This is a genomic window from Daejeonella sp. AP26 (genome assembly GCF_056680515.1).
On the sequence record NZ_CM155286.1, the window covers coordinates 4,381,055 to 4,438,725 of the forward strand.

Below are 57,671 nucleotides of genomic sequence, written 5' to 3' on the forward strand. Positions count from 1 at the left end.
CCAGGGGGATCTTAAATGATTATGTTTTTAATCATTTAGCTTCTAAAGACATTCAGTATAAATCAGTAGGGGAGTTGATCAGCACCTTTAAAATGCCTGATACTGCTTTTCAAAAAATAGAACAGATGGCAGCCGTTCGTAACATAACCCTTAATGAACGGCAGGCAGACTTATCCAGGAAATTGATAGAAGCCGATTTGAGGGCTTTGCTGGCGCGATATCTTTTTGGCGACGAAGGGTTTTATCGGGCGCTCAATTCGGAGGATAAGGTAATTGCCCGATCTATCGATGTATTGAAGCGATCTGAAATGCCAATTTAGAACCTTGCCGAACTTTAGATAGAATCAGTATCTGCTTTGAGCGAATCCGCTTTCAAAGCCTCACGGAGCATTGAGTCGGCTGCAGCGGCTGCCGCTAATGAGTCTTGTTTTGCCTTATTGCTTTTGTTGGCGGAGCAAGATGAAAGGCTGAAGCCAATAAAACAAAAGAGAAGAAGTGTGTAAGTTTTCATGACCTGGATTTTTTGTACGTATGATGTTTAAAATAGGATAGGTATATGAGACTAGTTTTAAAGCTATATCGTCATATACCTATGTTAATTTTATCTATTTCTGTCTGAAATAGATCTGGATCGGCACACCGGTAAAGTCAAAGTGCTCCCGCAATTTATTCTCAATAAACCGTTTGTAAGGTTCCTTAACGTATTGAGGAAGGTTACAAAAGAATGCAAACATAGGTGAAGCACCGTTAATCTGGGTGATGTACTTAATCTTTACATATTTGCCTTTTGTTGCTGGCGGTGGAAACTTCTCAATGATGGGTAACATCACGTCATTCAGTTTAGAAGTGGGAATTTTCTTCAGTTTATTTTCATAAACCTTAGAAGCAGCCTCAACTGCTTTGAAGATCCTTTGCTTCTCTACCACTGAAGTGAAGACGATAGGGACGTCATTAAAAGGAGCCAGTTTCTGACGGATCTTTTCTTCGAATTCTTTGGTGGTCTTGGTATCCTTGTCTACCAGGTCCCACTTATTCACCAAGATTACTACACCTTTCTTATTTTTTTCGGCTAAATGGAAAATGTTTATGTCCTGCGACTCAATTCCTTCAACCGCATCGATCATCAGGATGGTCACATCGGCTTCTTCCAAGGCTTTAATGGTCCGCATCACCGAGTAGAATTCAATGTTTTCCTTTACTTTGGTTTTCTTACGCAGACCTGCAGTATCAATCAACATAAACTCGTGTCCGAACTGGTTGTAGTGTATATGAATTGAATCACGGGTAGTACCGGCAATCGGAGTTACAATATTTCGTTCACGGCCAACCAGGGCGTTGATCAAAGATGATTTCCCGACGTTCGGCCGGCCGACAATCGCATATTTGGGAAGCTGATTCTCATCTTCTGGTTCTTCTTCAAAATGCTTGATAACTTCATCAAGCAGCTCACCGGTTCCGGAACCGGTGATGGATGAAAGAGAATACAGATCACCCAGGCCCAGGCTATAAAACGCGTTTGCGTCATTCAAACGCTGGGTGTTATCCACTTTATTAACGACAACAAATACCGGCTTTTTACTGCGGCGCAAAAGTTTAGCTATCTCATCATCCAGATCGGTAATACCGGTGGTTACGTCAACCATAAAAAGTATTACGGTTGCCTCCTCAATGGCAATGACTACCTGCTCGCGGATGGCGGCCTCGAAAACATCTTCCGAATTGGCCACGTATCCACCAGTATCAATTACTGTAAAGTTTTTGTCAGTCCATTCGGCCGTTCCGTAATGGCGGTCGCGGGTTACGCCGCTAAAATCGTCAACAATCGCCTTACGCGTTTCTGTCAAACGATTATATAAAGTTGATTTACCGACGTTCGGACGGCCAACTATTGCTACTATATTACTCATTATTTGGTATTTGGTATAAAGTATCTGGTCTCAGGATATGGTTTTCTGTAATGCGAAAATCATTCGTTGTAAGTCAGACATTTTACAATTTAATTCTTGTGTTGTTTTTATGTTTATTAGGTCTAATCGGTTTGCAATTATGAGTTGCGTTTCAATTTCAAATAAAGAGCCCAGACTGATAGATAAAAAATGCTTGAATTCTTTATTGGAATTCCTGCCAGCCCCTTCGTCGATATTCGAAGGTATTGAGACCGCTGCCCGTTTCATCTGAGAGATTAATCCAAATTTTTCATCTTGAGGGAAGGTGGATAAGAGTGCATATATTTCAGTAGTTAGATCGATTGACTTCTGCCGCAGATCTTTGAAATTATGCATATCTTTTCTTGATTAATTATTTAATTCAATCCTCTCTTTTTATGCCTCCTCTGTATTCTTTTTTATAAATTATTTTGTGGGGATAGTACTAAAATACTCTAACCGCTGATACGATATACTTGATACTATATACTTGATTCCCGCTATCTACCCCTCGTACCCAAAGCGCTTCAGGTAGTTCTTCCGGTTGCGCCAGTCGGGGATCACTTTAACGAACATTTCAAGGAATACCTTTTTCTGAAGGAATTCTTCCATGTCTTTACGGGCGTAGGTTCCTACTTTCTTAAGCATCTCACCCGCTTTACCGATGATGATATTTTTCTGAGAGTCACGTTCTACGATAATTTCAGAGCTTATCCTAACGATCTTCGGTTCGTCTTTAAATGCAGTGATGATCACTTCAGTACTGTAAGGGATTTCTTTTTCATACAGTTTAAAGATCTTTTCGCGAATGATCTCGGAAACAAAGAAGCGTTCGTCTTTGGTAGTAAGGGTATCTTTATCGTAATAGGCGGGGTGTTCGGGAAGATTATCCAGAATGAACTGCATGACCGCCGGTACGTTATGATCATGAAGAGCGGAAACAGCAAAAACAGCTTGTGGTTTTAATGTTTGATTCCAATATTCGATCTTTTCCTTTACAACTTCCTCGTTAGATTTATCGATCTTATTGATAATGATGGCAATAGGTGAGGTGATATCAGATAGCTTTTCTAAAACATCTCCTTCATCATACTTTTCATTAATATCTGTCACAAACAGGAGGATATCTGCATCGACAATAGAGCCGTTTACAAAACTCATCATAGATTCCTGCATACCATATACCGGTTTGATCACCCCGGGGGTGTCAGAGAAGACGATCTGATAATCCTCTTCGTTAACAATTCCAAGGATACGATGGCGGGTAGTTTGTGCCTTTGGAGTAACTATAGAAAGCTTTTCGCCAACCAGGGCGTTCATTAGTGTTGATTTCCCTACGTTTGGCTTCCCTATCAAACTCACAAATCCGGCTTTATGCGACATAAAAAAAATATTTCAAAATATATTTGGACTGCAAAGAAACGAAATATATCTTTGCAGACCAATAAAAAGGAACGGGTTGTTAACCTAAACCTTTAAAAAGGTAACCAAAACAGTGCGGGATGGAGCAGTTGGTAGCTCGTCGGGCTCATAACCCGAAGGTCGTCAGTTCGAGTCTGGCTCCCGCTACCTAAAGTTGAAGCATCGCTTCAACTTTTTTATGAGAGGCCCGTTCGTCTAGGGGTGAGGACGCCAGATTTTCATTCTGGAAACAGGGGTTCGATTCCCCTACGGGCTACAGACCCGCTTTACGAGAGTAGAGCGGGTTTTTGCATTCTAGACTTTCCCAAGTTATCTGTGCTTCCTCCTGTCTGATTTAGGAGTTTTCCTACAGATGCTTCCTGTTGAACCTTCACTTGATTTTTCGAATAACCTAAAGCATTTCCTTAATTTTATTTGTTCTAGATGCATAAAGCCATAAGCAACTGACTAACGTATCCGAATGTTTTACCTCTGATAGAATCTGATCAGATGAAAGAGCTTTCTTTCATAATACTTGTACTCTGGGTATCCTATCCTGCCTATTTACAGAATTACCGGGAGCTGCGCTACGATATGGTTAGTGACCAGATTGAAGCCCGGGGAATTAAACACCGGCCTACACTTCAAGCCATGCGAAAGGTGGAACGTCATCTTTTTGTTCCCGCTGATTACCAGAAATACGCTTACGATGATACGGCATTGCCAATTGGGCTCGGCCAAACCATATCTCAACCTTATGTGGTAGCCACGATGACCGAACTGATTCAGCCACGTGCCGGTGACCGTGTTCTGGAGATAGGTACAGGCTCGGGGTACCAGGCAGCTGTACTGGCTGAGATTGTAAAAGAAGTTTATACGATTGAGATCGTAAAGGAACTCGGTGAACGAACGAAGAAGCTGATGAGTAGGCTGGGCTATGAAAACGTTCATGTGATCATCGGGGACGGTTATAAAGGCCTTAAAGAGAAAGCGCCTTTTGACGCCATCATCGTAACTGCCGCCGCTGATAAGATTCCGCCTCCGCTAATCGAACAACTCAAGGAGGGTGGAAAGATGATAATTCCCGTAGGACCACTTTCTAAAGTCCAGAATCTGGTGCTGCTTCAGAAAAAGAATGGAAAGATATCCACCACCCATATTACACAAGTGCGATTTGTGCCTTTCACGAGGGAGAAAAATTAGTGCGTGACTGAAAGCGAAATTCAGCTATTTCTTACCAATTCCCTTAACATTCACTGTGATCTCGCTGGAATGTGCGGTACCTAACGTTCTTCCGGGCTGAATCTCCAGCAGGTTCTGAAGATATACTTCAGTAATACCTTTCATCACCTTGTTGTATGTTTCCTCAAACTCGGGCATTATATACACCGTTGATTTTCCGAAGTGCATACGACTTTGCGGATCCACAGTGACAGTGAATGAGTAGTTGAAATCTTTATACGCCGGATTAATAACGATGTTAAATTCGGGAGAGATGTATTCATCTGAAAGTCCCTGGCCGCTTAAGAAGTCAGCTTTGACTTCTTTTTTTTTCACCTTTATTGCCGGGCTTTTTGACGCTAACTCAACTGGTTTACGGGCTGCGAAGGCAGCTTTCGGGCGATTGACGGCCTCCTTTATCTTCTGACGAACAAATGAGCTATCGTTCCGTGTTGGTTTTCTAAGCTCTTCGGCTGTTGTACGAAGCTTGTTCTTAATATAAGGATCGGCATAAAAGGTCATGAAGATATTAGATCGTTCAGCTGAGACATTTCTGCCTTCCACCTGCAAGAGCTGAAACCTCAAGCTGTCTTTAGTCACATTCTTCACTCGCAGCCACACTCTGGCCATATTGATCACAGAGTCATGATCGTAATGTACATGGAAATTGTAGCTGCGGTCCTCAAGCGGATTATACAACTTAACTGTATCGTCGGACAAGAACTTCATCCTCCATTCCGCCTCTAGTTGAAAGCCGGTTGTATCAAATGAAAGCCCGTTATCAAATGCACGCCTTACTTCTGTGTATTGAATGCCTTTTACATCTGTAAAAAAAGGCAGAGCTTGAAATGCTTTAACAGGTTTCTGTGTACAAGAAGATGACCAGAAAGCCAATAAAATTAGGAGTAGGCAACCACAATATTTCATAAACAAAGAATGCCCGAATATGAATTAATCTGGCGGCATTTCAAAAGAATCGATTTGTTGAGCAGAAAACAGTGAGCAGGATTTTGATATCGTCAAGCTAATTATAAGTTATTGGCAGTCCCAGGTTTGCTTATAATATCCGCATACTCCTGGGGGTGACGCTTAAATTGAGCGTGTACAAAGGGGCACAATGCGCTAACCTTTAATCCTTTTCTCCGGGCATACTGTGCCATTCCTGCCAGAAGCTTCTTTCCCAAGCCTTTACCTTCTCCCTTGGGAAATACTTCAGTGTGATGGGCCGTCAACTCATTGCCCGAAACAGTGACGACCATCTGAGCCATTTCCTCACCATTGTCGTCCATGTAAAGATACCCTTCACCGCTATCATCAAGTTTAATTTTAACTTCCTCCATAGGATTAATCTTAAAATACTTTCTAAAAGTAGACTTAAATTACTTTGTATAAATAAGTCTAAGACTAAGAAAACGAGTGGTTTGGCTTTATATTTTCGCTATTGTTCAATTGTCCGGACAATTCGCAGAAGACAAACGCTTATCGGGATACTTACTATAAGCGAATCGGACAAAATAGAATTACGCTGTTTAAAGCAGGTGCGCAAGTTTTACACCCAGCTTCCAAATAATCCCTGTTGATAATCCTGATAAGCCTGCCTGATTTCTTCCTCAGAATTCATGACAAATGGTCCCTGAGCAACAATAGGTTCATTAAACGGTAATGCGTGGCCCAATAGAATTATACTATCTTCCTGTGCATCGATCTGAAGGTCTGTATCGTCATTGTAAAACTCCACCAGATCGTGCATCTGTGCTTCCTGCCCGTTAACAGTTAATTTGCCACTAACCACATAAAAGAAAATATTTCGCTCTTCAAGGACTGCTTTTTTATAGGTTCCACCAGCGGAAAAACGAACAACCCCCAGTTGGATGTCAGTGAGAGGTGAGAAGGCTCCTCTAGTTCCGCCCCAGTTACCCGAGACTGCATCAATAGATACTTTTCCTCCATCTAATTTTAAGGTAGGTATCTCTTCTTTCTGCAAACCCCTATAGGCAGGCTCAACCATTTTATATTTGGCGGGCAGGTTGATCCACAGTTGCAGAATCTCAAGGTTGCCGCCATTCTGCATAAATTCTTTTGATGACACTTCAGCATGAGTAAGTCCTTTGCCTGCTGTCATCCACTGCACGCCGCCGGCATTGATTACGCTTTCAGCCCCACTGCTGTCTTTATGTGACAGATCGCCCTGTAGGATGAACGTAACTGTTTCGAACCCACGATGTGGGTGAGGACCGAAAGGTAACCCTCTGTTATGTGGGGGATATACCTGTTGGCCATGATGATTTAAAAATAAAAAGGGGTCAATATGATCAATTGATCGGGTGGGAAGTGCCCGGTACGTAATTAAGTCCGCAATAGGGGCACTCTCCGCCTTATGTATTTGCTTTATCGTTCTCATGAATCATGCGTATATTAAAAAGGTGAATAAGAAGTTGAACCCGTACGGGCTTATGGAGCCAAATATCCACCGTCTACATTATAATAGGCTCCGGTTACGAATGAAGCTTTATCCGAATTAAGCCATAGTGCAAGTTCGGCGACTTCATTCGGCTGGCCTAAACGGCCCATAGGGTGAAGAGTAACCAATGCATTCATAGTTTCCTCGTCAAGGCTGTTAGTGATCAGTGGAGTCACGATATATCCGGGTCCAATGGAGTTTATGCGGACGTTTTGAGTGGCATGGTCAAGTGCGGCGGCTTTGGTAAGGCCGACTACACCATGCTTTGCCGCTACGTAAGCCGGGGAGTTCTTTGTTCCCGCCTGACCGAGTATAGAAGCCATGTTCACAATGCTACCACCTCCAGCTGCAATGATTGCCGGAATTTGATACCGCAAACCATAAAATACTCCGGAGAGATTTATTGCTATCACTTTGTCCCAGCCATCGATGGTATATTCGCCTGTTGGTCCCAAAGATCCGCCAATGCCTGCGTTGTTCACTGCCAGATGAAGGGCCCCGAATTTATTAACTGCCTGGTCAACAATATTCTTGTTGTCTTCAGCTTTTGACGAATCAGCCTTTACAAAAAATGCTTCACCACCTTTAGACATAATTTCTGATACTGTTTCATTGCCACCTTTTTCATCAATATCTGAGACAACCACTTTGGCGCCTTCGGCTGCATATAATATGGCTATGGCACGACCAATACCGGAACCCGCACCAGTAACAATGGCTACTTTATTTTTCAATAATTCCATTATGTGTTTTCTTTTAAATGATTATTAAGATAAAGAATTGCACCCTTAACAATTGCCATGTTTCAAGGAAAGCTGAATAGCATTGCATAAGATCTTAGAAATTCTTAAGATCTATTACTTCTACAATAGAACTTTTGATTTGTGTTGGACGAGCGGTATATTGAGCAGCAATTGGCTTTCCATTACACACTCATTATATCAATACTTTTTGTGCTGATTTTTTAACGTGGTTATTAGTAAGCTACGGTAAAACGGCGTCCAATATGTTCCGGATCTTCAGTTTCGTCCAATAAAGCGACTGCTATATCTTCGACTGAAATTACGCTGCGGTTATGCTCATCAAATACGGGGTTATCCAATCCCGCACGGTAAAGGCCTTTTCTTACTCCCGAAGTTCCCGGGTGCATTTCTATTGCCGGACTTAAGAAAGTCCAGTCAAGCTGATCTTCTTTTTGAAGAATACTTAAGTAATCGCGGGCTGCAGATGCTCCTGCTTTAATTTCCTCAGGAAATTCCGGCGTATCTATCAGCTGTACACCAGGTGCCAGGAACAAACTTCCGGCGCCACCTACTACGATCAATCTCTTTACTCCTGACCTTTTGGTAGCTCCCTGAATAGATTGTGCTCCTTTTAAGAAATCATCATAGATAGCAGGATTAGTCCAACCGGGATTATATGCGCTGATCACCGCGTCGCTACCTTTTAACACTTCGGCAAGCTTTTCGGTATCCATAATGTCACACTCAGACACAGTGATGCCTTTATTTTCCCGGTTCACTTTTTCAGGATTCCGCACGATGGCTTTTACCTGGTGACCCCTGCCTACTGCTTCTTTTAAAATTGCAGAGCCTACAAAACCTGAAGCTCCTATTAATGCTATATTCATTATGCTAGTATTTATATTATCCCTTACTCTCTATTTTATTAGCAAGTGCCGTCAGCTGAACAGCTTGGTCCTTCAATAACGGTTAGATTTTTCTTCTCTGCCTCAAACTCTTCCCACGACTTTTCCAATACCTGTAAGAAGGTTTCCGGAGACTGTGCTCCTGACACAGCATACTTATCATTGAAAACGAAGAATGGAACTCCACTAACACCAATTGACTTTGCAGCTGATTCATCCTGCTTCACTTCGTGATCGAAAGCATTAGTGTTTAATACTTCTTTAACATCGACTTCATTAAGTCCAATCAGAATGCCGGTTTGCAACAGCGTCTCTGTATCATCAATGTCTTTGCCTTCCATAAAATGGATTTTAAACAACTGCTCCTCGGCTTCATCACCTAAACCTTTGGATTTTGCTAACTGAATCAGCCGGTGGGCATTGAAGGAATTGGCAACAATAGATTCTTCGATATTGAAATCAAGTCCAACCTCTTTAGCGATCTGGGTCACGTTGTTGAACATTTGCTCTGCCTGAGCCTTTGATACCCCTTTAACCTTCGAAAAGTAGTCGTAGATGTTAGCATCCTTCTGGGTTTTAAGCGTGGGATCCAGCTGAAAGCTTCTCCAGGTTACTTCCACCTGATCTTTCTGAGGGAAATCTTCTAAAGCCATTTCAAACTTCCGTTTTCCGATATAGCAAAAAGGGCATCTTACATCCGACCAAATATTTACTGTCATAATCTCTGATTTTATTTAATGTTAATTTTCTGGTTTGATAAACAAAGGTAGCCAACTTGTCTCCTTCGGTCCATTGACCTTGCACATCAAATACCATTGATCTAAGTCAATGGTAACCCGGGCACACCTGGTCTGGGTGTCTTTGTTCAATTGAATCTTTAAACGTCGGTGTATGCCCTGCGCAGTTCAACCTCTCCGGCTTATATAACGATCCACAGATGTTTGCTCGTCAATCTTTTACAATAGCTTTACATCCTTTTAAAAAGGCTTCCTTTACTTTGCAGGATGAATCTTCCGCAAAACAGATCCGCAGAATTAATCCCTCTTTCAGTTTTAGATCTTGTACCTGTTCTGTCGGGTAAGACCATACATGATGCATTCAAAAACAGCCTGGATCTTGCCAGGCATACAGAAAGCTTAGGTTATAGCCGTTTCTGGCTGGCAGAGCATCACAATATGCCCGGGATAGCCAGCTCGGCAACATCCGTGCTCATCGGGTATATTGCCGGGAGTACTTCCACCATACGTGTAGGCTCAGGTGGCGTTATGTTACCCAACCATTCGCCGCTGGTCATTGCGGAGCAATTTGGTACTTTGGCTAATCTATTCCCTGACCGTATAGACCTGGGTCTAGGTCGTGCGCCGGGCACGGACCAGTTAACCGCTGCGGCTCTTCGCCGGCATATGAACAGCGGTGCCGAAGATTTCCCTCAAAACGTTCAGGAGCTAAGAAGATATATGTCGCCTGACAATGTGGAATCAAAAGTGCGTGCAATTCAGGCAGAGGGAACTAATATCCCGGTCTGGCTGCTTGGATCTAGTTCCTACAGCGCTCAACTGGCTGCAATTCTTGGGCTACCTTTCTCGTTTGCAAGTCACTTTGCACCTAATATGCTCCATTCATCCCTGAAGCTTTATCGCGAGACTTTCGAGCCATCCGAAGTTTTATCTGCGCCTTATTCAATGGCGGTTATAAATGTTATCGCTGCAGATACAGACCAGGAAGCGCAATACCTGGCAACTTCACTCTACCAGTCGTTCCTGAATGTGATAAAAGGGAAGGCATTGCCGATGCAGCCACCAGTAGATAGCATGGGGCCATACTGGAATGCGTCTGAAATGTATTCGGTAACGCAGATGCTGACCTATACTTTCATTGGTAGTCCTGAGACTTTAGAAACCAAGATCCAGGCGTTTCTGGATGAAACACAGGTTGACGAGATTATGATCACTTCAGGCATTTATGATCACACCGCAAGGCTTCGTTCTTACGAAATTGTCGCCGGCTTAACTCTTAACAAACCGGTTGTAAAGCAAGCGACCCACTAATCAGCTATAATTATTCGAGCTCAATAGTTAAACCTAATATTGAAACGCATGGCGAGGAAGAGTGCAGGTCTGCTTTTATATCGTCTTATTAATTCTTCACCGGAAGTTTTGTTGGTGCACCCCGGCGGACCTTTTTGGGTGAACAAGGATCTGGGAGCATGGTCCGTCCCCAAGGGTGAGTTTAATGAGGATGAGGAACCTTTAAAAGCGGCAATTCGTGAGGCAAAGGAAGAACTTGGAATTGATGTATCCGGAGACTTTATTGAGCTTAGGCCAGCCAAACAGAAGAGTGGCAAAATCATTTATGCCTGGGGCGTAAAGTATGATTTCAATTCGGAAAACTTTGTAAGCAATACTTTTGAGCTGGAGTGGCCACCCAAATCAGGCAAAACTATTTTAATCCCTGAAGTTGATAAAGCCTCCTGGTTCAATATTAAGGCAGCGAAAGAAAAGATTATTTCAGCACAGGTACCCATAATTGATGATCTGCTGGAAAAAATTCTTTAGAGAAACCACGTGTTGCACAGGCAAATACCTTTCTTTCTTTTTCGTTCTCTTAAAAAAAACATTATTTGGATTCCGCGACAAATAACCGGCAGCAGGCGAAACAACACCTGCCCCCGCTTGTGTTATAACAATGAGAATATTCTCTCATTATCTAATTTGAAACCAAGATGATCGATCCCATAGAACCACCCGGCGTACCTGCTCCCGCAACAGACCCTGAAATAAATCCAGCAAGAGTTCCGGAGGATCCTCCAATGCCAGCAGAACAACCTGATAAAATACCGAATGAAGATCCTTTTACAAATCCGCCACAGGAAATTCCCTCACCCGGACAAGATCAATAATTGCAGGAACCTATATCTAAAACTGAAGTTATGAAGCAGGAAGATAAAGTGGTAGACAAAAAGATTTTGAAAATATCCAGCCCCGCGTTTTCACAGAACGGCTTTATCCCCGTTCGATATACGTGCGATGGTATGAATGTTAGTCCTCCGCTCCACATCGATAATATTCCCCCGGAAACAAAAAGCCTGGCGATCATTGTTGATGACCTGGATGCGCCTTCAAAGATCTGGATTCATTGGGTGATGTGGAATATGCTGGTCAAACCAGAGGTTGCGGAGAATGAAGCGCCGGGGGTGCAAGGTTTAAATGATTTTAACCAGCGTCAGTACGGAGGGCCTTGTCCCCCATCCGGTACCCACCGTTATTACTTTAAGGTATTTGCTTTAAATACCCTGTTAGAATTGCCTGACCATACCGATGCAAAGCAACTTGAGAAAACAATGAGCGCACATATTATTGCATCAGGCCAGCTAGTGGGTTTATTTAAACGCGGATGATCTGAATAATAATCGACGAAGGTCTGTTAAGGTTTGCCCAATCCGAAGGATGTTAGTAGGTGATAAAAATAGATTGACGCTCTTTGGTCTCAAGGTTTCTTGATCTGTGCCCCTTTCCGGTTACGTCTTCAACCTGAAGAACATGGCCCGGTTTAAACTGCCTTTTTACACCTAAAGATGTTTCTATTTCAATACCCACATCCAGCAATATGATGTATTGCCGGCTGGGTGCAGTATGAAATTCGTAATTGTATCCCGGCTTCACTTTCCTGAAGATTAAGTCCTTTACCGCTATTTTTTCGGATAGATAGCCTATAGGACCAGCAGAAGTCAGGGGCACTGTAATATCCTGAAAATGGCTATCGCCATGCTCATCAGAATAGACTCTGGTAATCATAAATTCTTTCATGGTTGTCAAGATTTGAGATGTGAGATTTGAAACATGAGAATATGAATTCGATGTAAGATATAAGATTTTAGATTTGATACTACGCTCGGGCTCCAGAGCTTAGGTTTGATTCGGCATATGTGTTTGGATCCCATTTCTCAAATCTCAGATCTCATAACTCAAGTCTGATTTCCCAAACCTCAGGTCTAATATCTCAAGTCTGATTTCTCAAATCTCACATATCAAGTCTCAAACCCCCAGGTACCCTTTCGCCAACTCTATTTCTTCCATCTGGATCGTATGGGACCGGCCTTTGTAAACCTTTAGCTCAACCCTGGCATTCAACTTCTCTAAGACTTCTACACTTTCATAAATACGTGACATAGGTACATGCGGATCCGGGTCGCCGGTGGTGATCAGGATAGGAGTGCCCTTGAAATCACCGGGATAGTTTTGCGTATTTATACTCTGACCGATCAATCCGCCGGTAAAGGCTATCACGCCCCCATAGCTATCTGCATTCCGGGCAGTATACTCAAGTGCCAGGCATGCTCCCTGCGAAAATCCGAGAAAGTAGATCTGGTTAAGCGCTATTCCCTGAGTTACAATATCATTAAGTACATCGCCAATCACCTGTAAGGCCGAGTTCAATGCCGGTTGGTTATCCTGATCGGGAGCCATAAAGCTGTATGGATACCAGCTGTTGTTTGTGGCCTGCGGAGCAACGATCGCGGCATCATCAACCTTCAAATGATCTTTCAAAGAGATTATACTCTCCGCGGAGGCACCACGGCCATGAAGCATAATGATCGCTTTTTTTGCCTCGCTAAGCGGAACTCCGCTGAAGACAACATCTTTCGTGTGGCTATACATTTAAACTAATTTTGGTAATTGATTACTTATTTCGTCCCGGTGCCTTTCGTACTGCTTCGGCAGTTTCAGTGCAGTACCCAACTCTTCAACAGTCTCGTCTATTGCAAAACCCGGGTTGTCTGTTGCTATCTCAAACAATACACCTCCCGGTTCGCGGAAGTACAAGGAGTAAAAGTAATTACGATCTATCTTATCAGTGATATTTAATCCCGCAGCTGCTACTTTATCTCTGAACCTCATTAATACCTGGTCATCTTTCACCCGGAAAGCAACGTGGTGAACCGATCCTCCAGCCACATGCCCGACAACCTCTCCTGGTATTTCTACAAGGTCAACAATGTTGGCATTCTCAACGGCATCGGTTATGAAGCGGTGCCTGTTCACATGGCTTTCTAATAACCGATATCCAAATATATTGGTCAGCACATCTGCAGTAGGCTGCAACTTATTGGTGGTAATTGTGACGCTATGAAATCCTTTAATGCCATGCTCCGCAGGCACTTCTTCTGTTTCCCATGGCAAGCGGTCATCAGATTGTTTAGAAGCAATCAGCTCAAGCTTTAAGCCGTCGGGGTCTATCAGCGTAAGGTATTTTTCACCAAACTTTTCGGAAACCTTATTATAGATGACATTGTGAGTGTCGAGACGTTTCAGCCAGAAATCAAAGCTGCTTTCCGGAACAGAATAGCCAATCTCAGTTACTTGTCGTGCCCCGCGTCTGCCGGTTTGTATCCCTTCCCACGGAAAGAAAGTTAAAATGGAACCGGGTGTCCCAACTTTATCACCATAGTAAAAATGATAAGTGTTTGGGTCATCAAAATTTACGGTTTTTTTAACCAGGCGTAATCCTAATGTTCGGGTATAGAAATTATAATTGCGTTTCGCTTCACCGGCTATTGCTGTAATATGATGAAGTCCTAAGATTCTATCTTCCATATTCTTTTGTGTTAACAATGGTGTAATCAATATTGTTAAACAAATTTACAGAGGTATTTAGGCGACACTCTTGATTTTTAGCAAGAATTTGCATTGATAAAAGTCATTGCCAAAGCAGCCCTGATTTTAATTGAAAATATGGAGTTCAGAGGGCTACATTGTTTTGGTCTGGTTCGTACCATGTTCGTATCAGGCCGTCAAAGTAACGGCCTGATACGAACATGAGTAAAGAATGAGTAGGCTAAAGGGTATTTCAGCACTTTGGTACCAGTTATTCTACGACTTTAATTTCAACACATTTTTGAACCCGGACAACAAGATACCGGACGCCGAATAAAAGATAGAACCGGACCGCGGCAAATTAAATCAGAAGCTTAACTTGTTTTTAAAAACCCCTGCTTAGTTGTATAAATAATTATTGCTGTTTGATGAATTGGACTTCCGCATGCAGGCGAATGGCATCACTAACAACCACCGCACCGGCTTCGGTTACTGCATCCCAAGTCAAACCGAAATCTTTTCTGCTGATTTTGCCGCTAATAGTGAAGCCGGCCTTAGTTTGACCATATGGATCAACCACCGTTCCGCCATGCTCTACATCGATAGTAACCGGCTTGGTAACGCCGCGGATGGTCAGTTCGCCAGCTACCTGGGCTTCGTTACCGTCATTCTCACAGTTGCTGGCAGTAAACGATAACTGCTCATGTTCAGGAGCATTGAAAAAATCAGCTGACTTCAAGTGCGTATCGCGTTGTTCGTTATTCGTATTGATTGAATCTATATCCGCAGTAAACCGGATATTTCTCGCCGTTTTCATATCATCGCCTTCTGTTTCAAATTCCGCATCAAACTTTTCGAAATACCCGGTCACCGTAGTAATCATCAGGTGTTTTACCTTAAACTGAATTTCGCTGTGTGCAGGATCAATTTTCCATTTAGTTGTCATGGTTTTGAATATTTAGTGATTAATTGAAAAAGTTGAATTGAATATTTGATCTGTTTCTCATAAAGGCATTATCAATTAAGGTTCAAAGGGTTAAAAAGTTTTTATACTATCATAATATCTAACTGGGAGATGATTTTTGTGGGGAAAATCAGCCCGGGAATATTTCACATTCCTTACTTTCGTATATGTTCGAGCAGCTATTTAAAAGCATTGGGGAAAGAGTTAACCTGACTGAGGAAGAGCGGGAGCTGTGCAAAACATTCTTTACGCCAAGGAAACTGCGTAAACGCCAATATCTATTACAGAGCGGCGATGTTTGCAAAGTGAATGCCTTTGTTGAGAAGGGTATTATGCGTTCATACACGGTAGATGAGAAAGGTAACGAGCATATTATCCAGTTTGCCGCAGAAGGCTGGTGGATCTCTGACTTGTACAGTTTTTTAACAGGCGAAATATCAACTTATAACATTGAGGCTCTTGAGGATTGCGAACTTCTTTTACTCAGCAAAGCAGCCTCAGAGGAACTTCTTGTTGCCATTCCTAAATTCGAGACCTATCAGCGCCTTTTATTGCAAGGCGCTTACATAGCAATGCAGAGGAGGATCACGAGCTCATTAAATCAAACCGCCGAAGAAAAGTACCAGGAAATCCTTAAAGCATACCCGGATATTATACAGCGTGTGCCTCAGCATATGGTTGCATCCTATCTCGGGATTACTCCGGAAACACTCAGCCGCATCAGAAAACAGATTACTCTGCCGGGTTAAATCATTGATTTAAGTCAACAACATTTCTTATTCTACCTCAAGAGTCAACATTTCTGTCGGCCTTATCTTTGCTGCCGAACCAACAGTTGCTATCAATTAACTTATTAATACATGATAAGCAACTGCTGAAATAAGATGAACATGGAAAATCAAATTTTATTGCAACCATACCAGTCAGGTGATTTCAAGTTAAATAACCGTATGGTGATGGCACCTATGACAAGAAGCCGTTCAGACAATCCCGGTAATGTAGCCACTGAACTTACTGCACAATATTACGCACAAAGAGCGTCAGCAGGCTTGATCATAACGGAAGGAACCTATGTGAGCAAGGAAGCTGTTGGCTTTGTTAATGTACCCGGAATTTTTACTGAAGAACAAACAGCGGGCTGGAAATTAGTTACTGATGCAGTGCATGCTAAAGGCGGAAAAATATTTGCGCAGTTATGGCATGTGGGCCGTTTGTCGCACCCCGCACTACAGGATGGCAAATTACCTTTAGCTCCCTCAGCATTAAATCCGTTTGACCGGGCTTTTACTAAAGAAGGATTTGCTGATACAGTTGTGCCAAGAGAAATGTCTGAAGAAGATATTTTGAGAACCATTGAAGACTTTAAAGTTGCTGCCGAAAATGCTGTAAAAGCCGGATTCGATGGGGTGGAAATCCACGCCGCTAACGGATACCTGTTTCATCAGTTCTTCAATGTCTACTCAAACCGTCGCACCGACCAATATGGCGGGACTATTGAAAACAGGGCCAGAATATTGTTTGAAACCCTTGACGCTTTAAAAGAGGTAATTGACTTGAATAGAGTCGGCGTAAGGTTAAATCCATCTCTGCATGGGGCGCAGGGAATGATGATTGATCCCGAGTCTATTCCCGTTCATGAATATATTGCTGAAAAGCTGAATGGTTACGGGTTAGCCTACCTGCATCTTACCGAACCATTTACCCCGGTTGACAATGTTCCGCACGCAGTAAAGAACGTGGCGAAGCATTTCCGCCCTTTATATAAAGGTACTGTTATCATAAACAAGGGCTTTACCCGCGAAACAGGTAATGAGGTGATCGAGAATGGAGATGCCGATCTGGTAGCTTATGGCGTACCGTACATTGCAAACCCCGACCTAGTAGAACGTTTTGCTCAGAACGCTCCTTTGAATATTCCGGATAAGAATACATTCTACGCTACCGGACCGAAAGGATATGTAGACTATCCTACTTTGCAAGAACTGAATCTTAATTAATCTGTTTAAATCAAACGCTGACAGGGTTTAAAACCCTGTCAGCGTTAAACCTCTTACGATGAAAATATTAATTGTATTAACCTCACATAGTGAGCTTGGAAACACCGGAGAAAAGACCGGCTTTTGGATTGAAGAATTTGCCGCCCCCTACTATCTATTGAAAGAAGCAGGTGCTGAGATTGTGCTGGCGTCGCCTAAAGGCGGACAGCCACCAATAGATCCTAAAAGTGATGCTCCTGATGCTCAGACTGAAGCCACGAAGAGATTCAAAGCAGATAAGGACTTGCAGCAGATTCTGGCGAACACCAAAAAGCTTTCGGAGGTTACTGCCGATGAGTTTGATGCCGTGTTCTATCCGGGTGGACATGGTCCTTTGTGGGATCTTGCTACCGACCAGAATTCGATTAACCTGATTGAGGACTTCTGGCAGACTGGTAAACCAGTAGCGGCGGTATGTCACGCTCCCTCGGTATTACTAAATGTAAAAGAGCTAAATGGAGAGCCATTGGTCAAAGGAAAAAGAGTTACCGGCTTCACTAATACTGAGGAAGAAGCGGTCCAGTTAACAGATGTAGTACCTTTCCTCCTTGAAGATGAACTTAAAGCCAAGGGCGGCATTTATTCAAAGAAAGAAGACTGGGCGACGTATACGGTTCAGGATGGTTATTTGATAACCGGTCAAAACCCTGCGTCGTCTGAAGCTGCTGCGAAAGAATTACTTAAGTTATTGCAGGATTAAGCATAATCAAATACGTTTATTCAAATCGGCATGTATTAATTTACAGGCCGATTTTTTTTAGTGGCTTACTTATAGCGGGTGAAGCTACCGACTTTTGAGAACTGCATTTTCCTGACTAAAGACTTCTAAAGGATACCAGATACCTCGATAATTATTGTAAGATTTGCCCATTCCCATTCTTCCCTCTTTGCTGGAATGAATGCGGATAAGCAGAATAAATAGATGAAGATTGTAATAGCCGAAAAACCCTCTGTAGCACGTGAACTGGCAAAAGTATTTGGGGCGACAGGAAAGAAAGATGGATATATAGAAGGTAAAGGCTATTCGTTCACCTGGGCATTCGGACATTTGCTTCAGTTAGCACCACCGCAGGATTACGGATACCATGGTTGGCGGATTCAACACTTGCCAATGCTTCCTCAACGTTTCAAATTAGCTATACGGAAAATCAAAACTAAGGATGGTATGGTTGAGGATCCGGGTGTGCGCAAGCAACTCGACACCATTAAAATGCTGTTCGACAGTGCGACTGAAATCATTGTTGCAACAGATGCGGGGCGCGAAGGGGAGTTGATCTTCAGGTACATTTATTATTACCTGAAATGCAAAAAACCATTTCGACGTCTTTGGATCTCTTCCCAAACTGATGAAGCTATTAAAGAAGGTTTCAGGAACTTGAAGCCGGGTACAGACTATGATACGCTCTTCAATTCTGCTCACTGCCGCTCGGAGTCCGACTGGCTGGTAGGGATGAATGCCACGCAAGCTTTAAGCATTTCGGCCGGCGGACGTTCGGTGTTATCATTAGGTCGGGTGCAAACTCCTACCCTTGCCATGATCTGTGCACGGTATATTGAAAGCAAGAACTTCGTTCCGCAGATCTATTACCAGGTGAGCATCCAGCTCGCTAAAGATGAGCAAATATTTAAGGCCTTATCGGTAGACAATTTTAAGGATAAATCAAAAGCCCAGGAAGTTTATGACAAGGTGCAGGATGTAGCAGCAGGATTTCCGGCTGGCGGAAACATCATCAGTGTGGAATCAAAACCGCGCAAGGAACAACCGCCCTTGCTCCACGACTTAAGCAGTATACAGCAGGAGGCGAATAAACGCAAAGGTTTTACCGCCGATCAGACACTCAATCTGCTTCAGAATCTGTATGAAAGCAAACTGATCACTTATCCGCGTACGGGAAGCCGTTATATTGGCGATGATGTGTTTGCTGGAGTACCTTCCCTCATAGCCAAATTAAAGGATCACCCCGATTTTGGTAAGCAGGCTGAAGTTCTGCTGACCATTCCCCTGAATAAGCGAAGTGTTAATGCAAAAAAGGTGACCGATCACCATGCCTTGTTACCCACCGGTGAAAGGGCCTCTCACCTTTCATCGGATAAGCAGGCCGTTTATGATATGGTTGTTGGCCGCATGCTTGAAGCTTTTCATAAAGAATGTATCAAGGAGATCACGAAAATTACAATTGAATCGGGTGCTACTTTTGTTGCCAATGGAACTGTTATCCGCTCTGCCGGCTGGCGCTCGGTCTTCAATGAAGCTGATGACGAAAAAAAAGACGAGGACAACGCATCGCTGCCTAAAGTCAAAGCGGGAGAACTACTTCCTATAGTGGATAAAACGTTGCTGGAGAAACAAACTAAACCAAAGCCTTTGTTCAATGAGGCATCCCTTTTAAAGGCGTTGGAGACTTCCGGTAAAGAGATCGAAGACGAAGAATTGCGCTATGCGATGAAGGACAGTGGTCTAGGTACCCCAGCTACCCGCGCATCGATTATTGAAACCCTGATCAAACGGGAATACATCATTCGGGAAAAGAAAAATCTTGTCCCCACAAATAGAGGTCTGGGAGTCTATGAGGTAGTTAAAGATAAGAAAATTGCTCAGGCAGAACTCACGGGGGCTTGGGAGAAGCGCCTGGAGGAGATCCGCACAGGCGCTTCAGTACATGATTTCAATGAGGAAATAAAAAGTTACACCCGCAACATAACACAGGAACTTCTGCAGGCAGGTGCCGGTTTGTCGAAAATACTTACAGAGAAATAAAGTGTTAAATAATTTGTTAATGAGGCGATAAGCTTTACAGGCAAACCATCAAATTATTCACTGTTTCTTCGGCATTTCCGTTTTTTTCATCCCATCCATCTTCTTCATCCCTTCCATCATTTTCATCATTCCTTTTGGATCGTCAAAGTTCCAGTGTTCAGCAACCTTGCCATTCTGTATGCGAGCAACACCAACACTAGTCCGGTCCATAGGAGTATTGGCCGCCATACCCATATGTGCATCTTTGGAAGTACCGGTAATTCTAACCAGTGCGAAATGATACATTCCATCCTCCGAACTAGCATCGCTTACTAAAGTAAATTTCAGATTGTTGAAGTGATTATGGATATCAGCCAGCATCTTTTTAACGTTTTCACGGCCTTTAACATCTTCCATGCCCCCATGGTCAATAGCATCCTCGGCTACAAACTCGTCCATCACGCTCAGGTCGCCAGTTTCTATTCCTTTGTAAACAGCTAAGACCCGCTCGCGGTTGAAAGCGTTCATTGGCTTTTCTGTGACGGTATCAGTTTTCCCGGTTTGGGCAGTGCTTGTAAGAAACATGCCTGGGCTAAATGACAGCAGGGAGCAAGCTGTACTCACTGCTGCGGCAACTATCATTCTTTTCATGACTTTTTATTTTTGTTTTATTAATAACTAAACAAAGAGTAAAATAGATAGTTTAACTAGTTTCAGAGAGTATTAAGTCACGGACTAAAAATACTTTGCGCTTTCTTTACGGTTTTTTCAAGATCTATTCCTTTGTCCATTACCCCTTTGAAAATGTCTCCCTCTACACGCAGGCGGTCTAGTGAGTTGAAGATGGTAAAATCTTTCATAGTTAATCCGGGTTTGACTTCATCCCAGTGCAGCGGCATAGAAACCGTAGCACCTACTTTTGGACGCAAGGAGTAAGGACCCGCAATAGTTGCTCCTGGCCGGTTTTGTAGGAAGTCAAGGTACATTTTACCGTTACGATTGGCTATCATTCGTTCAATGCTCGTAAAGTCAGGCAAATTTTTGTGGACAATGTTCACAATTATTCGGGCGAACATCTGAGACTGATCGAAGGAGTATTTGGCTTCCAGCGGAATATAGACATGCATGCCGGTAGATCCTGAAGTTTTACAGTAGCAAGGGCAATCGATGGCATCAAGTACTCTTTTAACTTCCTGTGCGGCTTCTATTACCTGGTCGAAGGTATTCTTGTCAGGATCAAGATCGATAACGCAGTAATCTGGGTTATCGGGAGATTGCACCCTGCTAAACCAGGGATTCATTTCTATACAGCCTAAAGATGCGGCCCATAACAATGTGGCTTCATCATCGCCAACCAAATATTCCTTTGCTTCGCCGTCGCTTGTAGTATATGGAAATGTCTTTGCCCAGTCAGGCGCTTTACCTTTTACATCCTTTTGATAAAAGCTTTGCGCGTGTATGCCTCCGGGGTAGCGGTTGAGCGATAGAGGACGATCCTTTAAATAGGGCAGAATATATTCGGCAACCTGGTAATAATAGTTAAACATATCACGCTTGGTCACCTTGTCTTCCGGCCAGTATACTTTGCTGAGGTTGGTAAATTTCAGGTCGTGCCCGCAGACTTTACGAACCTGCGTTTCATCTTTGGGATTTAATAATGTTTTCCGGGTTTTTTCCTTAGGAGGTTTAACAGCTTTGTCATGCTGTGTTTCCGGCTTGAATACTTCATCTTCCAATACTTCCTCAACCGACTCAGCAGTTTCACGAACAACATCTTTTGCCTTCTTATCTTCCCGCATTCCTTGAAAAGATGGATGGCGGAATACACCGTCGCTGGTAACTTCAGCGAAAGCTACTTCGCAAACCAGCTCAGGCTTTAACCAGGTGGCTTTTGCCTTGGGCGGATTAGGACGAAAGCGCGAAGGCTTGTTCACGTCAGGAATAAACTCAAAAGGACTCTTGTCAGTGATTAATGGATTGAACAAGGCCATCATTTCCTTTTGAGTCTTATCAGAAAAGCCAGTACCTACCTTGCCGACATACTGAAGCTGATCTTTCTCGTAAACACCCAGCAGAAGCGAGCTGAACTGTTTATTGGTATCTTCGTTTTTAGTATAACCCGCTATTACCACCTCCTGTCGTTTGCTGACTTTGATCTTTAGCCATTCTTTCGACCGGTTATTGGCAGAGTAAGTGCTGTCTGCTCTCTTTGCAATAATTCCTTCTAATCCCATTCGTTCGGCAGCATGGAAGAATTCAGTGCCTTTGGCATTAAACACTTTGCTCACGCGGATTCGGTCATCATTAGTGGGTAGAATCTCTTTAAGTACTGCCTGCCTTTCAATTAGCGGTAGATCCATCAAATTTTTGCCGTCATACCATAGCAAATCAAAAACATAGAAGATAAGCTCTCCGTCCGCTTCGCTGCGCCAGTTCTGAAGATGCCCGAAGTTGGAAATCCCTTTATCATTTATCACCAGGATCTCGCCGTCTACTACAGCGTTCATCTTCCATTCCTTTAACACGTTATGAATCGGATAGAATTTATCATCAAAGCTTTTGTTGTTTCTCGAAAGCAGTTCCACCTCGCCCTCGTTAACGAATGCAAGTGCCCGGTAGCCATCCCATTTAACTTCATAAAGCCAATCGTCGTCATCAAAGGGCTTATCTACCAAAGTGGCCAGCATTGGTTTGATACCGGTGGGAATCTTCGCTTTTTTGGCTTTCTTCAAGATGGATTCGATATCCGTAGGTCCTTCATCTTCAGTGGTTTCTTCACTTTTGTCTATCGGTTTTTTCTTGCCGCTGCGCGTTTCTTTCCCTACACTCTGTGCCTTACCTCCTTCCCAAACTTTCTCACTTGTCTTCTCCATTTGTTCGATTGTTTTTCCAGAAAGTACTGATTTATCTTTTTGAGTAATGTCAGCAGGGGAGGCAAAATCATCTTTATGCTTAATAAGGAGCCAGCCGTTCTCTCCCATACCCTGAGTTTTGACCAGGGCGTACTCACCCTGCAGTTTCTTACCATGAAGCTTTATTTTGAGGGATCCATCTTTCAGTTGTTTCAGCAAGTGCTTCTCCTGAGCTTTTTTATCTTTTATTTCCTCGATGGGTTCGTAAAAACCTTCGTCCCAAACAATCACGATTCCTCCTCCATAATTTCCCTTTGGAATAGTTCCTTCGAAGGTCCGATAATCATATGGGTGATCTTCCACCATCATCGCCAAACGTTTATTTTTTGGATCTGTTGACGGACCTTTCGGGACAGCCCAGCTTTTAAGTACACCTTCCATCTCGAGCCTGAAGTCATAATGTAAACGGGAGGCGTCATGCTTCTGGATCACAAAGCGCAGTTTATCTTTATCAGTGCTTTTCCCGGACTTAGGTTCGGAGGTTTTGCTGAAATCCCGCTTTTCTACATATTTGCTTAAGCTCATATTGTCAGGTTATTTGTTTTTAAAATATTCTTTCAGATCTTTGACACCGTACAACCGCTTTTACAGCTCCTTAAAAATCCAGTACGCTAATTCATATTCTTAATTAACGGTAATGCGCTGCCTATGAGGGTGCCGGTGTGCTTTTTGTCGTTCTCGGCTGATAAATAAACAAATGGTAAACAATAAAGCATCGGTAAAGGTTTCCTTATCAGATGTTAACTTTTAATGTCTCTGATAACCATTTGGCTAATGTTTACCGCTGATTGGAGCGGATATTGTAATCTTTAATCCACCGACGGATGAAAACCCTATAAAAGCAAGCCTTCGTTTAAAAATTAACAATGAACAAATTAAAAGGCTTGAACGGACAATCTCAGTCCTCTCAGCATAGAGAAAGAGAGTTGGAGCTGCGCGTTGAGGAACTTACCGATTTTATTGATAATGCTTCTATTCCTCTGCATTGGGTAAATGCTGAGGGGATCATCGTATGGGCTAATCAGGCTGAATTAGATATTCTGGGTTTTACAAAGGACGAATATATCGGTCATCCGATCAGCGACTTTCATGCTGAGCCGACAGTCATTGCAGATATTCTCTCGCGTCTCACGAACAATGAAACGCTGCGCAATTATCCGGCAAAACTGAAATGCAAGGACGGCAGTGTTAAGGATGTGCTCATTAATTCCAACGTGCTTCGTAAAGATGGCGAATTCATACATACACGCTGCTTTACACGTGATGTAACTGAATTTAGAAATGAAGCTCGACGGAAGGCAGAGCTAATTATTGAATTGGAAGATAGTGAAGCAAGGCTGCGGATGGCTATGGATTCCACCAAAATGGGTACCTGGGATTACAATCCTATAACGGAAGAACTGACCTGGTCTGATGAGTGCAAAAGGATATATGGTATTTCAAATGACATCCCGGTTACATACGAAATGTTTCAGCAACATATTTATCCGGAAGACAAATGCTTTGTTGAGGAGGAAATTTTGAAGGCAATGGCTCCCACAGGGAATGGCAGGTACGACATTTCTTATCGAATTGTTCGCTTTGATGTTCCTGAAGTGGTATGGATCAGAGCCCAGGGGAAAGTATATACAGGTCCATCGGATCAGGCGGAAAGATTCATTGGGACCGTAATTGATATCACTGAAGCCAAACTGGCAGAAGAGAAAAGTGCTAAACTAGCCGCCATTGTTGAATCTTCAGAAGATGCGATTATTAGCAAAACACTTGAGGGTGTGATCACTAGCTGGAATAAATCTGCTGAGCGAATCTTTGGCTACACGTCAGATGAAATTATAGGCGAGTCAATCCTAAAGCTTATACCCGCTGACCGCCATTATGAAGAACCTGAGATACTTGCAAAACTTAAGAGAGGTGAACGAATTGAGCACTTTGAAACTCAACGCGAGAGAAAGGACGGTCGTTTAATTGACATCTCGCTAAGTATTTCTCACATTTTTGATTCCAGAGGCACGGTCATCGGAATCTCTAAAATTGCCCGGGATATTTCTAAAACGAAGCAGGCAGGCCGTTTAATTAAAGAAAATGAGGAACATTTGAGGCTGGCAGTCAGGGCCGCCGACCTCGGCACCTTTAATATGAACCTTATAACAAGATTTATAAATTGGGATCCCCGCTGCAATGAACTGTTTGGTTATAATGATGAACGCACTATACATGAACAAGATCTTTTGAATAGTCTGCATCAGGACGATAGAGAAGGCGTGCAGGATGTGCTTAGCAGCCTGAATAGCAAATTGGAAAATGATAGTGCTTACGATCTGGAGTTTCGCACTGTTGGATTAGCTGACAGAAAAATTCGCTGGGTAAGAGTCATTGGAAAAGTTCTTTACAACATACAAGGTATACCGGAACGTTTTATAGGAACGATGCTCGATATCTCCGGGAAGAAACAGGAGGAGCTTAGAAAGAACGATTTTATTGCCATTATCAGTCATGAATTAAAGACTCCGCTCACATCTATCAAGTCATATATCCAATTATTGCTTTCAAAAGCTCAAAAGGAGAGTGACCCGTTTATGACCAATGCCTTGAGCAGAGCAGAAATTCAGGCTGGTAAAATGGCTTCAATGATAGAAGATTTCTTAAGTCTTGCCCGGCTTGAGGAAGGAAAGGTTCATCTCAATAAAGAAACATTTGATCTGCATTTATTAACAAATGATATCGTAAACGATTCTCAATGTTTGACAGCAAATCATCAGATTGTTTGTAAGAATTGTGAAGGGATTAATGTATACGCTGACCGCGATAAGATTGGACAGGTTTTAATTAATTTAGTGAGTAATGCCATCAAGTACTCCCCACGTGGAGGCAGTATAACCATTGGTAATGAAATATCGGAGGGAAAGGTAACGATATCCGTAACGGACGAAGGCGTTGGGATTAGTAAAGCCGATCAGGCCAGGCTTTTCGACCGTTTTTTCAGGGTTAATAACGAAAAGCTAAAAACTGTTTCAGGCTTTGGTATCGGACTTTACTTAGTTTCAGAAATATTACGCTATCATAACAGTAAAATATTGGTCAAAAGTACAGTTGGACGCGGATCTAAATTTTACTTTAGTCTTGATACCGTGTAAGAAGCAATTATGACATTGAACTCTGAAGACTCCGCTGATCTTTCCCACAACCTTCCGATAGTATCCATCCTGGATAATGACTTTTATAAATTTACAATGCAACAGGGCGTAGTACGCTTGTTCCCGGGCGCCAATGCTCGTTATGAATTTATAAACAGGGGCAAGCATTCCTTTCCAGCCGGCTTTTCAGAGGCGCTTCGCAGGGAGGTAGACGCAATGGCATCCTTGCAACTTACCAGGCACGAGAAGCAATTCCTGCAATCCAACTGCCCTTATCTCGATCCGGTTTACCTGGACTTCCTGGAAGGTTATCGCTATAATCCGGAAGAAGTTCATATTACGCAGCAGGACGGCCAGGTACAGGTGCATGTTGAGGGTCTATGGTATCGTACCATCCTTTGGGAAGTGCCTCTTATGTCGCTGATATGTGAATTATTTTATAAGTTAAACCACCTGGAGCGGGTAAATGATGATGAAGTGATAGGCCGGACAAAGGAGAAGATCGAAAAGTACCGGGAACTGAATATTACGGTTGCTGACTTCGGCACGCGCCGCCGGCATTCATACAAAGTACACCGCCTGGTTCTTCAGTCGCTTAATAAGTATGGCATTGGTTCCTTCATCGGGACAAGCAATGTCCACATGGCAATGTTGCATCAAACCAAGCCCATAGGGACTCACGCGCATGAATGGTTTATGTATCATGCGGCTCATTACGGCTTCAAGATGGCAAATGCTATCGGTTTAGAAAACTGGGTAAAGGTATTTCGCGGTGATCTGGGCATCGCACTTTCAGATACTTATACCACGGAAGTATTTTTCAGGCAGTTCGATAAAATGTTTGCGAAGTTGTTTGATGGAGTGAGACATGACAGTGGTGACCCGATAAAATTCGCTGACCAGGTGATTGCCCATTACAAATCGATGGGAATTGATCCAACAACTAAAACTATTATTTTCTCGGACGGTCTTAACTATGAGAAAGTAGCTCCTATTGTTGAACATTGCCGGGGTAAGATTGGTATGTCATTCGGCATTGGTACAAGCCTGACTAATGATGCCGGACCACCGCCAATGAACATTGTTATTAAGATGACGGAAGCCAAGCCCCGTGACGGCGAATGGACAGAAGTGGTCAAGTTGTCGGATGAGCAGGGGAAATATACCGGAAGCGAACAGATGATCTGTCTTGCAAAAACTATTTTAAATATAAAATAACTGGCGTAGGCATCATGGTGGCAATGCGATAATATGGTAATGCGATAATATGATAATGCGCTAATTTGTCACTGCAGCGATAATACAAAAGCATTCGTGTTATCTTTTGTGTGACAACCCGTTAGAATAAAAGCGAATTAATTAGTGAAAGATGATTTTTATTTATCTACGCAAACAGCATAATAAAATCAAATCCTTTCTTCTTTATGTTTTTCAGGCTCCAGCTCAGATTCATTCAGCTCATCGGCAAACTTTTTAACATCCTTACGATCAGTGCGGATCACAAAGATCAACAGGAACATAACAGCCAGGATCACCGCTATAACGATTGGATAATTCACTTCCATGATCTTTCGAAATAACTCTATTAAATTTACGAAGTATTAGTCTAATTGCCACGTCGGTTGGAATATTTAATCAAAGCTTGCAGTATATTATTTTTTGAGCCCAGTGGCTCAATGTCGGTTGGTTGGTTAACGCCAATTCTTTATTTTGCAACATGAACCTTCAACTTAACCGAAAATCTTTTGGCAATCCTGAAAACAAGGGTAATGTTCTTTCAGGCGCAGAAGCCGAAGCGTTATTCAATGAATGGGTTATAAATCCCAGGCTGCAGCTACACATGCGACAGGTGGGAAAGCTAATGAGGTCATGGGCAAAAGAGCGAGAAGGTTTAGATGAAGCAGGTCAATGGAAATGGGAGCTTGCCGGCCTTCTTCATGACGCTGATTGGGATCAGTGGCCAGATAAACACTGTCAAAAGATTATTGGGGAACTTGAATCAAGAAACGTCGATCCTGAGGTAATTCGCGCCATAGCGTCACACGGACCCGCACACTTTGGCGTAGAGCCGAAAACTCAGATGGACAAAATGCTTTTTGCCTTTGACGAGCTCAGCGGTTTCATCCACGCTTACTCCCTGATGCGGCCGAATGGCTATGAAGGAATGGACATTAAAGGAGTAAAGAAGCGGCTTAAAGACAAAGCCTTTGCAGCCAATGTATCCCGCGAAGAAATTCAGGATGCTGCCAACAGAGCAGGATTACCTCTGGACGAACTGATAGGTTTTATTGTAGCGAGACAAAAAGGATGACCTGGTATCCTACAACTCACGTTCAACCCACAAGCTACTACTCCCCAATAATTATCAGGTCCTTCTTATTCATCCATCCTTTGCTGGTCTGGCCTTCATCATTGGTGTAAACAACATAAATAAACCCGTTCAAATCATTTAGGGCTTTAAGTCGCGCATTATTCCAGTGATTTATGAAAGCATCTCTTCGCGTATCCGGATCGGGCTTATCATGAAAGTAAGCCTGGGGCACCGCTAAAGTAAATACTTTGCCAATATCATTACCGGAAGGCGTACTGTTTTCATTTGCTTCAACAACGTCTGTGGGTGCCTCAGTGGAGGTATCCAGAGAGGCCTGCACTCTATCCAATTCTTCGCGCGCCAGGTCCATGCTATCCTGGTTAGCAGTTTGCGTTCCGGGTTCCTGTTTATTCACCTCTTTGTTTTGAGGATCTTCATTCTGATTATTTTGAGCAGTACTATCCTGCAAGGAAGAAATATTCGCTGGATCAACCTTTTTATCAGCAATAACCTGGTAACCAGCGTAAGCGCTAAGCCCCACAATCAATAATATCAAAGTATAATAGATCGGCCGTGAAATACTTACCAAACCTCTGTCCTGGTTCCGGAAATTGCTTCCTGCCAGTTTTAAGGTATTTATCTCTTCTTCTTTCCGGCTTAGAGTCTCCTTCAATAACGTGATCTGCCGGTCCTTCTCTGCCGATTTTTGTCTTTCCTGCATGAGCATGGACTGCAGGTCGTTACTGCTTTGGTTGACACTTCCATTTACAGATAGTGCGCTGTCTTGCAATCTGATGGCTTCATAAAGTTCCATGCCGTTACTAAAGCGGTCGTCCGGGTTTTTCAACAGGCATTTTTTTATAAGATCTACCAGCCATTTTGGTACCTGCATTTCCCGGTCTTTCTTTTCCTGAGTCCATCCTTCCGGAAGGTGCTGTTTACGAATTAGAAGGGGGTCGGGCAGAGGCATCTCCATATGCGACAACATGACGGTGTTACGCGCCGTTTGACCGCTATCTTTTAGTGGGTAGGGAACTCTGCCGGCGAGTAATTCGTACAGGATGATTCCATAGCTGTAAACGTCAGACTGGAAGAGCATGGAACCTTCGTTCTGCTCCGGGGCCATAAACTCAACAGCCCCCGCATGCCGTAAACTAGTGCGCCTTTGCTCATCCGACATGATCGCCAATCCGAAGTCAAGCAGCATATAATTGCCGGTATTCATGTTGAACTTCACATTGTTACTCTTGATGTCGCCATGTTTGACGGAGACCTTGTGACAATGACTTAGCGCATTAGCCAGCTGCGTGGCAACCTTGATAATCTCAGAGACAGTGAAAATCGGATCGTGGGGTTCTTTTAACAACTCCTCAAGGTCCGGCCCTTCGATAAACTCCATCTCAATAAAAGGAAATGAGCCGCTTTCAGTAATACCGGAGTTAAGGATCTTAACCACATTTGGGTTGGGCTCTTCGTTAACTTTTTTCAGCTTCTCAACCTCATTGCGAAAGTCCCGGAAATTCTTGTCGTTTTCGCTCTCATCCAGAATAGGAGTGGGCAATAATTTCACCGCAACGATAGTATCACCTGCTCGCCGGCCTTTGTAAATAGAACCCTGGCCACCGGTGCGTATCGCCCCCATGTTCTCAAGACCCTCCGTAATTGTAAATACTTTAGCCATTATTAATCTCTCTCCTGTAAATAGCTAAATTGTAGTATAGCCGACTCTCCTAAAATGATTTGATCCCCTTCTTGCAGACGGTGGCCGATTTGTGTAGAATTTAACCGTTCCTGGGTTTCATCAACCTCGGACCGTACTTTTAATTTGTTGCCCGGCGGAATTCCACCTTCATCAGCAAATAATATAAAACAGCCGGTATCCTCATCCCATTTGATATGGGCATGCTGGCGGCTAATGAATTTATTGCACTCATTGCTGCTGTCAGCTGGGAAGGCGATTAAATTGACCCTGAAAAAACCACCTTCAACCTGAACTTTGCGCTCCCGTCCTATAGTATACTTTTCTACCCCTGAAGTTAATATATATTGCTCCATTTCAGCCTCGCCACTTAATACCCGCAGGTAAGCCGTTGACGATTTTTTAATGGTGTGCTTGCGCGTTTGTATAAAGAGAGCCGCATCTAAACCCTTAATCTTAATGGTCTCCTCGGGAAATAAGTCCACAAAACTGATATTTAATGACCATGAAGGGGGCAAATCTATCGCAAAGTCGTCCGCAATCCGCTGTATTTCATTCCTGAAAATATGACTTTCCTCAAAATACACCGCCGATTCATAGAGATGCTTCTCTACATCCTCACAGTTAATAAAAATCTGCAAAGCTTTTATATGACTTCCTTCACCACCCTCCACTTTCTGAAGCTCCTGTTTAATAAAACGCAAAAAAGCATCTCTTAGTCCCTTCACATCCTTCGGACCTTCCTCAGATTTCTTAAATATATCGAACATAAATTTTTGATGTCTTATCAATATTTGCAATAAACAGTCCAACAAAATTTCAAGTTGCCACTTCGAACTGCCTTTTTTAACTGATACCCTAAACCTGCAATTTTTTACCTTCCCCCCAACCTTCCTGCCTTCAACCTTACCCAGCCAAATCTACCTTCCAGCAATCACCTCCCCCTCAACCTTCGTTTCCACAGGTTCAATACTCTTAACATAATTTTTTTCAAGCAAGAACGGAATGACATGTTTTGCGGCTACATTAACTGCCACACTTGATCCCTTTGTTGATTCGACTCTGATACACACCACCATATGACCAGGGCCCGATACCTTGGGTGCGAAAAATACATACCAGCCATCATTAATACTTTCCTTTTTCCAGACTCTTTCCGGGGTGCCGGTTTTTCCTGCTACCCCGAGGTTTAGCTGCCATGTTTTGTTAGCACTTTGCTTGATCATGAAGTCTGTTACCTGCCTGATGTATTCCGAATCTTTAGCAAGCTGGGTTCCGCTTTTAACAGCGAGTGTTGAGTCACTGATCTTCAGAACATACCGGTTAGCCAGTAGATTGCCATTATTAGCAATTCCAGCAGCCAATCTTGCAACCGCGGCAGGCGTAGCAATTAATTCTCCCTGACCCCAGGCCATTCCCGAGATCCCTTTTGACCTTGTTCTTCGGATTCTTGCCGGGTCATACGCTGGCTTCGTATTAAACTCAGTGTCTCGCCATAAGTTCCGCCACTTATCTTCCTGTTTCTCGTTATTAGCCTGTTTTTCATAGTAATAACCACCCACGCCATGCAGAAACATACCTGTCTTCAGATACAGATCACCCATTTCTTCCTGCAGCTTCTCTTCATTTGCCAGCTTAATAAAGTACACGTTGTTTGACTTTACCAGCGCCTTTTCAAGGCTTATCTTACCGGTTTCATCTGGCTCAATTCCTTTCGTACGGATTCGTTCTTCCCACTTAACGTTATAAGTCTTCTCAGTGGCAGCCATCCCGAGTTTGTTGAAGGCAGCAAGTGTGGTTACGACTTTGGCAACTGAACCCGGTTGCGTAGCATAGGTAAATCCAAGATCTGAAGTGGTCATCCAGCCCGCCAGTTTATTTTGCTCGGCATTGGTCATATTAAGCCTTTCCCAGTCATTAACAGGCGGCAAGGGATAAAGCGCTGAGCTCAGTACGTCTCCATTGGAAGCATCCATTACAACTACAGAAACCCGGTTCTTTTTCAGGGAGTCATCCTGTGAAAGCGATTTTTGAATACTGGTTTGCAAGCCGGCGTCCATGGTGAGTTGCACATCACGATTCCGTTTTTTAAAGTCTGTTACTTGCTGGCTATTGATTCCGGCAAGCAGTAATGGGGCTAAGACACTGTAGTCTCTTTTAGCGACCGTCATTTCTTTCACTCCCCGCGGCAGGAAGCGATCGGACCGAAAGCGATTCGCCCGTACATTATAGTTGGTCACCGGCGTCTGAAACCCCCGAAGTTCGGCTGCGTGTTCATACTCGGCAAAGTAGCCATTAATGCTTCCCGTAAACACTCCGGTGTTGGCATCGCCTGTCCAGAAGAACATCTGTTCCTCAAAAGGGTAATATCGATCCGGGCGCTTATGCATCGCAGAGTCCAGATTATAATTATGTCCACCCGCAAGCGCCAGCTTGGTCCGCTGCTTTCGCACCAGTTCCGGATTACTGGTTGCCAGAATCCGGCCCTCGCGGTCAAATAGCGAACCCGCCTGCAGCTTGTTCATCAAGATAGCGATCCTCGGGTTATAACTAAACATCCGGTTCCCGCTGCGGTCGGCAACTAATGACGGCTGCACCACCCATTTCTCATTGTTAAAAAGATAACGGGATACGTTTACTGTCAGCAACAGCAGACCAATACAAGCGGCCATTAATGCAGGCACCAGGTTTTTGTCCTGTTGCTTCGTAACATAGGCCATCTGCAGCTGTGTTCCGCGGATCGAAGAAGCGGAGAGCAAAAAGCCGGCTGCTAACAGATTGATCACCAGGGAAGAACCGCCGTAACTGACCAGTGGAAGTGAAACTCCCGAAAGGGGTAAGGCCCCCGTTGATCCCCCAGCAATCAGCAAAAACTGCACAAAAGTGCTGATACCGATGCCGGTGCAGAGGTAGAAAAGAAAGGGCGTGCCTGTTCTTCTGCCGATGATAATTGAACGGTGCAGGTAGATCAAGAAAAGTATAAAAATGCAGATTATGCCTGCCAGGCCAAACTCCTCACCAATTGCCGGTAATATCATGTCGGTATGTGCCTCGGGTATATTTTTAGCGAAACCTTCGCCAATACCTTGTCCGGTGAGTCCGCCACTTGACATGGCCCATATGCCATTCGCGACATGATCACCGCCAAACACCTCATTGTTCCAGGCATCCTGCCAGATCGCTTTTCGCTCCACCAGCCTCTGCACCGGCCCGGGAATCAGTTTATCCAGGTAGGGGATTTGATCAATCAGCAAAAACCCGGCAATCAGGAGGACTGCCATGGTAGCCGATTCACTCATCGCCTTGCGCTGGAATAACATAGCAAGAGTCAATATAGCTGCGGTTAGGGCGGTAGCAATCCAGACGTTATCGATGGTCCAAACGGCCAGCACATAAAGCACCACGCCAGCTATCATGAACATAAAATCGCCGCGCGAAAAGGAAAAAAGCACAATAAAGGTAAAACAAAGTACCATTGCCGGCCCCAAGTCCCCAAGCACGAGGAAAAGCAGGATGGAAATTACAATAGCTGCCAGTACAAAGGAAAAGAAAGACCATCGTTTATGCCAGCTGCGGTATTCGCTGATAAATTTCTCATTGCTGGCAAAAAATCCGGCAAGAAAAAAGATGATAGCATATTTCACGATTTCACTTGGCTGAAAACCAAAGAGGTTGACTTTCACGCCGCTTCCTTCCGGACCGCTGCCTAAAAGGATGGTTAAGATCAGCAAACCAATAGCAACGACTGCCCATGGCCAACCGTTCGCTGCCTTCGGGTCGTTCTTAAAAACGAATAGCCGGTAAAAGGTGGAGTCAACAGTAAATCGGCGCAGGTTAACGAATAGAAGGGAGCACATCCCGATCATACCGATGCCGAGATAGATCAATGTATTCTGGGCTAAAAACCGATCCCGAAGGGGATCCTGTAAGCTTAGCAAGGTTAACAGGGATAATCCGGTCAGCAGCATCAATACCGGCAGGATCACCTGGTCTGCATCCGGAAAACGGAAGCCCAATAATGCATGAGATAAGCCAAATAACAGGAGGAATGTTCCGGCAATTACCCAGTACCAGCGGTTAAACTCATCGGGCGTACGTACGATCAGCGATTGTTCTTTCTTAAGAATTGTATAATCCCGTCCCGACAAAAGGCGGATGGTGTGCGGCGCTTGTATAAAATTCAGGGATATATCCTCATCCAGTTCCTCAACACCCTTGGAAATCCCAAACTGGTAGCCCGGCTGCAATGGAACGAGTTCGAACGCTTTACCTTTCGGCAGATTTTTAAATGCATACTTTCCTGCTCCATCGGTGCGCACATAGGCGGTTAGTGATTGCAGAACACGTCTGTTTGCGCTGTCCAGAAGGTACAGCTTTTTAGTCCCGGTTTTTTCATCAACAAGTTCACGTGGCACTTCAGAGACTTGCTCGCCATAACTGGTTTCCTGCGGAATGATCATCTCAAGGCGCAGCAATACACCACCAACTGGTAGTTCCTCTTTGTTCTCAATACGGCCTGAAATAGTTTGACCATCCATTCCTACGTCTGTTACAGCAGGCAAGTTGGTCGGATTCTTTTGTTCACGGATGAACAAAGGCGCATCCTCGCCGGTGTAGCCCAATAGCGAGCGCGAAGCAGTCACCCTTTTTTTGAATGATATGCCACCTTTCACAAATGCTTCATCCGCCACTACATAATATTTTCGCAGATTGAGTTCTCCGATATTATCGATCTCCCCCTCGCTTACATTCAGCCTCTCGTTTACTACCGAACTAACCAGCTCAATGTCTTTTTTGTCATCGAAGTAATAGCCTTTTTGAAGCAGGTTTCTGATACGCTTTCCTGGCTCCTTATCGTTCAGGTTTACTATAGTACCGTCTTCCAAACGCTGCCGCACCTCTTTAAAATCGCGCTGTAGTACTGAATAGAGGCTAATAAACAGCAAGCCAAAAACCACCGTAATCAGCAATAGAAACAGGCGTTCTTTGTTCCGCTTTATCGGACTGTTATCTGCCATTCTATTAATTAGATGATGAGTTTGGCAAAGAGTCTCTTTTGAAAGAGCCCTTCAGGATCCGCCCGTTAATATATCTGTCATCTTCAAAGGTGAAAAGGTTCTGTATGGGAATGCGGCAGTTATTAAACTTAACATTTCTTAAATGTAAAGCATTGTTGTAGGCCGATATACCCGTCGCAAAATTCTGAAACACCAGGCCGGCTACTGAAATATATTTGCTGGTTGAGGCTATAAGTAGCCCCGGACCGTCATATCGGGGATCCGCCGTGAAAATGATGGCGCCTTCGGTTTCAATAAATAAAGTGTCTTTCTGAATCAGGATGGTATCGCTGAGGATTACTGGTAGTGGAAAATCTGCTGCGGAAAGCAACACCGTATCTCCTTTGGCGGCATTTAGAACTTCCTGCAATTTGATCTCCTGTTCATTCCTGGTTTCTATTTTAGTGTCTTCAGCCTCTTCCGACCCGGTCTCCGCTTTTACAGGATCAGGTTGAAGATGGAGCCAGAGTAGTACCAGGGACGTGATCAAAAAGACCGCGCTGGCAAGTGATAAAAAGCCGACGAGACGCGTATTGTTTCCTGGCTTTTGTACTGGTTCTAAACCAGCGGGTTGAGGAGTACTCATTTGTGAAATTTCTAAATGATCAGTAGCGTCAGTCGTCTCGTTTGAAACAACAGGAGCTGTCGTTTCCATGGCAGCTGCCGGCCGGATAACCTCCTGTGTTAGCCGGGCCTTATTGTTCTGTACGAGTACAACCGTTATATTATCTTTTCCACCATTTTTATTGGCGATAGCGATCAACTGATCGCCTTTTTCTGCAAGAGAATCATCATTATTGAGGATGGAAGTGATTTGCTCGCTGTTCACCATATCGGTCAGGCCATCGCTGCAAAGCAGCAGAAGGTCGCCGGGGAGAAACGGCGATTCGCCGGTTTCAATATAATCGTCAGTAGCGGAAAATTTAACGCCCAGGCCAAGCGCTTTATTGATTTCATTTCGCTTGGGATGATGCATCGCGGCCTCTTCCGTCAGTCTTCCGGATTCTTCCAGGAAGCCCACAAACGAATGATCTTTCGAAACCTTTACGAGCGTGTTATCGCGGAACAGATACAGTCTGGTGTCGCCTAGATGGGCATAGTAAAACATGTTTTTCTCCAGATCCACCAAGGCCAACGTCAAGACACAGGCCATATTTGCAAACTGAGGCTGCTGGTCTTTCTGCGTATCGATCTTTTCGCTGGCGAGAATGAATGCTTCTTTCATCCTGCCGATGACGCCGTTTGAGGAATCTTTCAGATGATCAATGATCGAGTCACGCGCTATCGCGGCCGCTATTTCACCGCCCGAATAACCTCCAACACCATCAATCACACAAGCCAGGATAAGCTTTTTATCGTTTATCTCCTGGGCAATAAATGCATCTTCATTATTATCCCGAACCTTACCAGTATCAGTTATTCCAAAAAAATGATCAGCCATTCCGTTTATGTGTTTCTTTAATGTCCTTAAAATGCACCCATAGCAGCAGGACACAAATGATTAGCAGGGCAAATGATAAGATTTGAGACATATCAGGAGGATTTGAAAATATTGACCCCGATGATGCCGTTCAGCAGGATCCTCGAGTTGATGGGAAGATCTACCCAAACCGGACTGTTAATGTCACTCCGTTCAACTTCTTCTTCATTAACAATAGTTTTTTCGCCAAATGAAGCCAGGTAAAATTTACCATCGGCTTTATTGAGCCGGATATATAAATGCGGTGTGTTAACCCATTCAGAAGGGATCTTGAAAATGCTTGAATCCACTCGCTGATCCTCGGCTCCGGTTACTATAATATCCTGATCTTTCATCAGGTATTCTACCTTACGGCCTATATATTCCTTACCGGGAAGAATAGTCTCAAAACGCGCAAGTGCCGATTGGGGTACCTGGCTGATCTTCTTTTCATCATAGTCGAGATCTTCTACGTAAGGCACTTCGTAATAGCCCTCGCTGTAAAATGTAAAAGCTTTCAATATCTCCTGGTTGATATCAAAGGTCTGCGCAATTCCGGTATGACGTGGAATAAAGGTGACCTTCAGATTCTCTTCCTTTTGATTATTGCCCGGAAGCAATTTGCCGATGAAACTCTTATCCCCACGGGCATAGTCCGGGTGTGATACAAAGCGGAAAACCCACTTGCTGCTGGAAGGCTCAACTGTCTTTTTTTCGGTGCGGAACTGCTTTAAAATATTGTAGAATTCCTTTACCGACTCATGAACGATTAACCCAAAAATTCCTTTCTTATTGTCCATGAACTCCCGATAATCCTCCGGGTTAAAGCAGATAATAAATTCGTGGTAGAATACCACCCGGCTGGCAAAGGATAATTCGCCGATTGAATGCCTGAATTTCTCAAGGATATATTTGTATACATCGTCAGGTGTCAGCGTTTTTTGCACCTCTTTCGAAGTAGTATTTTCATCGTTCAGAAACCAGCTTTGCAAGCCCATACGCTGCCATAAAGTAGATTTTTCTTTCATTGATTTTGCAGTACGTTTTAATTCTTCCAGGGGGCTTTGGTTGTTGGCCGTCTTCATTAATAACCTATGAATACGGAAATTATTTTAGGTAAATAACCATGCCATAAATCCCTGATTGCAGTATAAAGATAAAAGGGCAGATTGTAAGAAAAAAGGTCTATGAAATGATGTTGAATTTTATTTCTGATATGCGAGTTACTAGCTTCTTGAGCTGTTTTAAGCCGAAAGGCTTATATACGCATGTCTTTTGGCGAAATAGTTAAACGGGACACAGTAAAAAAGCGAATTGTCGCGTTTGGCCGCTTAGTAGCGTATTAGTTAAAAAACTGTAATTTTATAAGCATATGAAAGGCTTCACAAAAGTAATCGTATTAGCGACAATTCTTCTTTTTGCGGCCTGCAGCAAGAATAACATGGAGGTCATTGATGTTTATGGTAACCCTAGTGTGCTGAAAGGAAAGTGGAAACTCTTTGAAACCTTAGCAGACCCGGGTAACGGGAGCGGACAGTGGACAAAAGTGCCGAAGAATTCAGAGGATTACCTGATTTTTGGAGAAGAGGGCAAATTGTCCGGTAATTCGTTTAAGGAGTATTCAATGTACGCCGTTCAAGATTCTGTAACCCTTAAATTCACTAAAACAGACGGTGTTACCTACCAGAACTATCGCTACAAACTCCAGGGTGGCGCTCTAAGTATGAGTCCGGCGGGGCCTATCATGTGTATTGAGGCCTGCGGAATACGGTTTAAGAAGGTTGAATAGGGTATCACAGCTACAATCGATAACACCAGATACCTTCGGCAAGCATTGACCGAAAATCTCTAAACTGCTACCAATAAATTGTTCCCAATGAACAAAAGAATTCACATGGAATGTCCCGTGTGGACATCTTGTTGGTAGGGATTTCCGTTCAGTCAGACCGACGTTCCATAGGAACGTTTTGTGTTTTGTCATGTATACAAGCGGAAGAGCAATTAACTTAATAGTGCAATCGTCAGTTTCCGTTTCAGTCAGAAATATAACATGTCTGTCTTATGCACGGTACATATCTTGTATTATCTGCAGATTGTTTTTTAAATTAATTAATGAGTTTCGATAATTAATTATAGTTTTGCTTTGTCAAATAAGGTAAAACTATGAAGTCAATAAAAGTGGTTGCCGGCTTTTTGCAGGCTCTCAGCATTGCAGCTGTGATATTCTATGCATTTACCGCGGTGTATGCCGCTTTCGTAATACTGTTTGCCCGCAAGCCTGAACTGGGACTGTTCGAGGTGGTTAAAGAAAATGGTTTCATTATCAATTTCCCATTTACAAATAAGCCCTTTCTTTTAGGTGATAATACACCGCATTTCCTGGTGATGCTGGTCGTAACCTTTGCGGGTTATGGCATCTTTGCCTATTTATTGAAGCGCGTGTTCGGCATCTTCACGCAGGATAAACTTTTTACAGAGAAAGCAGTGATCCGGCTCAAGCAATTTTATCTGTTCAATTTGATAGTACCCGGCAGTATCCTTCTGATTACTCTTTTCTTTACCGAAGATATAGACGATGGCTTGACCCTCACATTGCTTCATGGCATCATAGGCGTTTTTGCCTGGTTTTTAGCAGTCATTTTCCAGCAGGGCTTAGAGCTGCAGGAGGAACAAGATCTTACACTTTAACTATGGCAATTATTATAAACCTGGATGTAATGCTTGCCAAACGGAAAATGAAATCCAACGAGTTAGCAGAACGCATCGGTCTTACGACGGTTAACCTCTCACTTCTCAAGACCGGTAAGGTCAAAGCCATCCGGCTGTCCAGCCTGGAAGCAATCTGTGAAGTGCTGGATTGCCAGCCGGGAGACATCCTGGAATACAGAAAAGACTAAGCAGATCATATAGTATAAAAAAAACAGCCAAAGAGTTGAAGGGAATTGCTATGCCCTGAAATTCCGAACCAAACCAACAGATTATGAACACACTCGAAATTAAAAACCTGCAAAAGACTTATCCGAATGGCGTACATGCACTCAACGATCTGAGCCTCCAGATCTCAAACGGAATGTTTGGGCTGCTGGGACCTAACGGTGCCGGCAAATCCTCTCTGATGCGCAGTATCGCAGGATTGCAGAAGGTAGATTCAGGCAGGATGTTGTTTAACGGACAGGATATTATTGCTTCACCGGAGTTGATCCGGAGAGACCTCGGTTACCTGCCGCAGGAATTTGGGGTATATCCCCAGATCTCCGCCCTTCGTTTGCTGGATCACCTTGCAGTATTAAAAGGTATTTTAGACAGCCAGCTGCGGAAAGAACAGATTTTATACCTGCTGGAGCAAACTAACCTGTACGAACACCGGAACAAAGCTGTACATACCTTTTCAGGAGGAATGAAACAGCGATTCGGGATTGCGCAGGCCCTGCTTGGCAGCCCGAAGATCATCATTGCCGACGAACCCACCGCGGGACTGGATCCGGAAGAACGAAACCGCTTCAATACGCTTTTGAGTGAGATCGGTGAACAGGTTATTGTGATCCTTTCCACTCACATCGTTGACGACGTTAAAGACCTCTGCTCACAGATGGCCATCATTGCCTCGGGAAGCTTACTGCTGTCGGGGAGCCCATCTGCGTTAGCTGGACAGCTTGGCGGAAAGATCTGGGCAAAGACTATTAGCCGGCAGGAATTAAAGAATGTTAAATCGGAGTATCAGCTGATTTCATCGGGCCTCCAATCAGGGAAATTGAAAGTCCATATTTACGCGGACGAAGATCCCCGTAATGGTTTCGAGCAGACAGCGGCCAGACTGGAAGACGTGTATTTCAACTCAATGCGAGCCCAAACATTAAAGGACGGTAGTTATGCTTAAGGCGCTTTTAAAATTCGAGTGGCATTACTTCAGCAGGAAACCATTAATGTATCTCTGCGCCTTTGTTTTCTTTTCCGTAGGCCTCATGCTGGGCATCTCACAAGGAGCCAGCTTTCCGAACATTCACTATAACTCGCCATACCAAATCAGCTACTTGCTGGCCATTCTATCCCTGGGGGCCATTTTTAGCCTGACTCTGCTGGTTGGAGAAAATATTCTGCGGGAAGGGGAAAGCCGTATGGACCAAATCATTTTTGCGACTCCGATTGCTAAAAACAAATACCTGCTTGCACGCTTACTGGCCCTTGCCGGCGTCGGCCTGTTTAGTTTCTCTTTTGTTCTGCCGGGCCTGGCAATAGGTTTTACATTCAACGGGATGCCCGCCGATAAATTCGGAGCAAGCCATATTCTTGATTACCTCTGGCCATTCTTCATTTTGGTGCTGCCCAATGTAATGTTGTGTACCGCAATCCTCTGCAGCACGGCATGGCTCAGCAGAAATAAGATGGTGATCTATGTTTCAGGATTATTTATGTATGTGCTCTACATCGCCGCTTCTATATTCTCTAATTCCCCTCTAATTGTCGGTTCGGCGCCAGTAGAGCCCGACATGGTTTCCCTCTTCGCAAAGCTTGATCCGTTTGGCATAGCCGCACTTTTCGAGCAAACCCGCTACTGGAGTGCCGAAGAGCGCAATACCCAGTTGTTAGTTTTAGAGGGCAACCTGCTGATCAACCGGCTGATCTGGATCTCAGTTGCTGTTTTCATCCTGACAGTCTCCTACTCCCGGTTTTCCTTTCAAACGAGGGGAGCGGCAGCGGGCAAAAAAATGAAATCGCCGCAACAGAATACGATTCCTTTGATCAGAGTATTTGTAAATCCTTTTCCTACTACAGGCAATTCTAGTCACAATTTCCTGGCCTTTAGGAGCTTTTTGAGGATTCATGTGCTTTCAGTTGTAAAGGGTTTGCCATTCCTGCTCATTTTTTTAATCTGGACCTGCTTGCTTGCCTTAGAGATGAAGAACGCCATAGACGGCGACCCTCGCCTTGGGTCTGAATTTGTGAGCAGCGGACTGATGGTCAACACGATCATGGATGTTCTGCCGGTCTTTGCCCTACTGGTGATCTTATTTTACAGCAGCGAAATCTTGTGGAAAAGCAAAGCATCGCGCTTCTCGTCAATTGAGGAGAGTACCGCCGTCAATCCACTGTCTGCTTTCTGGGCAAAGCTTGCGGCGTTGGTCATGATTGCCTTTTTAATGCTCGCCTACAGCTGCCTGGCAGGTATTCTGATCCAGTTAGCGTCAGGAACGACTCCTGACTTCGCTCTATATGCGGCGCTGTTTTATCTGATGGGCTTACCCCTGGCAATCGCTGCATGTATTGTGCTGGCTATACAGGTGCTGGCTAACAACAAGTACGTAGGGCTCGCTGTCGCTGGCGTACTGATCCTTTTATTCAGCAGTCGCCTCGGCCAGTTAGCCGGGATCAGCAGTCCCCTGCTTCGCTTTGCAGAGCCCTTTAAAATTCAGTACGCCGATATGAATGGCTTCGAAGGATACCTGGCCGCTTTCAGTATCCGGATGCTCTATGCAGCCGCTTTCGCCGGATGCTTTATCCCGGTTATTTGGCATGTCACTTACCGAAAACGCCATTCACAGGCTTTATGGGCCATCCCCGTGACGATCTTGCTGGCTAGCGGAGCTTACATGTATCATCAAAATTACTTGAAAGATTCGAGGCCCAGCGGCAAGGCTCTGAATGACTGGAAACAGGAATACGAAGCAAGGCTGATTGCTTATAAGCAAATGGAACAACCTACCGTTTTGGGCGTCAGTACAGAAATCGATCTGTTTCCGACGGAACAGCGTTATAAGGTGAAGGGTACTTACGGGCTTCAGAATAAAAGCAAGTCACCGATGGACACATTGCTAATCTCGGTTCACAGGGAAACCAACCTGCAGAATTTAAAGCTCAGCAGAAAGGGTCGGTTAATCGATGGCACGCCGTTCTGCTATTATTTCTATATCCTTGAACAGCCATTGCAGCCAGGGGAATTTATGAGTATGGACTTCAGTTTCACTTCCGGTTGGTCGGGATTTAAAGGACATTCTGCTTTTAATTCCATTATCGGCAACGGCAGCTTTATTCGAATCAGTAACTACTTCCCGGACCTTGGCTATGATAACAATAATGAGCTAACTAATTCGATTGAAAGAAAAATACGGGGCATGAAGGCGCAGGATCCTCTTCCTGCACTGGAGAGTAAAATCGACGATCCCTTTGATCACCGGTTCATCGACCTCAAGGCAGTGATTTCAACAGACGGCGACCAGCAGGCGATCGGGCAGGGGGTACTGGAAAACCAGTGGCGAAATGGCCGGCGGAACTACTTTCGTTATAAAACCGACCGCCCGATACCTTTCCGGTTTGCCGTATCATCCGCCCGGTATAAGGTGCTCAAGGACCGTTTCCAAAATACAGCCATAGAAATATATTACCATCCTGGCCATCCGGAAAATGTCAGCCACCTGCTGAAGCAGGCTAAACAAACTATCGCGTATTGCAATCAAAACTTCGGGCCGTATCCGCATCCGCTGATCCGCTTTGCGGAAGTCTCTGCTTTTGCGGAAGGTTTTGCGGCGACCGCCTATCCCACAACTATCTACATGAAAGAAAACGGGGGCTTTCATTCTAAACTCGCGGAACGGGGCAATGATGTGATTAACCAGCTCGCCGGGCATGAATTGTCGCATGCATGGTGGGGTTCCGCACAGATGGCGCCGGAAATTAAGGAAGGCGGCTGGGTGATGACCGAAACGCTGCCCAAATACACCGAATTAATGCTTTTGCGGCAGTCGCAGGGGGATGCAGCAGTACTGACCCAGGTAATACAGCACCTGGATGCCTATGCAAGCGTTCGAAGTTTTTCACCCGAAACTCCGTTGTACAAAATGTCTAGTCCTAAAATAGCTATACAGGTTTATGAATTAATTGTAGATAGACTATACATTGCAATTTGGTAATTGGGATTTAGTTATACAACTATCTTTTTCCCTTTTTTTAATTGGTCTTTTCTTCCATCGTTTCGTGAGAATTTCCTGTTTCAAGTGGGCGTTTTCGGGTGTCAGATAATCACAACTGCTATGCGGCCGAACCTGGTTATAGGCCTGGATACTTTTAGCGATCAAAGTCCTGGACTTGGCAAGTCCCACATTGGTGCTATACAGATCGAATTCTGATTTGAGAATTCCATTGACCCGTTCTGCTAAAGCGTTTTCATAAGGGTTCCCGTTCTCCGTCATACTGATGGCGATTTGATTTCTTTTTAAAAGATCCACATAGGCCTTGCAACAATATTGAGATCCCCGGTCGGAGTGGTGAATCAGCTGCTCGCTGTACATCCGGCTCTGCAGTGCCATCTGTAATGCATCGATACATCCCTGCGCAGATAAGTCTTTACGAAAGGCATGGCCAACGATTTTTCGTGAATGCGCATCTGTTATCAGACTGAGGTATCCCCACTGTCCGATCATTCGAATATAGGTGATGTCACTTACCCAAAGTTGCTCTGGCCTGTAGATGATCATGTCTTTTACCAGATTGGCATATTTACGCATCCAGTGCTTCGAATCGGTCGTGATGACTCTTCTTCTACGTCGCCGGATGTGCAGGTTGTGCGTCCGCATCAAGTCAAATAAATAATCCCTTCCAATCTTTATTTGCTGTTCCTGTAGCTCTTCCTTGAGCATGTAATGCAGCTTTAAGGTTCCCACCCGCGGAAGTGTCTTGCGGATCTGAAGCACCTTTTGCAGGATGATCTCATCTTTTAAGCCTTCATCCTGAGTGCGCCACTGGTGGTCGTACCAGGCGTGTCTTGTTTTGCCAAACAGTCGACACAGGGTCTTGATCCCCTGCTGGGGAAAGTCCTGTTTCATTCTTCCGACTGCTTGGCACCAGACTTTTTTCTGATATCAATTTGAAGCTGTTCTTCGGCGATATCGATCAAGGTATCAAGCGCCTTTATCTTTAGTTCAGCTTCAGCAAGAGCCTTCTGAAGGTCTTTTACTTCATCTTTACTTTTCTTTTGGGATGTCCTGGCCATCGATGGTGCGGGTTGATGACCCACAAGATCGTATTTTTCCTGCTGATCGGCCTTAATCCAATGCTTAATGGCCGTAACGCTTTTTACGTTGAAGGTAATGCGGGCCTGACTGATCGTCATTCCCGACTCTATAGCCCGCAAAACGGAACGCCTTAGCGTGAGCGGATAAGCACACCGTTTATTACTTTGGTATTCTTTAGATCCATAGGTGGTCATCCACAAGCCCAGGGTAGACTTCACCATCCCATACTTTTCAACCGCTGCGCTTCGGGGCAGGCCGCCCTCAACAAGCGAGACGATCTCTTTGATCAACCGCTTATCAAACGGCTGAGTTTTGTGATGCCGTACTACGAACGGCTCTAACTTTTCTTTGGTTTCCATACACTGATTTTAGTGTATAGTTTTTTTAGGAATTGACAAAACGACTTATGAAACACCGCACCTTCCTTACGATAAAGGAACCGTAGTAATGTACCAGCTCTACCACCTGATCGGTGAAAAGGGCGTCAACCACGCTTTGAAGGAACTTTTGCAGAAGTTCGCCTACCCGGGTACTCCGCCCGATACCGAAGACCTTTTGTCAGAATTATACCGGATAAGCTGGCCGGAGGTTCATCAGAAAATAAATGAATTATTTAAAGAGATCATCACCTATGACTTAAAGATGGAACGGGCTGAAGCCAAAAAAGCCGGCAAGGGTTACCAGCTTAGATTTGCGGGATCCGTAAGAAAATATGGTGAGGATGGAAGAGGAATCCGGAAAGCGATGAAGATGAACGAGGAGATTGAAGTATTGGTAGAAACAGCTTCGGGACGGAAGATCCTTTGGAAGTTCAGACCAACAGGTGCTAGTGTACAGGAATCTTTATCGGTAACGGAAATACCGGTTAAGGTTACGCTGGACCCTTACATAAAGTTGATGGATGTATTTCAAAAAGACAATGAATCACTGGTGGTGTTGTTGCCTTGAGCATATCGTTAATGCAAGATCTCTGAAAATTTGAATTGCTTGACTCTCGAGCTATTTGCTAACTACCAGGTAACTCAGATATACTTTTCTATAAATAATTAATAATACGTATATTGAATAGCACTTTAATAAGGGTTTTCTCAACCTGTCAACGATAATTTTGAAATTTTAAAGATTGAAATATCTGGATGAAAACCTGGTCTGTATACGTATAAGGTAACTGGCAATTTTCGCCGGTTAAGGGTCTTAAAAATCGGAAACAGTCAGATCTGAATTATGCCTGATAACATGCTTCAATCCCGCCAGCTTTCAGCGATCATGTTTACTGACATTGTGGGATATACCGCATTAATGGGTGAAGATGAGGATAAAGCTTTTAAGCTCCTGGATAAGAATAGGGAGTTGCAAAAACCTTTAATTGAGAGTTTCAACGGACAGTATATCAAGGAACTGGGTGACGGTGTGCTGGCAAGTTTTCAGACCGTTTCAGATGCTGTCATGTGCGCCAATAATATCCAGTGCGCCTCGGCTTACATCCCGGGATTAAAATTAAGGATCGGTATTCACCTGGGTGAAGTGGTGCATGAGAAGGAAGATGTTTTCGGTGACGGTGTGAATGTCGCATCGCGCATACAGGCAATAGCGTCGATAGGGGGAATTTATATCTCCGAGGCGGTACAGCAGATCATTGTCAACAGAAAGAACATTGAAACAAAGTTTGTTTTCGAAACTACCCTTAAAAACGTTAAGGAGCCCGTCCGCATTTATGAGGTCGTAGTTAAGAATGTCAGACGGCAACCGAGAACTAGTCCCAGAATAAATATCCCTGCAAAAAGTATTGCCGTATTACCTTTTCTGAACTTAAGTAATGATCCCGAACAGGAATACTTTAGTGACGGCATCGCCGAAGAAATTCTTAATTCATTAGCCCATTTAAAGGATCTGAAAGTTGTCGGCCGCTCGTCATCATTTCAATTTAAGGGGAAAGGTGTTGACCTTGACGAAGTTGGTAAGAAGTTACATGTTCGAACCGTATTAGAGGGAAGCGTACGCAGGCAGGATAACAAGTTAAGGATCACGGTGCAGTTAATCAATGTAGCTGATGGTTATCATCTGTGGTCTGAACGATACGATCGCAACATGAACGACATCTTTGCCGTACAGGATGAAATAGCCTTAGCTATAACAGAAAAGCTGAAGGTTACGTTCTTAGATAAAGAGAAGGCTTCTATAGCCAAAATTCCCACCGAGAATAAGGAAGCCTATGATCTTTATTTGAAAGGCCGGTTTTACTGGAACAGAAGAGGGCTCGGCTTGAAACAAGGGCTTACGTATTTCCTGCAGGCAGTGGAGAAGGATCCGGATTTCGGCCTGGCTTATGCGGGCATTGCCGATGCTTACGCACTTCTGGCGTTCTATTCACTCACCCCTTCAATTGTTTCTGTTCCAAAAGCGAAGGAAGCAGCTCAACGGGCTATAGCTATAGATCCGACAAGGATAGAACCTCATTCCGTTTTAGCATTTCTGAGTATGATCTACGATTACGATTGGGTCTCCGCAAAGGAACAGTTTCAAAAGGCTATCGCATTAAATCCGGGTTATGCTCCTACGCACTATTGGTACAGTAATTTTTTAAGCTGGGTTGAACGAGACTTTCAGCAGGCTGTTGTGGAAGCACAAAGAGCTATAGAACTTGAACCCTTATTATCTCACTGTTATAATGTTCTATCATCGTGTCATCTCTGTAACGGTACTTTTGAGGAAGCGAGAGAAGCGAGTTCTATTGCAATTGAACTCGACGCGAGCTCCTTCCTCTCTTACAGCAGTCTGGGAATGAGTTTAAGTGGTCAGAAAAAGCATGAGGAGGCAATTGAAGTACTCAAGACAGGGGTAAACATTTCCGGCCGGCATCAATATTCTTTGTTTGAACTCGGCTGGCTCTATTCACGGACTGGTAATGTTGCTGAAGCGAAGAAGATCATGGATGAGCTGCTTTCGCGGGCATCAACAGAATTTATTTCAGGATTATCTTTATGCGTTGCGGCTTATTGTTCGGGTGAGGAGGATAAGTCTGTCGAATACCTGCAGCTTGCTTACGAACAACGGGCAGGGCTCCTTCCCAGCATTCAGGGATACCCTGTATTTTCATTTATTAAAGATGACGCCAGGTTTCAGTCTGTGTTGAAAGGGATGAAGTTTCCGGGATAAGGTAACGCTGTCAGGGTTCCAAACCCTGACAGCGTTGTAGACCCTGACAGCGTTGTAGACCTGACAGCGTTGTAGACCCTGACAGCGATGTAAACTATTTCAATGAATTAATCCATCTGGCAATTTTCAAAGCATCAGCCCTGCTAACCTGGGGCATAGGCGGCATTTCTGTAGCATAGCCCGGCCAGTTTTGCGGCTGCGGGTTATGAATAAGTTCTACTATTTTTTCATTGCTGTATTTGCGTTTGGCAATATCAGCAAAGGAAGGCCCAACCTGTCTTTTGGTCGCGTTATGACAAGAAGAACAGATGTTTTTAGTTAAGATGGCCGCCATCTCTTTAGATGAAGGCACACTAACGGCAGTTTCTTTTGCCACAGCCTTAGCAATTGATGTTTTGCCTGCGGCAGCCACTTTCACCGTTGTGCTTTTTTTCGATACTGCCTGACCGGCCGGCTTATTGGCTAAAGCAGAATTGCGCGTACTAGCTTCGCTTAAACTAAGTTTCTGGCCCTGCGGGATGCTGTTTAAGGTGTAATAAGCCGTTGGATGTACCAATGAGTAGTAATTGCCTTTATCACGCACACCGTCAAGCGTAATGGTGTGAATATAATTCGGGCGAAGATTATTTACGATGATTCGTGCTTTTAACCCATCAGCAGATAACTTAACCCCTTTTACCTCGCACTTTTCACTGTTAACGGGCGGACTTCCATACACCGGGTGATATTTATAAATAAAACTTTCTACTGCATAAGATGCCAGGTCACCGGCAGATTTAGCATCAGCAGGTTTTGTGAATTCTATTTCAAACCCGTCAGGCATTGCCCTAACTGCTTTCATTTCAAACGGAATTTTTTTATTCCATACCAGGCGTTGCAAACCTTCGTTGGCATCGCCGGCAGATCCCCAGCCACGGTTTGTCTCTCCTACAAATAACGACCCGTCCTTAGCCCAGGCCATTCTTAAAACCCCCGAACGGAAACCGCTGCGGAAAGCAAATGAAGCACCCTGGTATTCTCCATTAACTTTTTCAAGAAATACCCGGGAAATCATGCTCATACCCTGGTCGCCAATCAATAACTGACCAGCAAAAGGCCCAAAAGTTCCTTCCGGTATGGTTACTGGTTCAGAGTTTGAAATTCCTAAAATACCATGAGGCAGAATAACGGCAGGTAACCGTAAATTAGGAATGTCTTTCTTCACATCAACTAACGTTTTGAATTCTTCATTCACCACATTTTCAGGTTTGATATACCTTCCTTCCGCGTTTTTAACTTTGCGTGGATCTAGTTTGGCATCAAACTCAGCAGATGAAAGCTTAAGCGGAGAGTTTGGTAAATCAGTCCAGCGTAAGCCAGCCGGGTGCCCGGCAAAATCGCCTTTTTTAAGGTGCCACAGAGCTCCGGAACCAACGTAATCACCTTGATTATCGGTATAGAATAGTTCTCCGTCAATCATCCCAATACCACATGGTGATCTTAACCCGGTTGCCCAGGGTTCCATACGACCATCTTCAAAAATTTTCATCGCCCAACCCCGCCATGGCACACGGCTTTCACCACGCCACCATTCTTCATTTCCAAAAGCAACGTTCCCGGTGACGAAGAACGATCCGTCAGGAGCTATCTTCGGACCAAAACTATATTCGTGATAGTGCCCTGAAATAGGCCATGAATAGATCGTTTGATACAGATCGGCTTTGCCATCCATGTTTTGATCAACCAGCTTAGTCAACTCGCCCCGCTGGGCGCAGTATAAAGCACCATCTTTGTATGCAAGGCCCAGTATCTCGTGTAAACCGGACGCAAATTTGCGGAAGTAAGGAGTATTGCTGGTGGGATTTTCAACAATGAAAACATCGCCGCGACGGGTGGATATACCTAAATCCCCGTTGGGCAGTGTTACTAAACCACCTACCTCTAAAAGAGTTCCTTCCGGAGAACTTATTTTCCTGATCTTGAAAAAATCTTCTTCCTTCGGTGTTTCCTGCGCTACTGCCGGAGCACATATAACCATGCTGACTATTGAGGCCTGCAGTAACTTATTTAAAATACGCTGTGTAAATTTCCTTTTGGTAATCATCTCCATCATACTGTTTAAAATAAAATTGAATAACTCAACTTAGAACGAACAGGCACAATAAGTTCTTTTCGTCCGTTAAGATCCCTGATGATTGGTTTTGCACCTGCTGCATCATCTACACGCAGGTAATAAGATTTATCGTCAACCAGATAAGTGCCGTTTAATTCTTCAATACTTGCCGCCTCTGCTAAACGTACATACAGATCATCTGAAGGGTTATCAATTGTTATTGTTCTGTTTATTCCTCTGCCGTTATCCATCACTACAATTGCATCTTTTACAAGCTTGCCATAAGTGGAATAACTGAATGTCGGCCTGTCCTGGTCATCCAGCTCATAACCATTAATTTTGTACCGTGTTTCTGTTGTATCAGTAATCCAGGCCCCCTGTGCAGAAGACAGTTTGGCAATATTTAATACCGGCTTCCCAAAACGCTGAACTGCACCTAAGGGACGGGAAGAACCGTCGCCCCTCTCATGCCACATCGGTGTGGCATTTAAAAAGCCGCCACGCCAAATCTGTACGATTGTTCCTTTGTCTAGATCATAAGTGTAATGAACCTTTTCCGGACTTCCTACAGACACAGCATGCACTATGCGAATATTGCCAGGCAGGTCCATAAAACTTCTTAAAGTGGTATTAACCGGTGCGTGTACTAAAACAGGATCAACCTGATCGTCATCGTTTTCGACTACTTCATCCGCATTTCTGTCTTTGTTATTAAGTACCTTATTTTCAGAAACTGTATCACTTGCTGCTTTGGTTATCGGTCGGGTCTTTATGCTTATATTCCGGAAAGCCACTGCTCCATGATCTCCCTGGAAGCGTAAAGGCCCTGTAGCCTTTTCATCAGCACTGATCGACCCTCGTGTCGGTCCGGATAGTTCTACATTCTCCTGAATTAAAACCCCATTTAGCTCGACCCTTAGAAATCTTGCGTTTGTTATTTTTTTACCTGCATTGTCAAACCGTGGTGCCTGAAAAGAGACTTTTAAATGTTGCCATAATCCCGGTGCCTTGCTTGCATTCTGACGCGGAGCATGACCTTCATATCCCTTCAGTCCTTCTGGTTTACTATCATCCCAACGCTCATAAATGCCCCCGTTATTACCAGACTTAGCGGTTTTAGCCGCCCAGGTATCCTCTAATTGCAGCTCATATCTGCCCTGCAAGTAAATCCCCGAATTTGACTCACTGGCCATCATGTAATCCAGTTCCAGATCCATGTCGCCATGTTCCATGTTGCTGAACAGATCTGTGCCGTGCTTTTTCTTACCTGGCAGGTTAATGAGTATGCCTGATCCTTTAGTAGGGGTGAGCACGTTTTTTTTACTGATGTCTGCGACCACGTTTCCGGCAATCTCCCAGCTTTTACCCGGATCTTTAAATGCGGTTAAATCGCTGAGCGGAACATTATGGACTGTTGCTTGCTGGCCCAGCGCCATGCCGGCACTACCTAACCAGACAAACCCGGTTAGAGCAGCCAGGCCTAATAGAGCAAATCTCTGTTTTAACATAGTGAAGTAAGATATATTGAACGATTGATTATGTAATTGAAACGGTGTGAAATATTTATAAAATTTGGTTTAGATATAATAAAAACAGAGAGGATATTGGGATATCCTCTCTGTAAAACTATTCATTTTTTAATATCCGTTAGGTTTTAATATCGGATTTGAGTTCAAAGCCCTTGCCGGGATCGGGTATACCGACATGTCTTTAGCATCGGTGGGCTTATCCCACCACTCTGCACCAAAGCGGTTCCAGCGTACCAGGTCTGTTCTTCTATGACGTTCGCCTAAGAATTCCCTGCCTAAGTCCATAACAAATTCATCATCGGTTAGCAAAGACAGGTTGGCAACATAACTATTTGCCATCCATTGTGCATCCGGGAAATTGCGTTTTCGTACCGCATCCATTAGTGTTGCAGCCCCTGCTTTATCACCGGCCCGATATTTACATTCGGCTAGTGAATAATAGATTTCCGCAAGACGAATTTCAGGAACGGAGTTAAACTGGAAAAGATTTTGTGACATTGACAACCATGGAAACTTAATGAACCGGACACCCGAGTTTTCTTCACCAGTACTCACATGTGAACCTTCGTTCCATCTGCCGTTTGGCTTTTCAGAAAAACGACCAACCTGGTCAACATACTTCAGCGGCTTACCGTTATATTCTTCAGTACCGTTTACCATTTTGGTGCTGTCGAAACCGAAACCAGCAGCTTTATTGTATTCATATTGCTGGCCAATTAAAAAGAAACCTTCGTAGTTTACGCCTTTGTCCGTACTTCTGAACGGCTGCTTACGCTTATCAGCTGCTGCATACCTTTCATAAGGCATTCCCAATTTGTAATTATAAAGGTCGCCGTTCACATCTCTTGAAGGAGTTAAGTGAATTCCGTTCCATCCACCCCAGTCATTATCTAAAGAATAGCGGGCCTGGTAATGCATGGTCGCATTATACATCCATCCCATTTCATACAAGTTTTTTGCATGTGGAAATTCAAACAGGTTTTCGGGAGATCTGTAACCATTGAGACCGGATTTGAAAGGACCTCTGTAGTCGGGATCTATACTGTAGTTACCGTAGGTACCACTGATAATATCCTGAGCTACTTGCGCACATTCAGTAAACTTTGGAGTGCCAGCCCATTTTTCGCCGTTTAGGTACAAACGAACTAACAGAGCGGCAGCACTGCCCTGATCAAATCGTCCGATCGACCCATTCTTTGGCAACGCTGGAAGAGATTCTTTTACTTCTTTTTCGATATAAGCGAAAACTTCGGCAGCGGTAGACTGTGGCTTAATTTCCTGAGGTAGCTCTATAATCGGCACCTCGCGGAAAAAGTCGATCAGAAACAGGTAGTACCACGCTCTTAAAGTTCTTAGTTCAGCGATATGATGCGCTTTGTCGGCTTCTGTTAAACCCAATTTAGGATAATCTAACTTAGACATATCCTGAATCAAGATATTACATTGGGCTATCCCTTGATAAGGGCCCACCCAGGCTCCATTGATGTGGCCGTCATCTGCGGTCCACTTATGACCGTGTAAGCGAATCCAGTCGCCGCCATCATAACCATGTTTTCCTTTTTGTGTCCAAACAAAATTATCAGCCGTTAATTCAGAAAGGATCCAGCGGTCGCCATCCCAGGCGTTCCAGTGCCCATGCTCATACGGACGGGTTACCGCGGCGATGATGGTGTTTTTATCCTTGTAATATGAATCGGAAGTTAAAACGTCAAATGGTTCTTCATCCAGCTTGGTACAAGCAGCCGTTGTTATTAACAACATTGCCAGCATTATGATTTTTATAGTATTCATGCTTTTTAAGTTCAAAAGAGGTTAAACTTTGGGTTTAAAAATTAATCTGTGCGCCAAAAGAAAATGTTCTGGCAACCGGATAAACGTTAAGGTCCTGATAACCCGGAGTTAACCCTGTTACACCAACTGATGTTGGATCAAGCCCTGTGTATTTGGTTATTGTGAATACATTTCTCACTGTTCCGTAAAATCTCAGGCTGCTGATTTGTTTTACCTTCAGGTTTGGCGACCATCCCAGCGTCAGGTTATCAAGCTTTAAAAAATCACCATTTTCCAGGAAATAATCAGTGATCACCTTACCTGATTTAATCGCTCCGTTACGGTCGTAAGCATCCGTTAAAAGGTTAACCCCTGGCTCTGCCTGTAAGCCGTAATACATTTGGTACAAGTTTAAGATCTTGTAGTCAAACCTTCCTCTGAATAATAAAGAAAGATCGAGGTTTTTGAAAGCTAGCGTGTTGCCCCAGCCCAGTTCATATCTCGGTGCACCGTTACCAAGGTAGGTCCGGTCTCTGTCGCGATTACCTTCATTAGTTGCGTTAATACGTTCGCTGCCTTCTATGCCGTCTTTCCAAATCATGATACTACCATTATCATCCACACCGGCATATCTGTAGCCATAAAAACTACCCAGTTCTGTACCGTCCTGAAGGCGGTATGCTGTACCCGGGTTCCCTGGTGATGGAAGATCCTGCAGATCGCGGAAGCCTGCCTTAAATTGATCGTTTGACCAGGATTCTAACTTGGCTTTAGTGTAAGAGGTGGTAAGATTGGTGGTATAATTTACTTTCTTACCCTCGAACGGTTTCCATTGTAAAGCCAATTCCACTCCTTTTGAGTTGGTACTGCCCACATTTACGAAGATTTGCTCCTGAACATACGAACCGACAGGCACATCATAATTAGACAGCAAATCAGTACTTTTCCGGTTAAAAAGATCAATACTACCGGTCAATTTATAATTGTATAAACTGAAATCAATACCCGCGTTATAAGAAATAGCCTTCTCCCATCTCAAAGCGGAGTTGAAATTATTTGCAGGGCCGTATACCTGGATCCATTGCCCGTTGCCATTTTGATACCTGCCATAGCCGGTGTATCTGGATAAAGAGGTGTAACGTGGAAATCCTGAACGGCCGGTTTCACCATAAGATACGCGAAGCTTGAGATCATCGACAGCCTTACTGTCTGCAAAGATGCTAAGATTTGAAAAACGCCAGGCGGCAGATAGTGCAGGAAAGAAGCCCCACTTGTTTTCAGCCCCAAACTTGGTATTTCCTTCATAACGCATTGATCCTGTTAAGAAATACGTATCATTAAAATTGTAATTGGCACGGCCAAGAAAAGCAATGGTCTTTTCTTTACTTCTCCACGAATCCATACCTAAACGCCCTTGTTCAAGATTCCAGCTTCCTGCATCCAGGTTATCGTAATTAAAAGCGTCTGACGGGAAATTGCTGTTTTCAGCGTAGAACCCATTATTATTAAATTCCTGGTAAGAATAACCCCCCATTACTTTTAAATCATGCTTATCAAACGTTTTATTGTAGTTAGCCAACCACTCCAGTGTATAATCAGTCCATTTCTCATTTTGCAGGCGGCCTCTGCCGATGCGATTATTCTGGATAGATTCTGCAGACTGCGCAGTATAATATTCCCTGCCATCGCGGTCATGGCCCTGGCGGGCTAGTTTAACCTCCGTATTCAGGTTCTTATGTAAGTTCAGCTTAACGTTGAAATCCACTATGGAGTAACCGTGATCTGCTCCGTTTTCACGGGCTAAAAGATTCTGAACGGGATTATAAGTATCATAGCCCTGAAACGTGTTATACGCAGATGGGTTCGCCGGATCCATAACCGCGAGCGTTGGATTAAGCTTGATGGCTTGCTGAAATGCGCCGTAGTTGGTGAACTCTTCAGTTGCAACACGATATGAAACGTTACCACCAAATTCTAGAAAACCATCCATTGCTTTTTGCAGGAAATTCGCCCTGAAGCCATACTCAGATCGGTCGGATGCGATATCAATAGCAGACTTTGTGCGATAATTACCTGAAATACGAAACATGGAGTTATCTCCTCCACCTGCAACTGCCAGGTAATGGTTCTGACCAAAGTTATCTTTCCTGATAAGCTGATCATACCAATTCGTACGGGCACCACGGTCGGTATCGATCTTTTTTTCCAAAAACTGCTCTGCCGAAAGGAGGGAAGGCTTAGCAGCTACCTTATCATGCTCTATATAGCTATCATACGTGACAGCCACCCGGCCTGACTTTCCTTTTTTGGTTTGAACAATTACTACCCCGTTCGCACCGCGGGAGCCATAAATCGCCGAAGCAGATGCATCTTTTAAAACCGTGATAGATTCAATATCCTGTTGGGCAACGTTACGCAGATCGGCTCCGGGCATACCATCAAGCACGATTAGCGGACCGTTCCCTGCTTCAAGCGAGGCAGCCCCTCTGACCTGGATGTCTAAACCACGATTTGGATCTGCTGATGCGGCGTTCGAACTAACAACTCCGGCTATTTTGCCCTCTACCAGTTGTAGCGGGCTGTTAAATGCTCCTTGCGAAAAATCTTTACTGGTAATCGTAGTTGCAGCGCTTGTCAAGTCTTTTTTGGCTACCGTGCCATAACCAACCACTACCACTTCACTTAAAGTTTCGGAGGCTACAGTTAATTTAATATCAATTTTCTCCCTGTTATTGATGATCACTTCCTGGGCGCTAAAACCGATATAAGTAAATACCAAAACGCCATTTGCGTCAGGAACGGTGATGACATAATTACCGTTAGCATCGGTAACCGTTCCTATCGAAGTTCCTTTCAATTTTACGCTTACCCCGGGTAACGTAATACCTTCTTCATCGGTTACCTGGCCCGTTATCTTCAGGTCGGCAACCTGAGCGCTGGCGGGCGACAGTACTACGAGACCTTCTTCAAAAACGCGGTATTTTACATCGGTGTCTTTAAGCAAAAGACCCAAAACATCCAGAACCCGGGTGTCTTTTATTTGCAATGTCACTTCCTGATCTGCGGGAAGGTTTGCTTCACTGTATAGTAAGCGGATATTTCCCTTTTTTTCCAAAATAGACAATGCCTTTTTGAGGTTGGTTTTTTGCAAATCCAGGCTGACCTTAGTGTCTTGAGAATAACCGTTAGCGGAGACACGCAAGCAAAAAATGAAGGTAAATAGGAAGACTAATTTAAACATCATTAAAATCTTTTTGGGTAGTTTATAGTCAGTTGAGGACAGAACTCTCGTGTTAAGTTCATGTAATTTCATAACTCTATGGTTTAAGGTTAACAATTTGAAATACAATAGCTTTTGCTATTGCTGGACAATGAGCTAAGGGCGCGGGAGGTTAGCAATCCCCGCACTTAATCTTAATGGGATATTATCACGTCATGGTTTTTAAGTTTAAAGTGAAATGGTTGGGTTAGTTGCATCGCCGTTAAGGCCTGGTTTATGGTCTCTTTTGTAAAAATACCTGTAAAGCGGTATCGCTTTATTTGCTCATCTTTTATCTGAATGCTCACATTAAACCATCGCTCAAGTTTTGGGGCAAGCTCCAAAAATGTTTCATTCTGAAACACTAGCCGGTTTTCAGTCCATGATGTCTCTTCTATATATTGTTTATTACCCATTATTATGGGATCTATATTTTCCAGTAATAGAATTCTGCCTTCCCTGGGATGCAGGGTTTTAGATTTAACAGGCTGAATTTCTTTATCTTCCAGAACAAACTTCTCTGACGGTTTCAGAACAAATTTTTGTGGTGAATTCCCGTTAACATAGAGCTCCACTGAACCTTTTATCAGAGTGGTTTCCGCCTTTTTTTCGCTGGGGTAGGCTTTAATGTTAAAAGACGTTCCTAAAACCCTAACAGACATTTTATCAGTATGAACTATAAAAGGATGTTTTTTATCATGAGCTACTTCAAAAAAAGCTTCGCCGGACAGGGTCACTAAGCGCTCATCTTTTTCGTTCATATTTACATCGAAGGACAATTTGCTATCGGCATTCAACCAAACAAGAGTTCCATCCGGTAAAGTTAGCTGCTTGCGGATTCCTTTACCCGCAACTATTTGTGTATGCAAAATGTTGTGATCAGGCTTTTCCCGGTCTGCCAGAAGGATATAAGCAAAACCTGAAATGAGTAAAATGGAGCATGCAACGGCAACATATCTTTTATACCGGCTAAAAAAACCAGGGGAAACCATCTCTTCAGTCTCCTCTTCAAAATTCAGTTCGCGTTGAAATTTTGAGATATGGTTAATAAATGCCTGTTCAGTATCAATATCTTCAGCAGCAGGCAACCATAATGCTTTCAAACCCTCTTCGTAGTATATAGAGTCGGGGAAGCGGGCCATTAGATCATGAAGTTCTTCAAGCTCATATTGGGTCGCTTCGCCAGCCAGTTTACGGGTTAATAATTCTATGATTCTATTTTGCTCCATAACAGAGATATTGAGGATATGTTCATATAGTCTTGTTTTGTGTAGGACAATATTTTTGCGGAAACTCCCTA

Annotated in this window: 49 protein-coding genes and 2 tRNA genes (1 of these 51 cut by a window edge); 22 read left to right on the forward strand and 29 right to left on the reverse strand. The window is 43.9% G+C overall.

The window, feature by feature from the left end:
- Positions 1-320, forward strand: the end of a protein-coding gene (locus tag AC1MCB_RS18650; RefSeq protein ID WP_479966230.1) for a S41 family peptidase. Its footprint begins 1,312 nt before the window's first position; the window shows 320 of its 1,632 coding nt (coding positions 1,313-1,632); its start codon lies beyond the left edge, outside the window; the stop codon is at positions 318-320.
- A gap of 14 nt (positions 321-334) precedes the next feature.
- On the opposite strand, the gene AC1MCB_RS18655 is transcribed toward AC1MCB_RS18650, so the two are convergent.
- The 4 genes from AC1MCB_RS18655 to era form a co-directional block, all read right to left on the reverse strand.
- A complete protein-coding gene (locus AC1MCB_RS18655) occupies positions 335-511 on the reverse strand; it encodes a hypothetical protein (RefSeq protein WP_479966231.1) in 177 nt (58 codons plus the stop codon).
- Between the two features lie 94 nt (positions 512-605).
- Entirely contained in the window at positions 606-1,907 is a 1,302-nt protein-coding gene (gene der, locus AC1MCB_RS18660) for a ribosome biogenesis GTPase Der (RefSeq protein WP_479966232.1), read from the reverse strand.
- Between the two features lie 30 nt (positions 1,908-1,937).
- A complete protein-coding gene (locus AC1MCB_RS18665; protein WP_479966233.1) occupies positions 1,938-2,282 on the reverse strand; it encodes a four helix bundle protein in 345 nt (114 codons plus the stop codon).
- Between the two features lie 147 nt (positions 2,283-2,429).
- The gene (era, locus tag AC1MCB_RS18670; protein ID WP_479966234.1) at positions 2,430-3,308 is read right to left on the reverse strand and encodes a GTPase Era; all 879 of its coding nucleotides are present in this window, start codon (positions 3,306-3,308) and stop codon (positions 2,430-2,432) included.
- A gap of 113 nt (positions 3,309-3,421) precedes the next feature.
- Here era and AC1MCB_RS18675 point away from each other — a divergent pair.
- The 3 genes from AC1MCB_RS18675 to AC1MCB_RS18685 all read left to right on the forward strand — a co-directional run bounded on the left by AC1MCB_RS18675 (position 3,422) and on the right by AC1MCB_RS18685 (position 4,529).
- Positions 3,422-3,494, forward strand: a tRNA-Met gene (locus tag AC1MCB_RS18675).
- Positions 3,495-3,531: 37 nt separating this feature from the next.
- Positions 3,532-3,603, forward strand: a tRNA-Glu gene (locus AC1MCB_RS18680).
- A gap of 233 nt (positions 3,604-3,836) precedes the next feature.
- Positions 3,837-4,529, forward strand: a complete 693-nt coding sequence (locus AC1MCB_RS18685) for a protein-L-isoaspartate(D-aspartate) O-methyltransferase (RefSeq protein WP_479966235.1) — start codon at positions 3,837-3,839, stop codon at positions 4,527-4,529.
- Positions 4,530-4,553: 24 nt separating this feature from the next.
- Here the strand turns inward: AC1MCB_RS18685 and AC1MCB_RS18690 are convergent, their stop codons facing one another.
- From AC1MCB_RS18690 to AC1MCB_RS18715, 6 genes are all read right to left on the reverse strand, one after another.
- Complete coding sequence (locus tag AC1MCB_RS18690) at positions 4,554-5,441, reverse strand: hypothetical protein (protein WP_479966236.1); 888 nt, start codon at positions 5,439-5,441, stop codon at positions 4,554-4,556.
- Positions 5,442-5,575: 134 nt separating this feature from the next.
- On the reverse strand, positions 5,576-5,887 hold the full coding sequence (locus AC1MCB_RS18695) for a GNAT family N-acetyltransferase (protein WP_479966237.1): 312 nt from the start codon (positions 5,885-5,887) through the stop codon (positions 5,576-5,578).
- A gap of 209 nt (positions 5,888-6,096) precedes the next feature.
- Positions 6,097-6,948, reverse strand: coding sequence for a pirin family protein (locus AC1MCB_RS18700; RefSeq protein ID WP_479966238.1), 852 nt, complete (start codon positions 6,946-6,948; stop codon positions 6,097-6,099).
- 50 nt (positions 6,949-6,998) lie between these two features.
- Positions 6,999-7,751: an SDR family NAD(P)-dependent oxidoreductase gene (locus tag AC1MCB_RS18705; RefSeq protein WP_479966239.1), complete on the reverse strand. Its 753-nt coding sequence runs from the start codon at positions 7,749-7,751 to the stop codon at positions 6,999-7,001.
- Positions 7,752-7,984: 233 nt separating this feature from the next.
- The gene (locus tag AC1MCB_RS18710; protein WP_479966240.1) at positions 7,985-8,638 is read right to left on the reverse strand and encodes an NAD(P)-dependent oxidoreductase; all 654 of its coding nucleotides are present in this window, start codon (positions 8,636-8,638) and stop codon (positions 7,985-7,987) included.
- A 38-nt stretch (positions 8,639-8,676) separates the two neighbouring features.
- Positions 8,677-9,375, reverse strand: coding sequence for a DsbA family oxidoreductase (locus AC1MCB_RS18715; protein WP_479966241.1), 699 nt, complete (start codon positions 9,373-9,375; stop codon positions 8,677-8,679).
- Positions 9,376-9,660: 285 nt separating this feature from the next.
- Here AC1MCB_RS18715 and AC1MCB_RS18720 point away from each other — a divergent pair, with 285 nt between their 5' ends.
- The 4 genes from AC1MCB_RS18720 to AC1MCB_RS18735 all read left to right on the forward strand — a co-directional run bounded on the left by AC1MCB_RS18720 (position 9,661) and on the right by AC1MCB_RS18735 (position 12,053).
- On the forward strand, positions 9,661-10,704 hold the full coding sequence (locus tag AC1MCB_RS18720; protein WP_479966242.1) for an LLM class flavin-dependent oxidoreductase: 1,044 nt from the start codon (positions 9,661-9,663) through the stop codon (positions 10,702-10,704).
- Between the two features lie 48 nt (positions 10,705-10,752).
- Entirely contained in the window at positions 10,753-11,211 is a 459-nt protein-coding gene (locus tag AC1MCB_RS18725; protein ID WP_479966243.1) for an NUDIX hydrolase, read from the forward strand.
- A gap of 167 nt (positions 11,212-11,378) precedes the next feature.
- Positions 11,379-11,555 (forward strand): hypothetical protein, encoded by a 177-nt coding sequence (locus AC1MCB_RS18730; protein WP_479966244.1) that lies wholly within the window; start codon positions 11,379-11,381, stop codon positions 11,553-11,555.
- A gap of 30 nt (positions 11,556-11,585) precedes the next feature.
- Positions 11,586-12,053: a YbhB/YbcL family Raf kinase inhibitor-like protein gene (locus tag AC1MCB_RS18735; RefSeq protein ID WP_479966245.1), complete on the forward strand. Its 468-nt coding sequence runs from the start codon at positions 11,586-11,588 to the stop codon at positions 12,051-12,053.
- A gap of 52 nt (positions 12,054-12,105) precedes the next feature.
- Here AC1MCB_RS18735 and AC1MCB_RS18740 read toward each other — a convergent pair whose 3' ends face one another.
- The 4 genes from AC1MCB_RS18740 to AC1MCB_RS18755 all read right to left on the reverse strand — a co-directional run bounded on the left by AC1MCB_RS18740 (position 12,106) and on the right by AC1MCB_RS18755 (position 15,196).
- Entirely contained in the window at positions 12,106-12,462 is a 357-nt protein-coding gene (locus tag AC1MCB_RS18740; protein ID WP_479966246.1) for a cupin domain-containing protein, read from the reverse strand.
- A 228-nt stretch (positions 12,463-12,690) separates the two neighbouring features.
- On the reverse strand, positions 12,691-13,314 hold the full coding sequence (locus AC1MCB_RS18745) for an alpha/beta hydrolase (RefSeq protein ID WP_479966247.1): 624 nt from the start codon (positions 13,312-13,314) through the stop codon (positions 12,691-12,693).
- Positions 13,315-14,250 (reverse strand): ring-cleaving dioxygenase, encoded by a 936-nt coding sequence (locus tag AC1MCB_RS18750; protein WP_479966248.1) that lies wholly within the window; start codon positions 14,248-14,250, stop codon positions 13,315-13,317.
- Between the two features lie 415 nt (positions 14,251-14,665).
- The gene (locus AC1MCB_RS18755) at positions 14,666-15,196 is read right to left on the reverse strand and encodes a YceI family protein (RefSeq protein ID WP_479966249.1); all 531 of its coding nucleotides are present in this window, start codon (positions 15,194-15,196) and stop codon (positions 14,666-14,668) included.
- A gap of 185 nt (positions 15,197-15,381) precedes the next feature.
- On the opposite strand from AC1MCB_RS18755, the gene AC1MCB_RS18760 reads away from it, so the two are divergent.
- From AC1MCB_RS18760 to topB, 4 genes are all read left to right on the forward strand, one after another.
- The gene (locus AC1MCB_RS18760) at positions 15,382-15,963 is read left to right on the forward strand and encodes a Crp/Fnr family transcriptional regulator (protein WP_479966250.1); all 582 of its coding nucleotides are present in this window, start codon (positions 15,382-15,384) and stop codon (positions 15,961-15,963) included.
- A gap of 141 nt (positions 15,964-16,104) precedes the next feature.
- Positions 16,105-17,211 carry an alkene reductase gene (locus AC1MCB_RS18765; protein WP_479966251.1) on the forward strand — a complete coding sequence of 369 codons (1,107 nt, stop codon included), beginning with the start codon at positions 16,105-16,107 and terminating at the stop codon, positions 17,209-17,211.
- Positions 17,212-17,269: 58 nt separating this feature from the next.
- Positions 17,270-17,950, forward strand: a complete 681-nt coding sequence (locus tag AC1MCB_RS18770) for a type 1 glutamine amidotransferase domain-containing protein (RefSeq protein ID WP_479966252.1) — start codon at positions 17,270-17,272, stop codon at positions 17,948-17,950.
- 222 nt (positions 17,951-18,172) lie between these two features.
- A complete protein-coding gene (gene topB / locus AC1MCB_RS18775) occupies positions 18,173-20,008 on the forward strand; it encodes a DNA topoisomerase III (protein ID WP_479966253.1) in 1,836 nt (611 codons plus the stop codon).
- Between the two features lie 57 nt (positions 20,009-20,065).
- On the opposite strand, the gene AC1MCB_RS18780 is transcribed toward topB, so the two are convergent.
- Entirely contained in the window at positions 20,066-20,638 is a 573-nt protein-coding gene (locus tag AC1MCB_RS18780) for an ester cyclase (RefSeq protein WP_479966254.1), read from the reverse strand.
- Positions 20,639-20,715: 77 nt separating this feature from the next.
- A complete protein-coding gene (gene ligD / locus AC1MCB_RS18785; protein ID WP_479966255.1) occupies positions 20,716-23,424 on the reverse strand; it encodes a DNA ligase D in 2,709 nt (902 codons plus the stop codon).
- 341 nt (positions 23,425-23,765) lie between these two features.
- Between ligD and AC1MCB_RS18790 the strand changes: the two genes are divergently transcribed.
- Both AC1MCB_RS18790 and pncB read left to right on the forward strand, forming a co-directional pair.
- Entirely contained in the window at positions 23,766-26,033 is a 2,268-nt protein-coding gene (locus tag AC1MCB_RS18790; protein WP_479966256.1) for a PAS domain-containing protein, read from the forward strand.
- A gap of 9 nt (positions 26,034-26,042) precedes the next feature.
- Complete coding sequence (gene pncB, locus AC1MCB_RS18795) at positions 26,043-27,251, forward strand: nicotinate phosphoribosyltransferase (protein ID WP_479966257.1); 1,209 nt, start codon at positions 26,043-26,045, stop codon at positions 27,249-27,251.
- A 188-nt stretch (positions 27,252-27,439) separates the two neighbouring features.
- Here the strand turns inward: pncB and AC1MCB_RS18800 are convergent, their stop codons facing one another.
- Positions 27,440-27,598, reverse strand: coding sequence for a hypothetical protein (locus AC1MCB_RS18800; protein ID WP_479966258.1), 159 nt, complete (start codon positions 27,596-27,598; stop codon positions 27,440-27,442).
- Positions 27,599-27,750: 152 nt separating this feature from the next.
- On the opposite strand from AC1MCB_RS18800, the gene AC1MCB_RS18805 reads away from it, so the two are divergent.
- Positions 27,751-28,344 carry a hydrolase gene (locus AC1MCB_RS18805; RefSeq protein ID WP_479966259.1) on the forward strand — a complete coding sequence of 198 codons (594 nt, stop codon included), beginning with the start codon at positions 27,751-27,753 and terminating at the stop codon, positions 28,342-28,344.
- 37 nt (positions 28,345-28,381) lie between these two features.
- On the opposite strand, the gene AC1MCB_RS18810 is transcribed toward AC1MCB_RS18805, so the two are convergent.
- The 5 genes from AC1MCB_RS18810 to AC1MCB_RS18830 form a co-directional block, all read right to left on the reverse strand.
- Positions 28,382-30,025 (reverse strand): serine/threonine-protein kinase, encoded by a 1,644-nt coding sequence (locus tag AC1MCB_RS18810; protein WP_479966260.1) that lies wholly within the window; start codon positions 30,023-30,025, stop codon positions 28,382-28,384.
- A gap of 2 nt (positions 30,026-30,027) precedes the next feature.
- The gene (locus AC1MCB_RS18815) at positions 30,028-30,813 is read right to left on the reverse strand and encodes an FHA domain-containing protein (protein WP_479966261.1); all 786 of its coding nucleotides are present in this window, start codon (positions 30,811-30,813) and stop codon (positions 30,028-30,030) included.
- Positions 30,814-30,963: 150 nt separating this feature from the next.
- On the reverse strand, positions 30,964-35,061 hold the full coding sequence (locus AC1MCB_RS18820) for an FtsW/RodA/SpoVE family cell cycle protein (RefSeq protein WP_479966262.1): 4,098 nt from the start codon (positions 35,059-35,061) through the stop codon (positions 30,964-30,966).
- 4 nt (positions 35,062-35,065) lie between these two features.
- Complete coding sequence (locus AC1MCB_RS18825) at positions 35,066-36,541, reverse strand: PP2C family protein-serine/threonine phosphatase (RefSeq protein ID WP_479966263.1); 1,476 nt, start codon at positions 36,539-36,541, stop codon at positions 35,066-35,068.
- Between the two features lie 92 nt (positions 36,542-36,633).
- Positions 36,634-37,644 carry a hypothetical protein gene (locus tag AC1MCB_RS18830; RefSeq protein WP_479966264.1) on the reverse strand — a complete coding sequence of 337 codons (1,011 nt, stop codon included), beginning with the start codon at positions 37,642-37,644 and terminating at the stop codon, positions 36,634-36,636.
- A 287-nt stretch (positions 37,645-37,931) separates the two neighbouring features.
- Between AC1MCB_RS18830 and AC1MCB_RS18835 the strand changes: the two genes are divergently transcribed.
- The 5 genes from AC1MCB_RS18835 to AC1MCB_RS18855 all read left to right on the forward strand — a co-directional run bounded on the left by AC1MCB_RS18835 (position 37,932) and on the right by AC1MCB_RS18855 (position 43,464).
- On the forward strand, positions 37,932-38,348 hold the full coding sequence (locus AC1MCB_RS18835) for a hypothetical protein (protein ID WP_479966265.1): 417 nt from the start codon (positions 37,932-37,934) through the stop codon (positions 38,346-38,348).
- Positions 38,349-38,722: 374 nt separating this feature from the next.
- A complete protein-coding gene (locus tag AC1MCB_RS18840; RefSeq protein ID WP_479966266.1) occupies positions 38,723-39,247 on the forward strand; it encodes a DUF2975 domain-containing protein in 525 nt (174 codons plus the stop codon).
- Between the two features lie 2 nt (positions 39,248-39,249).
- Positions 39,250-39,456: a helix-turn-helix domain-containing protein gene (locus AC1MCB_RS18845; protein WP_479966267.1), complete on the forward strand. Its 207-nt coding sequence runs from the start codon at positions 39,250-39,252 to the stop codon at positions 39,454-39,456.
- Positions 39,457-39,539: 83 nt separating this feature from the next.
- Complete coding sequence (locus tag AC1MCB_RS18850; protein ID WP_479966268.1) at positions 39,540-40,436, forward strand: ABC transporter ATP-binding protein; 897 nt, start codon at positions 39,540-39,542, stop codon at positions 40,434-40,436.
- A complete protein-coding gene (locus AC1MCB_RS18855; protein ID WP_479966269.1) occupies positions 40,429-43,464 on the forward strand; it encodes a hypothetical protein in 3,036 nt (1,011 codons plus the stop codon). The genes AC1MCB_RS18850 and AC1MCB_RS18855 overlap by 8 nt, the downstream gene beginning before the upstream one ends.
- Here AC1MCB_RS18855 and AC1MCB_RS18860 read toward each other — a convergent pair.
- Entirely contained in the window at positions 43,444-44,376 is a 933-nt protein-coding gene (locus tag AC1MCB_RS18860; protein WP_479966270.1) for an IS3 family transposase, read from the reverse strand. The genes AC1MCB_RS18855 and AC1MCB_RS18860 overlap by 21 nt on opposite strands.
- A complete protein-coding gene (locus AC1MCB_RS18865; protein ID WP_479966271.1) occupies positions 44,373-44,924 on the reverse strand; it encodes a hypothetical protein in 552 nt (183 codons plus the stop codon). The genes AC1MCB_RS18860 and AC1MCB_RS18865 overlap by 4 nt, the downstream gene beginning before the upstream one ends.
- Positions 44,925-45,012: 88 nt before the next feature.
- On the opposite strand from AC1MCB_RS18865, the gene AC1MCB_RS18870 reads away from it, so the two are divergent.
- On the forward strand, positions 45,013-45,513 hold the full coding sequence (locus tag AC1MCB_RS18870) for a hypothetical protein (RefSeq protein WP_479966272.1): 501 nt from the start codon (positions 45,013-45,015) through the stop codon (positions 45,511-45,513).
- A gap of 276 nt (positions 45,514-45,789) precedes the next feature.
- A complete protein-coding gene (locus tag AC1MCB_RS18875; RefSeq protein ID WP_479966273.1) occupies positions 45,790-47,721 on the forward strand; it encodes an adenylate/guanylate cyclase domain-containing protein in 1,932 nt (643 codons plus the stop codon).
- A 94-nt stretch (positions 47,722-47,815) separates the two neighbouring features.
- Here the strand turns inward: AC1MCB_RS18875 and AC1MCB_RS18880 are convergent, their stop codons facing one another.
- The 5 genes from AC1MCB_RS18880 to AC1MCB_RS18900 form a co-directional block, all read right to left on the reverse strand.
- On the reverse strand, positions 47,816-49,813 hold the full coding sequence (locus tag AC1MCB_RS18880; protein ID WP_479966274.1) for a c-type cytochrome: 1,998 nt from the start codon (positions 49,811-49,813) through the stop codon (positions 47,816-47,818).
- A 5-nt stretch (positions 49,814-49,818) separates the two neighbouring features.
- Entirely contained in the window at positions 49,819-51,321 is a 1,503-nt protein-coding gene (locus AC1MCB_RS18885; RefSeq protein WP_479966275.1) for a 3-keto-disaccharide hydrolase, read from the reverse strand.
- A 129-nt stretch (positions 51,322-51,450) separates the two neighbouring features.
- Entirely contained in the window at positions 51,451-53,133 is a 1,683-nt protein-coding gene (locus tag AC1MCB_RS18890; RefSeq protein WP_479966276.1) for a RagB/SusD family nutrient uptake outer membrane protein, read from the reverse strand.
- Between the two features lie 34 nt (positions 53,134-53,167).
- On the reverse strand, positions 53,168-56,356 hold the full coding sequence (locus AC1MCB_RS18895; RefSeq protein WP_479966277.1) for a SusC/RagA family TonB-linked outer membrane protein: 3,189 nt from the start codon (positions 56,354-56,356) through the stop codon (positions 53,168-53,170).
- A gap of 170 nt (positions 56,357-56,526) precedes the next feature.
- Positions 56,527-57,600 (reverse strand): FecR family protein, encoded by a 1,074-nt coding sequence (locus AC1MCB_RS18900; protein ID WP_479966278.1) that lies wholly within the window; start codon positions 57,598-57,600, stop codon positions 56,527-56,529.
- Positions 57,601-57,671 lie beyond the last annotated feature (71 nt).

What these genes read in the sequence shown, in the direction of transcription:
- AC1MCB_RS18655 (WP_479966231.1), bottom strand. Translation starts at nt 511, where the DNA reads ATGAAAACTTACACACTTCTTCTCTTTTGTTTTATTGGCTTCAGCCTT.
- der (WP_479966232.1), bottom strand. Translation starts at nt 1,907, where the DNA reads ATGAGTAATATAGTAGCAATAGTTGGCCGTCCGAACGTCGGTAAATCA.
- AC1MCB_RS18665 (WP_479966233.1), bottom strand. Translation starts at nt 2,282, where the DNA reads ATGCATAATTTCAAAGATCTGCGGCAGAAGTCAATCGATCTAACTACT.
- era (WP_479966234.1), bottom strand. Translation starts at nt 3,308, where the DNA reads ATGTCGCATAAAGCCGGATTTGTGAGTTTGATAGGGAAGCCAAACGTA.
- AC1MCB_RS18685 (WP_479966235.1), top strand. Translation starts at nt 3,837, where the DNA reads ATGAAAGAGCTTTCTTTCATAATACTTGTACTCTGGGTATCCTATCCT.
- AC1MCB_RS18695 (WP_479966237.1), bottom strand. Translation starts at nt 5,887, where the DNA reads ATGGAGGAAGTTAAAATTAAACTTGATGATAGCGGTGAAGGGTATCTT.
- AC1MCB_RS18700 (WP_479966238.1), bottom strand. Translation starts at nt 6,948, where the DNA reads ATGAGAACGATAAAGCAAATACATAAGGCGGAGAGTGCCCCTATTGCG.
- AC1MCB_RS18705 (WP_479966239.1), bottom strand. Translation starts at nt 7,751, where the DNA reads ATGGAATTATTGAAAAATAAAGTAGCCATTGTTACTGGTGCGGGTTCC.
- AC1MCB_RS18710 (WP_479966240.1), bottom strand. Translation starts at nt 8,638, where the DNA reads ATGAATATAGCATTAATAGGAGCTTCAGGTTTTGTAGGCTCTGCAATT.
- AC1MCB_RS18715 (WP_479966241.1), bottom strand. Translation starts at nt 9,375, where the DNA reads ATGACAGTAAATATTTGGTCGGATGTAAGATGCCCTTTTTGCTATATC.
- AC1MCB_RS18720 (WP_479966242.1), top strand. Translation starts at nt 9,661, where the DNA reads ATGAATCTTCCGCAAAACAGATCCGCAGAATTAATCCCTCTTTCAGTT.
- AC1MCB_RS18725 (WP_479966243.1), top strand. Translation starts at nt 10,753, where the DNA reads ATGGCGAGGAAGAGTGCAGGTCTGCTTTTATATCGTCTTATTAATTCT.
- AC1MCB_RS18730 (WP_479966244.1), top strand. Translation starts at nt 11,379, where the DNA reads ATGATCGATCCCATAGAACCACCCGGCGTACCTGCTCCCGCAACAGAC.
- AC1MCB_RS18735 (WP_479966245.1), top strand. Translation starts at nt 11,586, where the DNA reads ATGAAGCAGGAAGATAAAGTGGTAGACAAAAAGATTTTGAAAATATCC.
- AC1MCB_RS18740 (WP_479966246.1), bottom strand. Translation starts at nt 12,462, where the DNA reads ATGAAAGAATTTATGATTACCAGAGTCTATTCTGATGAGCATGGCGAT.
- AC1MCB_RS18745 (WP_479966247.1), bottom strand. Translation starts at nt 13,314, where the DNA reads ATGTATAGCCACACGAAAGATGTTGTCTTCAGCGGAGTTCCGCTTAGC.
- AC1MCB_RS18750 (WP_479966248.1), bottom strand. Translation starts at nt 14,250, where the DNA reads ATGGAAGATAGAATCTTAGGACTTCATCATATTACAGCAATAGCCGGT.
- AC1MCB_RS18755 (WP_479966249.1), bottom strand. Translation starts at nt 15,196, where the DNA reads ATGACAACTAAATGGAAAATTGATCCTGCACACAGCGAAATTCAGTTT.
- AC1MCB_RS18760 (WP_479966250.1), top strand. Translation starts at nt 15,382, where the DNA reads ATGTTCGAGCAGCTATTTAAAAGCATTGGGGAAAGAGTTAACCTGACT.
- AC1MCB_RS18765 (WP_479966251.1), top strand. Translation starts at nt 16,105, where the DNA reads ATGGAAAATCAAATTTTATTGCAACCATACCAGTCAGGTGATTTCAAG.
- AC1MCB_RS18770 (WP_479966252.1), top strand. Translation starts at nt 17,270, where the DNA reads ATGAAAATATTAATTGTATTAACCTCACATAGTGAGCTTGGAAACACC.
- topB (WP_479966253.1), top strand. Translation starts at nt 18,173, where the DNA reads ATGAAGATTGTAATAGCCGAAAAACCCTCTGTAGCACGTGAACTGGCA.
- AC1MCB_RS18780 (WP_479966254.1), bottom strand. Translation starts at nt 20,638, where the DNA reads ATGAAAAGAATGATAGTTGCCGCAGCAGTGAGTACAGCTTGCTCCCTG.
- ligD (WP_479966255.1), bottom strand. Translation starts at nt 23,424, where the DNA reads ATGAGCTTAAGCAAATATGTAGAAAAGCGGGATTTCAGCAAAACCTCC.
- AC1MCB_RS18790 (WP_479966256.1), top strand. Translation starts at nt 23,766, where the DNA reads ATGAACAAATTAAAAGGCTTGAACGGACAATCTCAGTCCTCTCAGCAT.
- pncB (WP_479966257.1), top strand. Translation starts at nt 26,043, where the DNA reads ATGACATTGAACTCTGAAGACTCCGCTGATCTTTCCCACAACCTTCCG.
- AC1MCB_RS18800 (WP_479966258.1), bottom strand. Translation starts at nt 27,598, where the DNA reads ATGGAAGTGAATTATCCAATCGTTATAGCGGTGATCCTGGCTGTTATG.
- AC1MCB_RS18805 (WP_479966259.1), top strand. Translation starts at nt 27,751, where the DNA reads ATGAACCTTCAACTTAACCGAAAATCTTTTGGCAATCCTGAAAACAAG.
- AC1MCB_RS18810 (WP_479966260.1), bottom strand. Translation starts at nt 30,025, where the DNA reads ATGGCTAAAGTATTTACAATTACGGAGGGTCTTGAGAACATGGGGGCG.
- AC1MCB_RS18815 (WP_479966261.1), bottom strand. Translation starts at nt 30,813, where the DNA reads ATGTTCGATATATTTAAGAAATCTGAGGAAGGTCCGAAGGATGTGAAG.
- AC1MCB_RS18820 (WP_479966262.1), bottom strand. Translation starts at nt 35,061, where the DNA reads ATGGCAGATAACAGTCCGATAAAGCGGAACAAAGAACGCCTGTTTCTA.
- AC1MCB_RS18825 (WP_479966263.1), bottom strand. Translation starts at nt 36,541, where the DNA reads ATGGCTGATCATTTTTTTGGAATAACTGATACTGGTAAGGTTCGGGAT.
- AC1MCB_RS18830 (WP_479966264.1), bottom strand. Translation starts at nt 37,644, where the DNA reads ATGAAGACGGCCAACAACCAAAGCCCCCTGGAAGAATTAAAACGTACT.
- AC1MCB_RS18835 (WP_479966265.1), top strand. Translation starts at nt 37,932, where the DNA reads ATGAAAGGCTTCACAAAAGTAATCGTATTAGCGACAATTCTTCTTTTT.
- AC1MCB_RS18840 (WP_479966266.1), top strand. Translation starts at nt 38,723, where the DNA reads ATGAAGTCAATAAAAGTGGTTGCCGGCTTTTTGCAGGCTCTCAGCATT.
- AC1MCB_RS18845 (WP_479966267.1), top strand. Translation starts at nt 39,250, where the DNA reads ATGGCAATTATTATAAACCTGGATGTAATGCTTGCCAAACGGAAAATG.
- AC1MCB_RS18850 (WP_479966268.1), top strand. Translation starts at nt 39,540, where the DNA reads ATGAACACACTCGAAATTAAAAACCTGCAAAAGACTTATCCGAATGGC.
- AC1MCB_RS18855 (WP_479966269.1), top strand. Translation starts at nt 40,429, where the DNA reads ATGCTTAAGGCGCTTTTAAAATTCGAGTGGCATTACTTCAGCAGGAAA.
- AC1MCB_RS18860 (WP_479966270.1), bottom strand. Translation starts at nt 44,376, where the DNA reads ATGAAACAGGACTTTCCCCAGCAGGGGATCAAGACCCTGTGTCGACTG.
- AC1MCB_RS18865 (WP_479966271.1), bottom strand. Translation starts at nt 44,924, where the DNA reads ATGGAAACCAAAGAAAAGTTAGAGCCGTTCGTAGTACGGCATCACAAA.
- AC1MCB_RS18870 (WP_479966272.1), top strand. Translation starts at nt 45,013, where the DNA reads ATGTACCAGCTCTACCACCTGATCGGTGAAAAGGGCGTCAACCACGCT.
- AC1MCB_RS18875 (WP_479966273.1), top strand. Translation starts at nt 45,790, where the DNA reads ATGCCTGATAACATGCTTCAATCCCGCCAGCTTTCAGCGATCATGTTT.
- AC1MCB_RS18880 (WP_479966274.1), bottom strand. Translation starts at nt 49,813, where the DNA reads ATGATGGAGATGATTACCAAAAGGAAATTTACACAGCGTATTTTAAAT.
- AC1MCB_RS18885 (WP_479966275.1), bottom strand. Translation starts at nt 51,321, where the DNA reads ATGTTAAAACAGAGATTTGCTCTATTAGGCCTGGCTGCTCTAACCGGG.
- AC1MCB_RS18890 (WP_479966276.1), bottom strand. Translation starts at nt 53,133, where the DNA reads ATGAATACTATAAAAATCATAATGCTGGCAATGTTGTTAATAACAACG.
- AC1MCB_RS18895 (WP_479966277.1), bottom strand. Translation starts at nt 56,356, where the DNA reads ATGATGTTTAAATTAGTCTTCCTATTTACCTTCATTTTTTGCTTGCGT.
- AC1MCB_RS18900 (WP_479966278.1), bottom strand. Translation starts at nt 57,600, where the DNA reads ATGGAGCAAAATAGAATCATAGAATTATTAACCCGTAAACTGGCTGGC.